Source organism: Pedobacter sp. GQ55, from assembly GCF_059758925.1.
The window spans coordinates 1-57,671 of sequence record NZ_JCAXEI010000008.1; the positions used below are offsets into that span (position 1 = coordinate 1).

Here is a 57,671-nt window from a genome sequence, read left to right on the forward strand (position 1 = left end):
GTGTGATAGATGCGGATTTTAATGCCGCTCAAAACATTGCTTTGCTTGGGGCTGCTGTAAATCTGCCCGAAAGATGCAATAGGTATAGTTGTACTGTACATTATTGATGTCTAAACCCAATCCATCACAAAGTGTGGTTGGGTAGTTTACTATCATTATTTTAATTCTCCTGAACATTTCTTTGTTTTAAATTTTACCTAAGTTTGAGTTTATATGGAAACAATACAGGTAAACACAAGTCAGCATGTAGCTATTGATTATCCGGTTGCTGGATTGGGAGAACGGGTGGCTGCAAGATTAATTGATCTGGGAGCTTTTATAGTAGTGGGAATTCTGCTTATGGTATTAACTGCACTCACGGGAACCACACAATCAAGCATCCTTATCATTTCCATATGGTCAATTTATGGTGCTTGTTTTGTTTTTTATGACCTCATTTCTGAGGTTTTTATGAACGGACAGAGTATAGGAAAAAAGTTACTAAAGATAAAAGTTATTAGCCTAAACGGCGGCCAGGCAAGTTTAGGCCAGTATTTTATTCGCTGGTTGTTTAGACTGGTAGATTTTGGTTTAACCGCTCAGGTTGGTGGATTAATCTGTGTGGCTGTAACAGAAAATAAACAAAGAATTGGTGACATTGTTGCCGGCACTACCCTTATAAAAACAGTTGCACGTACGGGCTTTGATCACATTGCTTTTCATCCGGTAGAAGAAGAATACACCCCCGTTTTTGCCTATGCTGATCAACTTACAGATAGAGATGCAGAGCTAATCCACGAAGTTATAAGTACTTTTTACAGAACAAATAATGCCGATTTAATTTACACAATGTCAGAAAGAATCTCAACACATCTTTCCATTAAAGTACCAGAGGGAATGAACGAATTAGAATTCTTAAAAACGGTAATTAAAGATTATAGATATATTACTTCGAGAGCTGAATAGATGCTTTTTACCCATCCGGCATACATCTTACCAGAAGGATGGAGACCATCCTTAGCAACCAGCGCTTTGTCTGATAGCGCTAATCGGGAGGCCGGCGTAATGTCCGTATAGTTAAACCCTGCAGCTAGTGTTTCTTCTTTGTTTATAGCATTAAAGGCATCTATCTCCTTAGCGATGATTTGCGGGTCTCGTCCACTTTGCAAGCCAAATGGAGTAACTCCCCAATCGGGAATGGACACCACAAAAACATGCGATCTTTTGTCCTTTGTGAAATTTACAGCGGTGTGCAGGAGCTCTTTAAACTCCTTCCGGTAAACATCTTTTGATTCACCTCGGTATTGATTATTTACGCCTATTAGCAAGGTAACAATATCAAATTTATGCTCTGGTATGCCTGAATCTTTGATTCCTGATTGTAATTCGCTGGTTGTCCAACCTGTTCTGGCAACTATGATCGGTGGGTTTATAATAAGGCCTTTTTTCGTGAGCTCTTTTGCCAGTTGATTTGGAAAATTCTCATAGCGTTCTAGCGATTCTCCTATGGTATAGGAATCGCCAAGAGCAAGATAATTTAACTGTTTGCCCATATGTGGATTTGTTGGCTTAATACTATCCATAGTGCGGATGAGGTATCCACATTTTATAAACGTAATTGATTAACACAATTGATCCTGTAATTAGATATAGTGTCTTAATTAACTTATCACTTCTTTTACCAAACCAGTAATTGGCCGACAATCCCACAATAAAAGTAATAAGAAGAGGAACTGTTGGTGGATACATATCAAAACTCTTATCCCAATCCCCTTTTAGGAGAAATATTAATGAGCGCTGAAAGCCACATCCCGGGCAGTCTATTTTGAAGATATACTTGAACGGACAGGGTAGCAAAAAAATATCCACCTTGTCTAAAAAAGAAGACCAGGCGGATAAGATATATGTTATAAATACTAACAATTAAATTCCAGGAGTTGTAGGAGGTTTGTTAAATGGATCATTGAATGGGTTATTGCCAAAAGGATTGTTAGGATTATTAAAGCCATTTTGCGCTTCCGCAGCAGATGGACCTAAATATTTAGCGTCACCAAAGCCTAATATTGGATAGAAGACAATTGGCAAAATAAATAGTCCTACTGTAAAGCCTTCTGTTTTTCCGAAGCTTTTACTTAACAGGTTCACTAGCCAAATAATAAATACAAAATTTACACACGGTATTAATAGCCAAAGTATCCATATCGTCGGTTTACCAACAATCTCAATAAGGACAATTAAATTGTAGATTGGTATTATACATGCCCATCCCGGTTTTCCGGCTTTAACGAATGTTTTCCATAATCCGGCATAGACAATAACTGACAGGATTAAACAGAAGAAAAATGTTCCGGCGCCTATTCCGGCGGCGGCGGCTGAAGAGTACTCTGAATTGTAGTCCATAGGTTTTTGAGTTTTAATTTATTATAAAGATAATCTTTAAGTCAAAAAATCAAAATCTCAAGCCCTTTTTTCAAACAGGAATCAGATTAGCCTCATATCAAACAGACTGGCAATATGATTTTTCAGCTTACCTTTAACCTCTTCCATATCTACGGGGTAGCCCAACTCACGTTGTATCGACGTTACATCCTTGTCGTCTATACCACAAGGAACAATATTTTTAAAGTAATCAAGATCGGTATTTACATTAAACGCAAAGCCATGCATGGTTACCCACCTGCTGCACCTTACACCTAAAGCACATATTTTACGTGCTTTCTCATTATCAGCATCCAACCATACACCTGTATAACCTGGATACCGGCCCGATATAATTCCATAATCATTCAAGGTTAAAATAACCGCTTCTTCAAGCATTCTTAAATAAAGATGGATATCGGTAAAAAAATTATCCAGATCAAGAATTGGATAACCCACTATTTGCCCGGGTCCATGATATGTTATATCACCACCACGATTAATTTTATAATATGTAGCCCCTTTTTCTGTTAAACCTTGTTCATTAAGCAATAAGTTTTCCGGGTGGCCGCTTTTCCCTAAAGTATATACATGAGGGTGCTCACAAAACACCAGAAAATTAGGGGTTTCCAAATTGGTATTATTTGTTCGGTTTTGTGTTTTCAAAGTGACGCTTTGATTGAACAAAACTTCCTGTTTATCCCAGGCATCCTGATAATCAACAAGACCCCAGTCTATAAATTCAACTCTCTTATTCATTTTATGAAAAGTTAAGCTACCACGTAACCTAACATATAGCCATCGTTAGTTTTAAAGTAGTGTACAGTAAGCTCCAGAGTTCCTTCAGGAAGATCAACAAGAGCTTTAAGACTTCCTTCATCTTTAAGCTTAAAGGGTTTAATATGAATGTCGCGTTTAAACTCCAGCCCCTTCCTCCCATTCCATTTATAAATGGCTTCTTTTGCACACCAGCACACATATAATCCATTAGTATTATCACCAATTTGTTTTTGGGCAAGTTCCGAGTCAGACAGAAACTTATTTCTTATGCTCTTTATTTTGTGTTTAATAAGCTCAATATCAACCCCGACCTTATTTGTCTTACCAACAATTACCGACGCGTAATCGTAAGAATGACTTAAAGAAATATGGTATCCAAGGTTAGGAAGATATGGCTTGCCGTGCTCATCCATGCGACAGTCGATATACTCAGAAGTATTAAGCATTGTTCTTAACAGCACTCTTGTGCTTAACCAGTGAAGCAACCGCTTTCCATTATTTAACGATGAAATCACATCAAGCTCATGCTGCTTCAGTTGTAAACCCGAAAGCAGCTGCTCTTCAGTTTCTTCGATTTTCCATACAGCAAGTATGGTGTCCTTGTCAATATTTTTATTAAAAACTACAGGCATCTCTATTTTAGAAAAACTATGCAAAAGTATCTTAAATTAATCATAATTTCGTCCAAATACTAGATAAAATGATACTGTCCGACAAACGAATACTGGAAGAAATAGATAAAGGAACCATTATAATAGAGCCTTTTAACCCCGAATGCCTTGGCACAAACTCATACGATGTTCATTTGGGCAAGTATCTGGCTACTTATAAAGACAGGGTTCTTGATGCAAAAGCACACAATAAAATAGATCATTTCGAAATTCCAAAAGAAGGATATGTGCTACATCCAGGCACACTGTATCTAGGTGTTACTTTAGAATACACAGAGACCCATGCTCATATTCCTTTTCTTGAAGGAAAATCAAGTACTGGTAGATTAGGAATAGACATCCACGCAACCGCTGGCAAAGGTGATGTTGGTTTTTGCAATACATGGACATTAGAAATTTCATGTGCACAACCTGTCAGAATATATGCCGGAATGCCAATTGGTCAATTAATTTACTTTATGGTTCAAGGTGATATACAAACTATGTATAACACTAAAACCAATGCTAAATACAACAACAAAACCACAAAACCTGTCGAAAGCATGATGTGGAAGAATAAGTTCTAAAGTTAATATTTCGTATATTGAGGCTTTATTTGTTAAGGTTCTTATTTATGAAACGTAAGCTAATTCTGCCTTTGTTACTATGCTTTGGGATACTCATAACTTTTGCTTACAAAGCAGATGACGATCCCTTTAGTGCATTGATAAAGAAACTTGAAACGTATATTGAAAAATATCCTCAGGAAAAAGTGCACCTGCATCTTGACAAACCTTATTATGCTATTGGCGATGATATTTGGTTTAAAGCTTACGTTGTAAATGCTCAAACAGGGAAACCGTCAACAATTAGCAATGCATTATATGTTGAATTGATCAGCGAAAAAGATTCAGTTAAAAAGCAGATTAAGCTACCCGTAGTTTCGGGATTTACCTGGGGCGATTTTAAACTTCCTGATTCCTTTACTGAGGGTAACTATCGCATAAGGGCGTATACCCAATGGATGAAAAATGCGGGAACAGAATTCTTTTTCGATAAAACCATAAAAATTGGCAATTCATGGGCTAATAATGTTTTTACAAATACCAGCTACGCTTTTAGCAAGCAAAATGCTGCGGAAAAAGTAGATGCCGGCATTAAGTTCATAGATAAAAAAGGTGTTCCATATGCGCAAAGTGATGTTTCCTACGAAGTCCAGTTAAACTTCAGAACCTTGGCAAAAGGAAAAGCAGTAACCAATGACCAGGGAGAGGTAAGCATCAGTTTCTTAAATACTCAACCCTCTTTATACAAATCCGGAAAAATTATAGCTACGTTAACGCTTCCGGATAAGAAAAAGATAATCAAAGAAATTCCGGTTAAGGCAACATCAAATGCAATAGATGTTCAGTTCTTCCCCGAAAGCGGAAACTTAGTAGAAAGTCTCCCTAATAAAATTGGAATCAAAGCTGTGAATGCTTCTGGATTGGGCGAAGATGTAACAGGATCAATAATAGATAACGATGGTCAGGAAGTTACTCAATTTAGCACACAACACTTAGGAATAGGCAGTTTTATACTCAATCCACAGCATGGAAAAACTTATGCTGCTAAAGTAAAATATAAAGACGGGTCTGAAAGCACTATAAATCTACCCAGAGTATTACCAAGTGGTTATATCATTACGGTAAACAGCAATACGGAAAATGTTGTTGCTAAAGTTTTATTGAGTCCCGATCTAATAGGAAATGGTCAGCTAAAACTGGTTGCACAAAACAATGGAAATGTTTATTTCATATCCAAAGCCGCTTCTCAAAAACAAATTATAACCACCTCAATTCCTAAAAAAGATTTGCCATCAGGCATAATTCAACTCACCTTGTTCTCTGCTCAGAACACTCCTGTTGCAGAGCGCCTTGTTTTTGTAAATAATGTTAAGGACAAGATAACAACAAAGGTTTCCACCGCTAAAGAGAGCTATGCAAGAAAGGAAAAGGTTAACGTAAACCTTCAGGCCGACTTTGCAGAAAAGCCTGCACAGGCAAGTTTTTCTATAGCCGTTACCAATATCACATCGGTAAAGCCTGACGAAGAAAACGAAAGCAATATTTTTACGACCCTGCTACTTACTTCAGATCTTATTGGTTACATAGAAAAACCTAACTACTACTTTTTACACGATGATCAAAAAACACAGCAGGATTTAGATAACCTAATGATAACCCAGGGATGGAGAAGAATATTATGGAAAAATATAATTAATAATGCAGGCCCTAATATCCGTTATGAACCAGAAAAGTCATTAAAAATTAGTGGGGTAATTACAAGTTATGGTGGCAAACCTTTACCAAACTCCAAGGTATCACTTTTCTCTTCCTCGGGAGGATTGTTCGCTATTGATACATTATCTGATGCGCAAGGCCGTTTCAATTTCGACAACCTGATTTTTAATGACAGTACTAAATTCATTGTGCAAGCCAGAACCTCAAAAAACAAAAAGAGTGTAGATATAGTTCTTGATGTTGTATCAGGGCAGGTGGTTACTAAAAACAAAAATACAGGCGACATAGAGGTGAATGTTAATGAGGCCTTATCAGGATATCTGAAACAAAGTGAAAACTATTTTGACGATTTAACTAGACGCGGAATACTGGAACGTACAATTTTGTTAAAAGAGGTCAATATTGTAGAGAAAAAGAATCCGGCTAAGAATTCCTCAAATCTAAATGGTGCCGGTAACGCCGATGCTATTATAACTACAGACCAGCTTCAGTACTGTACCACATTATCACAATGTTTACAGGGCCGTGTTGCTGGCTTGATTATTAGAAACGGAACTCCATATTTAATGAGAAACAATGGCACGCCAATGTCAATAGTTTTAGATGGTATGCAAATGGAAGGCGATTTTCTGGATAATATTAATCCAATGGATATTGAGACGATCGAAGTATTAAAATCAGCGGGTAATACTGCAATTTATGGCAGCCGTGGAGGTGGTGGTGTATTAGTTATTACCACCAAACGTGGGGGTGGCTATTCCAGTGCATCTACATTTACACCAGGGATCATTCCTTTCTCTCCCAAAGGATATTATACACCAAGAGAATTCTATTCTCCAAAATATGATGCTCCTGATAACAGACCCGATTACAGGACCACCATTTACTGGAATCCTAATATTGTAACAAATGAAAGTGGAAAAGCAGCGTTCAACTATTTCAATTCAGATGAACCCGGAACCTACAGAATCGTTATAGAGGGCATGGATATGTTTGGGAACTTAGCGCGTACAGTTTACACCTATGAAGTAAAATAAATATAAATGAATACAATTAGAGTCACCATAAAAGATCACTTAAGCATTATTACTCTTGATAGAGGTAAATCTAACGCACTTAACCGCGAAATGATTACGGAGTTAAATGATATACTTATAAACATAGCGGCTGATCCCAATATCGCAGGAGTAATTATTACCGGTAAGGAGCATTTTTTCTCTGCCGGTTTGGACCTTATAGAATTATACAACTATTCAGAACAAGAAGCCGAGTCATTCTGGCACCTGTTTTTGAATTTTACTGCGACAATAACTTCATTTAAAAAACCATTAATTGCTGCCATAAATGGACATAGCCCTGCTGGGGGATGCGTTATAGCCCTGGCTTGCGATTATAGAATAATGGCCGAAGGCAAGTACATTATTGGACTAAATGAAGTTCCCGTTGGCATAATTGTACCTAACAGCATCTTTAAGCTGTACTCATTCTGGATTGGACAGGCTAATGCTACCAGAAGTCTTTTAGAAGGGAAACTATTTACCCCGGAAGAGGCGCTGCAGGTTGGCCTGGTCGACGAGATTGTAAATCCAGCCAGTATCCTCACAGCTGCTGAGAGAAAGATCAGAAAATACATGGCTATGGAACGTAATACCTGGGAACAGAGTAAGCTCAACATTAGAAAAGATTTAATCACAGCAACCAGTGCCGATCAAAGTGAAGCATTGCAAGTAATGCTAAAACAATGGTGGGCCCCTGCAACCCGTAGCATTTTAAAAACAATTATTGATAACCTGCAAAAGAAATAAGCCATGTTCAACCAGCCAATGTTAAGAGACGATGCCTTAAAAGGAAAAACAATTGTAGTTACAGGTGGTGGTACCGGCTTAGGAAAAGCCATGGGTACCTATTTTCTGAAATTAGGTGCAAACCTGGTTATCACAAGCCGTAAGCTTGAGGTGCTCCGGCAAACAGCTTTAGAGATGGAGAAAGAAACTGGTGGAAAAGTACTTGCAGTAGCCTGCGATGTTAGGGAATATGAACAAGTAGAGCATGTATTGGCAGAGACTTTAAAAGCCTTTGGAAAAGTTGATGCCCTGCTTAACAATGCCGCTGGAAATTTCATTTCCCCAACGGAACGCTTGTCAGCGAATGCCTTTTCGTCGGTAATAGACATTGTTTTGAAGGGCTCAGTAAATTGCACCCTTGCTTTTGGCAAACATTGGATAAAAGAAAAACAAAGCGCAAGTGTTTTAAACATTGTTACCACCTATGCTTTTACAGGCTCCGCATACGTCGTGCCTTCTGCATGCGCTAAAGGCGGTGTGTTGGCCATGACACGCTCTTTAGCTGTTGAATGGGGCAAGTATGGTATCCGAACAAATGCTATTGCTCCTGGCCCCTTTCCTACTAAGGGTGCATGGGAACGGTTATTGCCTGGCGATCTGGCAGAGAAGTTCGATTTCAAGAACAGGGTCCCTTTGAAACGCGTAGGTGAGCACCAAGAGCTCGCTAATTTAGCGGCATTTCTAATCAGTGACTTTGCAGGCTATATTAACGGAGAAGTAATTACTATTGATGGCGGTGAGTGGTTACAGGGGGCTGGTCAGTTTAATGGTCTTGAAGCCATTCCGAATGAGATGTGGGATGCCTTTGAGCAAATGACAAGATCAGCAAAGGGAAGTTAGCGTTTATTAAGCTTACCACCTGATTAAAGCACTTGCCCAGGTAAAGCCAGAACCAAAAGCTGCAAGGCAAACAAGATCGCCATCTTTAATCTTACCCTCCTCCCATGCCTCACAGAGTGCAATGGGAACTGAGGCTGCTGTAGTATTTCCGTATTTCTGAATATTATTAAACACCTTGTCGTCACTTAAACCCAGTAACTGCTGTACATATTGGCTTATTCTTAGGTTGGCCTGATGAGGAATCAGCATATCGATATCTTTCTCTGTAAGATTATTGGCAATTAACGCTTCTTTTATTACTTCCGGGAATTTTACGACTGCTTTTTTAAATACAGCAGGCCCATCCATATAAGGCAATGCGGCACCGCTTTCCAACTGTTCTGCGGTCATGAATAACCCCCCAAGCTCCTGGTCAGGATATCCGGGCTTATCCTTAAGCCATTTATTTGCCGAAGCACCGGGATAATACATTGCCAAAATCTCTGCATCAGCACCATCGCTATGTAAATGTGTACTTAATATACCCTGGTTCTCTTTCTGAGTAGGTTGTAAAACAACTGCCCCTGCCCCGTCGCCAAATATAACAGAAACATTTCTGCTCCTTGTTTCAAAATCCATCGCAAATGAATGTTTCTCGCTGCCCACAACGAGTATGTTCTTATACATGCCTGTTTTTATAAACTGATCTGCTACAGATAGTGCATAAACAAATCCTGAGCACTGATTTCGGATATCAAGGGCACCTATTTCTTTCATTTTCATTTCACGCTGCAACAGAACCCCGCAACCCGGAAAATAATAATCAGGACTAAGTGTGGCAAAAATGATGAAGTCAACATCCTGTGCGGTAATGCCGGCACGCTCGATAGCAATTTTGGCGGCTTCAACGCCCATCGTGGTAGTTGTTTCTTCAAGCCTATCCGCAAAACGACGTTCTTTTATTCCGGTACGCTCCTGTATCCATTCATCGTTCGTATCCATAAAACGAGATAAATCGTCATTAGAATAAACATTTTTGGGCACATAGTAGCCAATACCGGCAATCTTTGAACGCTGCATTATATTTGAGTTTAGTACAAATTTTAAGCAAAAATAACTTTAACTGCAACATTATTTTGAAATAAGCTTATTTTTGTAATATGTCAACAGAAACCAAAGAGGAAACATTTACATTAGAAGAGATCCTTACCTCATTAAAAACAGTTCACCGCTTAATATTATGGAACGATGATGTAAATACTTTTGATCATGTAATTCATTGCATGATGAAATACCTGGACTATTCTGAAACCCAGGCAGAAAAAATTGCATGGGAAGTCCATAACAAAGGTAAATGTGCTGTTTTGGAAGGTTCTTTTACTGAAATGGAAGTTTACCGTAAAATCCTTCAGCAGGAAGGGCTAACAGTATCTGTAGATTAAGTTAAATCCTTAAATATTTCCGTTAATTCTTGTTGTGTAGTTTGGGTTTTATCCTTTGCATACCAGCCATGAAGTTTTTCGGCGATTTCCATCATATCACTGCTATCTCTTTTCCAACCGGCCAATAACTCCTGCAAAACATCAGGTCTTGGGCCCCATTTCTTAACAGCATCTCCTTTTTCATCTAGAATTAATAATACTGGAATGGCCCTGCCGCCTTTGGTTAGATGCGCATCAATCAATGGCAAATTTTTATCCCTCAAAACAAACCTGAGTTCAAATTTATCAGTAAAGCCGGTTGCTATTTTATCAAAAACGGGTACAATCTGGGCCGCATCTCCACACCATCCTTCAGAAATTACCAGAAACCGATATTTATTTGTTACGGTGTTAAGCACATTCAGGAAATCCTCGTTTAATTTCACTGTCTTATCAACCCTGTTCATTCTTTGCACATTCATTTTAGTGTAATGCAACATTGCATCAGAATCATCAGGCCCTGTGGTTTTACGTTGTAGTAAAAGCTCATCGATCAGGCTTCTATACTGCTGATAGGTCATCCCGTCGTTAGAAAAAACATTTGTGTAGTTGATCATATTTGCTGTAATAAAATAGTTACTCCCGTATTATTAAACTTTCCCTCCGTTTCTTTGTCCCTCCTTAAAGAAACCTAATAAAAAAGAAAGATCCGAATGAAGAATTCTACGTGCAAAGTACTGTTTTTAGCTATTTCCTTTTGTATTACAACTGTAAAACTTAATGCCCAAACCAATGGAGAGGGCCAAATTACGGCCAAAGTTGTAGATGCTCAAAGTAATGAAACGGTACCGTTTGCCACAGCCACTATCCTTAACAGAAAAACAAAAGCAATTATTAAAGGCGCACAAACTGATGTAAATGGTAATTTACTTATCAATGGTCTACCAAAAGGAGTATTTACCTTCAAAATAAGTTATGTTGGTTACCAAACAATGGTTAGAGATTCCATTTCTATTTCCGATGCTCAGAAAATAATTAACCTCGGCACAATCAAAATGAAGCCAGCCAAAGGAACGGTGTTAAACGAGGTGGCTATCACTGCTCAAAAAAGTGCCATTCAACTTGGAATAGATAAAAAAGTTTTCGCTGTTGATCAAAGTTTAGTTAGCGAGGGCGGATCTGCTTCCGATTTACTTCAAAACGTACCCTCTGTTCAATCTGATATCGATGGTAATGTAAGTCTTAGAGGTTCCACCGGAGTAAAGGTTCTGATAGATGGTAAACCATCACTAATAGCCGGCGGAAACGTTGCTCAAATACTGCAATCTATACCTGCCAGCTCCATTGAAAGCGTTGAGCTGATTACCAATCCATCTGCAAAATATGATGCAGAGGGACAATCAGGAATTATCAATATCGTATTAAAAAAGAATAAGAAATTAGGTTTCAATGGCTCCGCAGCATTCAGTGCAGGTAACCGAGACAATTATAATGCAAGCACAAACCTGAGTTTTCAAAACAAAAAAATAAACCTTTACGGAAATTACGGCTATCGTTATGGTAATCGCATGGGTGGTGGATATAGCAACATCACCTATCTGGACAGTCCCTTCCCTACAATTTTCGCCAATCAAAACACCGATTCAAAATCACAGGATAAAGGCCATAACATAAAAGCAGGTATCGACTATAGTATTACAGACAAAAGTGTAATCAGTTTTTCGGGCGGGTTCAATTCAAGAGATAACGATAGAAACGAATTCCTGAATATCGATAAACTTGATGGTGGTAAAAACCCTCTGGAATTAAGCAATAGAAACAATACAAACAAAGGCTTCGGGAGTAGTTATGATCTTAATTTGGACTTTAGCCAGAAATTTAAGAAACCAAGAGAAGAACTAACCTTTAATCTAAGTTTCTCTGAAGGCACAAACGACAACGATCAGATCTACAGCACAAACATCTATAATATTGATGGGGATGCAGCCAGCTCCTTGCCTGACATTCAGCGAAATGATGGAACCGGCTTTAACAGAAGCTACAATGTTCAAACTGATTATACCTTACCAATTGGTAAAGCCGGGAAAATTGAAGCCGGTTACAGAAGTCAAATTCGTTTGGCAGAAAATACAGCATTCTCTGATCAGTTAAACAACCTAACCGGAGAATACGAAGTAAACTTTGCCCTAACCAATGAGTTTAACAGCAAGGATCAGGTTCACGCCCTTTACTTTAATTACCAAAATCAGGTTAAGAATTTTGGTTATCAGGTAGGTGTAAGAGCAGAAGATGCAACGTTAGATACTCGTTTAGGGATGTATAAATTGAATCAGTTAGAATATATTCCTGGAAAAGTAGCCTATACAAGATTATATCCGAGTGTATACTTAACCCAAAAATTTAAAGGTGAACAACAAGTACAGCTTAGCTATAGCAGAAGGGTTAACAGGCCAAGAGGATGGGACACCAACCCATTTCTAGATGTATCCGATCCGCTTAACTACCGTCAGGGTAATCCCAATCTGAAACCAGAGGATGTACATGCTTTTGAGCTAAGCTATAGTAAGTTCTGGCCAAAAGTAACATTTACTTCCAGCGCATATATACGTCAAACCAATGATGTGATACAAAGAGTAAGAACAGAACCCGACGAAAACGGAATCACAATTGTAACCCCGCAAAACTTAACAAAACAACTATCAAGCGGACTTGAATTAATCGGACGGGTTGATGTGGCTAAAGCCTGGAACTTTACAACTAACATAAACTTGTATCAAAGCAAAATTAATGGAGTACCTGCTTTCGGAATTGTAGAAAACTCTGGTTTCAGCTGGAACGCCAATCTAACCAATAATTTCATTTTACCTTACAATGTATCTCTTCAGATTAGGGGAGATTACCGCGCACCTGAAGTAATGGCTCAAGGTAAAAGAAATGCAATGTACGGTGTAGATGCAGGTGCTAAATATGATTTCAAAGACAAAAAATCATCACTCAGCTTAAATATAAGGGACGTGTTTAGTACACGGAGATGGAGTATGACCACCAATGGAGTCACCTCAACAATCGATTTTAGAAGATTTATGCAAGGAACCATGGCCAATTTAACTTACTCTTATCGCTTCGGCAACAATGATTTTAAATTCAAAAAAACTAGAAAACAAGATCAGCAGGATTCCAGACCTGATGAAGAATCATTTTAGTTAATTTGTATATTGCGCGCATGGAAAATACAAACCCATGGAAGACCATCGAAAGCAATAAAATATATGAGAACAGCTGGATCGGTTTAACGGAGCATCAGGTTATCAATCCATCAGGTGGCAAAGGCATCTATGGCGAAGTACATTTCAAAAATATCGCTATAGGAATTTTGCCGCTTGATGAAGATTTAAACACATGGCTTGTTGGACAATACAGATACCCTATAAAGGCCTACAGCTGGGAGATCCCTGAAGGTGGTGGAGCTCTTTTGGCAAATCCGCTGGATGGCGCCAAACGTGAACTTATTGAAGAGACGGGTCTGATGGCTACAGAATGGATCGAAATTCAACGAATGCACTTGTCTAACTCGGTAAGCGATGAACTCGCAATTATTTATGTTGCTAAAGGCCTAACTCCTGGAGTTTCCTCACCTGAGGAGACAGAGCAGCTTGTAGTTAAAAAGCTACCTTTTAATGACGTCTACCAAATGGTTATTAATGGAGAAATTACCGATAGCATGAGTGTGGCTGCTATCTTGAAAACTAAAATTCTATTACAGGAAGGTCATTTATAACCAAAATACAGTAATTTTGTTCAGCTTTACCGTATAAACTATGAATAAGTTTTTTGGCTATATTTTTAGCCCCATCTTTTACCTGTTTTTCTTTTTAACGCTGGTTGTATTCCAACCCATTCAATGGGTTTCTTATCGTTTGTTTGGATATAAAGCCCATAAAACTTCGGTAGATGCACTTAATTTCTTTCTCACCTACTGCGACATTTTCTTAGGCGCTTCGATAACATTTAAAAATGACCAGGATCTGCCACTCAACAGGCCTATCATCTTTATTGCCAACCATCAAAGTATGTATGATATTCCAGGTTTAATATGGTTCCTCAGAAAGTACCATGTTAAATTCATTTCTAAAATTGAATTAACAAAGGGCATCCCCTCTATTTCATTTAATCTGAAATATGGAGGCGGCGCAAACATAGATCGCAAAGACAGTAAGCAAGCTATTTCTGAAATTATAAAACTGGGCAGAAGGATGAAGGAAAACACATGGTCTACTATGATCTTTCCTGAAGGTACACGCGCAAAGGATGGGAAGGTAAAAACCTTTCAGGTAGGTGGTATTGCAACCCTGTTAAAAGCTGTACCAAATGCATTGATAATTCCTGTGGCAATAGAAAATTCATGGAAGCTGGTTCAGTATGGCAGCTTCCCTTTAAGCTTCGGAGAACGTTTACGGTGGACAGTTTTAAACCCGATAGAGCCTGAAGGAAGAAACCCTGAAGTAGTTACTCTTGAAGCTGAGCATGCAATAAGAACCAAACTAAACCAGGTTGCGGCCTTGTAAGTACTATCGTGATCCCGGTGGAAGCGAAGCCCGAATAACTTTTTATCAAATATTCTTGTTATCTATGTGTTTAAAAAACTCATCACGATAGGTATCTCCAATTGGAATAATCTTCCCGAAAATAGAAATGCGACTTCTTTCTATACTCTCTATTTTATCAAGCGAAATGATATAAGATTTATGAACCCTTACGAACTGGCCCTTTGGTAAGGTCTCATCCATCTTTTTCATATTCTGCAGGGTAATAATACGCTCTGCCTTTGTATAAATAGATATGTAATCCTTTAAACCTTCTATATAAAGAATATCGTCAAGTTGGATCTTCTGGATTTTATGCTCTGTTTTAACAAAAATAAAGTCCTGTATTGGATTCAACGCCACCGGTGAAGGAGCAGCCGCAACAAAGGGTTGAGGTACAGGAGCCGGCTCTGCAATCTTCATTTGATTATGCACCTTTTCCACAGCTTTATAAAAACGATCAAATGCAATCGGTTTCAACAAATAGTCTGACACATTAAGATCATAACTTTCAAGCGCATACTGAGAGTAGGCCGTTGTTAAAATGTAATTAGCCTTTCCATTCGCTATTTTAAGGAATTGTATACCCGTAAGCTCTGGCATCTGGATATCTAGAAACACCAAATCAATGCCTCCAGCTTGAACAAGCTGTAAAGCCTCTATAGCATTTTCAGTCCGCTTAACTAATTCAAGAAACGGAACTTTAGAAACATAGTCCTCAATAATATCAAGTGCTAACGGCTCATCATCAACCGCAATACATTTTAACTTTATCATATATCAAGCATTAACTCACTAGTGTAATGGGTAGCCGAATTTACAATATTTAATTTATACCTATCCGGATAAAGTAATTGCAACCTCCGTTCAACATTGTTTAGGCCTACGCCCCCCATTTCATCTTTATTATATTTATTCTTTTTATTGGTTATACTAAAATGCAATATCTTTTGATTGGCAATGATGTTGATCTTAATCGGATTTTTAGGATCATTAGCTACCCCATGCTTAAAAGCATTCTCAACAAATGATATTAATATTAAAGGCACGATCTGTTGATTATCAATTTCTCCATTCATTGTAAATTCAACAGCTGCACCATCTTTAAATCTCAATTTTTGCAATTCTATAAAGCTTTGCACATATTCAATTTCCTTACTTAAAGAAACCCAACTGTCATTACTTTCATAGATCATATAGCGCATAATTTCTGATAGCTTTAATATTGCATCAGCAGTTTTATCAGATTTCTGATAAGCCAGAGAATAAATGTTATTCAAAGAATTAAACAGAAAGTGCGGGTTCAATTGCGATTTTAAAAATTGCAACTCCATTTCCTTCTTTTCACTTTCCAAATTACGCTGAGTATGTTCATTCCCAAACCAGTCTATCGCTAGTTTAAGCAGCGAACTAACAGCTATAAAAAAGCCCGAAATAAACAATGCACTAATTGCGTAGGTAGAAATAGGTGTATACTCGGCAACTCCATTACTGTTAAGATGCTGCAAAATAGTCTCGGCATGCAAAGTAGCTATAACCGTTTTGATGAAACTCATCATCACCATTAGTAAAATGATGGATATGATGTAAAGGCCATATCTCTTGTTCTCTTTTACCAATAAAGGAATTAACAGCGTATAGTTAATATAAAAGATAGAAATATTGATCAATCCGGAAAAGCCAAAGTTTATGGCAAGCTTATATAAAGACACTGGTTCTTTACTGTAAATAACCAATACAGTCACAAACAGAACAATAAAGAGCCAAAAGAGAAGGTGTATAATAATGGAGTTTCTACTTTTCATTATACGATGACTAAACAAAATTTCATAGGTCCAAAATAAATTAATCTGCTTGTTTAAGCAGTTCGCTTTCGACGAACTGGCATTTTTTTTCTACCAACTCGCAAAATAATACAACTAATCACAAAACTATTCAATTTAACCGTTTATCTAGGATAATATGTCCTTCGTCTAAAAGATTTTAGCAGCATTTTTTTATTTATTCTATTTGTTTCATCAAAACAAAACGATTATGAAAAAGTTAGCAAACGTATCGCCATTTTTACTTTTACTGGTTCCTGTTTTCATCATGATGATTTTAACATTTGCCACAAGTATATCAAATAGCCATAATGAAGACGTTGCTTTGAAATCTTCATCAGCCAACAAAACTGAAATGGTAAAAGTAAGCAACCCTTTCTCTAAATAAGAGATTGGTACTATATATAGGTGTATTAAACCTTGTTTAGTACACCACAAAAAATAAGTTTAGTTTTAGTTAATAGTAAGAGATGGCGGTTTAGGTCCGCCATTTTCTTTATCTGCCTGGTCTGGGCGTAATAATCAGACTTTCATGTCCATCTGCATCTGTAGATTGTACCCCAAAAAAATAGTTATCCTTAGAGTAAGCAATCGTTGCAGAGGTATCATTTACAAAAATCTTCTTTTCCCAAACTGGTGACGTAGTTTCCCGTACTAACACATAATAGCCTGAAGGAAGTTTTCCCTTCGGGGCATTCCATTTGAGCGTTGTTTTATTAGTAAGCGTTGAAGTTAACATAACTACCTCTTCAGGCGCTCCGGCCGATGAGGCTAGATTTGAAAGCACGGCCAAATTCATTCGGGCTATTTTCTGCAAATAGCCATAGTCAACATATTCAGGCAAATCGCCATATTTAAATCCATCTTCCGTTCTAATATCCTGATGCTGTCTGTTAAAATCTTCGTTCATTTCTGTTATTCTTACAGCGGTAAATCCTTGCAAAGAAAAAGGTGTGTGATCTCCCCCTCTTAAAAATCTATCTCTTCTATAAACCAATTTCACATTCAGATTGTCTACATAGCGTTCTCCAACCTCTTTAATATATCTTGAGGCCTGTCTGGCCATACCATCATTTTCTGCACCGATGGATTGGCGCATAGTTGCCTCTTCTTTGGTTTCTGCAGCAGGAACACCTTCACTAAACACCCGCACCATCGTGTTATTTTTAAGATCAGTTTCCATTCCATAAGAATTGCCAATCATATCATTATTCATTACCAGATGAACATTCCATCCTTCGTCTTTTGCTCGTTTCGCAAGGTTTGCAGCACCGTAAAGTCCCTGTTCCTCGCCAACCATCGCCACAAACATTATAGTGCTGCGAAACTGACCTTTACTCATTATCCTTGCCATCTCCAATACACCTGCCACACCTGAAGCATCATCATTAGCACCCGGAGCAAAACCTTTAATATTCATTACATCAGTAATTCTTGAATCATAATGGCCACAAACTAATAAAATCCTCTTGTCACTCGGATCTGTTCCAGGCAACACTGCTACCACGTTTTTGAGAACGGAAGGGGTAATTATTCTCTTCCCATCTGCTTTCTGAGTAAATGCATCATAAGAAACCTGTAACCGGCCTCCTCCGGATTTGCCATATTTTTCAAACTCTGATTTTATCCATGTTCTTGCCGCTCCTATCCCTGTTTTTTTACTCGAAGTATCGCTCAGCGTATGTCTGGTATTAAAGGAGACTAGCTTTCTTACCAGATTTTCCAAATTAGTTGCAGATACATCATCAACCATTTTACTGATTGCTGTGTCTTTCCTAATGATCTGTTGGGCCTTTACAACAACCGAATTAAGAAAAAGGAGAAACGTGAAACAGAGTAATCTATTCATTATCATAACAAAGGGTGTAAATATCCTGAGGAAGATACGATTCAAAAATAAATCTTCAATAAATATTTTGAAAACTAAATAATTAGTTTTAAGTTTATACTAAGTTTTTAGTTATACCAAATATTGCGCAGTATAAGTACAACTAAAATCACACTAAATACTAAAACTAATATTTCATGGAAATTAAAGATTTAACAAAAGCAGAAGAACAGATTATGCAGATTTTATGGCAGATAGAGAAAGGATTCGTTAAAGACGTAATGGATTTCCTGCCAGAGCCTAAACCGGCTTACAATACTGTTTCTACAATCATCCGCATTCTTGAGGTAAAAGGATTCATTGATCACGAAGCCTTTGGTAAAGCCCATAAGTATTTCCCTTTAATTAGTAAGGAAGAATACAAACGACATGCTACGGAAAAACTACTGGGCAACTATTTTGAAAATTCAGTGGAAAGCATGTTCTCTTTCTTTGTTAAAGAAGAGAAACTTGATTTGAGTGATGTTGATGAAATTCTTAAAATGATTAACAAAATTAAAAACAGACCAAGATGACCTGGGCACATTATATCCTTCAAGTCAATATTTACCTAGTTGTATTTTATGGCTTTTATAAGTTATTGTTAGACAAGGAAACTTATTTTTTATGGAATAGAATTTACCTGGTTGCTGCCGGTATATTATCTCTTGCAATACCATTTTTAAGATTTGAATGGTTTACAACACAGCCTGCCGTTCAACCGGTATATACTGGGGTTGTTCAAATCAATGATTTTATCACTCAAATGACAGTCGTAAAAGACGATGCCAACAGCTTTAATCTAGGCAATACGCTGGTGTTTATTTACCTTACCGGCATTTTATTCTTTGTTGGTAGATTTATCTTTCAGCTTATTTCTGTGCAGATCCTACTAAAAAGAAAAAAAAGCGGATCGGCATTTTCCTTTTTTAAGAAAAAAATTATTGACCAAAACCTACCTCAAGTTCAAACCATTCAAAAACACGAAGAAATTCACATCCGACAATGGCATACGCTTGATGTACTCTTTTTTGAAGTAGTGGGAATAATCACCTGGTTTAATCCTGTAATCTATTTTTATAAGACAACGGTCAAACACATCCATGAATATCTGGCCGACGAAGAAGCTGCCACCTACCAGGGAGATAAAGAACAATATGCATTATTGCTATTGAGTAGTGCATTTGGAATTCCTGCAAATACACTAACAAATAGTTTTTTTAATAAATCATTAATTAAAAAAAGAATTTACATGCTACATAAACAAAGATCCAGAAAAACCGCAATGTTAAAATACGGGATGTTTGTTCCTCTATTTGCAGTTACGCTGATTATGTCTTCGGCAACAATCAGAAACAATGAGAAAATAAAAAAGATGGCTGAAGAAATTCCTTTGGAGGAACCTTTAAACATAGTTAAAGAAGCCATAACAGATGTGATAAAAGATCCGGTTAAAGCACGTTCAAATAAAAGTACAGATGAAGTTCTCCAAAAAGCTGTTACAACAAACAAAACTTCAAACACAAAGGCTGATACTGACTGGACAGATTTTTACAACCATCTCAAAAGAACCATCAGATATCCTGCAGCTGCATACGAATCAAATCTACAGGGCAATAGTCAGGTTAAATTTACTGTTAAAGATGGTGAGGTTGATGAACTTGGCACAGTTACGGCATTAGGCTCTGGTTGTGAACAGGAAATAAAAAGGGTCATTCTCTCTTATCCGAAATTTAAAGGCATTCCAGATGGCAAGTATTACCTTATTGCTAAATTTACATTGCATACTGACATTAACACCACACCATCATCTCCTACTCTACTTAAAAATCAGGATCTTCCTACTTTAAAGGATTACATTGCGTTGCCATCTGAGATAGTAATCATGGGCTACTCAAAGAAATCATCATCATCATCAAACAATGACGACTCAAAAGTATACGATTTTGTATCATTAGAAAGCCAACCATCATTTCCTGGAGGAATGGGACTATTTTATGAGTACCTAAAGAAAAGTGTTAAATATCCAAAAGAAGCTTTTGAAAATAAGATAGAAGGTAAAGTATTTCTCAGTTTTATTGTTGAAAGGGACGGAGAACTTACAGACATCAAAGTAGATAGAAAACTTGGTAGCGGCACAGATGAGGAAGCAGTGAGAGTTCTAAAGGAAAGTCCAAAATGGATTCCAGGAGTTCAGGATGGTCAAAAAGTAAGGGTAAAATATAACATTCCTATAAGCTTCTCACTTGGGCCAAAACAAGCCACTTCTGGAAATACGCAAACAACCCCTCAAAATAATGAGAAAGTTTTTGACTTTGTATCATTAGAAACGCAACCTTCATTTCCAGGCGGTATGGAGAAGTTTTATGATTTCTTAAAGAAAACTGTAAAATATCCCAAAGAAGCACAGGATAAAAACATTCAGGGAAAGGTATTCTTGTCTATGACCGTTGAAAAAGATGGCTCATTAACCGATATTAAAGTAGATAGGAAACTTGGTGGAGGAACGGATGAGGAAGCTGTAAGAGTCTTAAAAGCAAGTCCTAAGTGGATCCCTGGAGTTCAGAATGGCCAAAAAGTTAGAGTAAAATACAACATACCGATTTCGTTTACGCTCACTAAATAAAGTACCAATAACACAAAACCCCAGCTAAAATAGCCGGGGTTTTGAGTGTAATACCCTTGTCTCGTTAGATAAATCTATTAAATAGATTCCTCAGATACAAATTTTGCAGAATAAAAATCTCTATTCATGCGTGCGATATTCTCTAATGATATTCCTTTAGGGCACTCTGCTTCGCATGCACCGGTATTGGTACAGTTACCAAAACCCTCGGCATCCATCTGAGCAACCATACTTTGAACCCTGCGATAACGTTCTGGCTGTCCCTGAGGCAATTGCGCCAACTGAGATATTTTTGCAGATACAAATAACATTGCAGAAGCATTTTTACAAGTCGCAACACAAGCACCACAACCTATGCAAGCAGCGGCTTCAAAAGCTGAATCTGCCTGAACTTTAGGAATAGGAAGATTGTTCGCATCCTGTGCATTACCCGTGTTTACGGAGATAAAGCCTCCAGAAGCAATGATTCTATCGAATGCAGTACGATCTACCATCAAATCTTTTATTACCGGAAAAGCCTTTGCACGCCATGGCTCAACAACAATGGTATCTCCATCTTTAAACGAACGCATGTGCAACTGACAGGTAGTGATACCTTCTTTTGGTCCGTGTGGTCTTCCGTTGATGAACATAGAACATGCGCCACAAATTCCTTCTCTGCAGTCATGATCAAAAACAACCGGCTCCTCACCTTTACCAACCAGGTCTTCGTTCAGTACGTCGAACATTTCTAAGAAAGACATATCAGGAGATACATCTGATATTTTGTAATCTACCAAACTGCCTTTGGCTTTGTTATTTTTTTGACGCCAGATTTTAAGCGTTAAATTCATATTTCCTGTACTCATAATATTGAGATTTTAGTACTTAGCTATTTATAACTTCTTTGTGCAACTTTGATATTTTCAAACTTCAATTCTTCTTTATGAAGTTCAAAAGTTACATCACCTTTATATTCCCATGCAGCAACGTAAGCATAGTTTTCATCATCACGTAATGCCTCTCCCTCTTCAGTCTGATACTCTTCTCTGAAGTGACCACCGCATGATTCGTTTCTGTTCAATGCATCCATACACATCAATTCACCTAGCTCAATAAAGTCGGCCACGCGACCAGCTTTTTCAAGCTCAGGGTTCATTTCTTCTGCGCTACCCGGTACACGTAAATCACTCCAAAACTCTTTACGAAGCTGCTGAATTTCAGCGATACCTTCTTTCAGACCTTTTTCATTACGCGCCATACCACATTTCTCCCACATGATCTTTCCTAATTTTTTATGGAAATGATCTACAGATTTGGTTCCTTTAATAGACAAGAACTTATCAAGGATCCCTTTGGCACTTGCCTCAGCCTCTACAAACGCAGGGTGATCTTGCGGAATTGGTTTAGTAGCCAATTCTTTTGAAAGATAAGCACCAATAGTATATGGGATAACGAAATATCCATCGGCCAAACCCTGCATTAATGCCGAAGCACCTAAACGGTTCGCCCCGTGATCTGAGAAGTTAGCCTCACCTAAAGCATATAGGCCCGGTACAGTGGTCATTAAGTTATAATCTACCCATAAGCCACCCATGGTATAGTGAACGGCAGGATAAATACGCATCGGCAATTCATAAGGATCTTCTCCGGTAATTTGCGCGTACATATCAAACAGGTTACCATATTTTTCTTTGATGACCTCACGACCTAATTTCATACAGGTTTCTTTATCCGGATTGTGGATATTATGCTTACTAGCCTCAATTCGGCCATAACGCTCTGTATTTGCTTTAAAGTCAAGGTAAACAGCAAGCTTAGAATTACCCACTCCGTAACCGGCATCGCAACGCTCTTTAGCTGCACGAGATGCAACATCACGAGGAACAAGGTTACCGAAAGCAGGATATCTGCGCTCTAAATAATAATCTCTTTCATCTTCAGGAATTTCTGAAGCTTTACGTGTATCATCCTTTTTCTTAGGAACCCAGATACGTCCATCGTTACGTAACGATTCAGACATCAGGGTCAGTTTAGACTGATGATCCCCTGAAACCGGGATACAAGTAGGGTGAATTTGAGTATAGCATGGGTTACCAAAGAAAGCTCCTTTTTTGTGGGCTTTCCAGGCTGCAGTTACGTTACTACCCATTGCATTTGTAGACAAGTAGAATACGTTTCCGTAACCCCCACTGCACAATAATACAGCATGGCCTGAATGACGCTCAAGCTCACCGGTAAGTAAGTTACGAGCAATAATTCCTCTTGCTTTACCTTCTACTACAACCACTTCAAGCATTTCATGGCGGGTAAACATTTCAACTTTACCCATACCTACCTGACGCTCTAAAGCACTATATGCTCCTAAAAGCAATTGCTGACCGGTTTGTCCGGCAGCATAAAATGTTCTTTGAACTTGTGTACCACCAAAAGAACGGTTGTCTAACAAACCACCATATTCTCTTGCCAACGGCACACCTTGTGCCACACATTGATCTATAATATTAGCGCTTACCTCAGCCAAACGGTGTACGTTAGCCTCTCTAGCACGGTAATCACCACCTTTTATCGTATCATAAAATAAGCGATAAGTACTATCACCATCATTCTGATAATTTTTCGCTGCATTGATACCACCCTGAGCTGCAATAGAGTGCGCTCGTCTTGGCGAATCCTGAAAACAAAAACACTTAACCTTATAACCCATTTCTGCAAGGGTTGCTGCCGCAGAGGCCCCCGCAAGTCCGGAACCTACTACAATTATTTCGATGCTTCTTTTATTGGCCGGATTAACCAATGGCATAGAAGAACGTAGTTTAGTCCATTTATCGGTTAATTCTCCTTCGGGTATATGAGCATTTAATTCTGCCATGTTATTTAAACTTAAGATCAAAAATTAATTAATATAGCCCAGATACATCACAATGGGCATCAATGCAAAAAGCAAAGGAATAATGATTGAAAACCAAAAACCAAATCCTTTGATAAGCGGAGTATATTTCTTGTGGTTCCAGCCTAATGTCTGAAATGCAGAAGAAAAACCATGCAATAAGTGATAAGCCAATGAAACCATTGCCAGTACATAAAGCAACACCAACCATGGATTTTTAAACGTTTCTACCATTACAGCAAATAGGTCGTGGTTTCCGTTTGCATCTACCGTAGGAATTCCCGTAAAACGAGACATTACCCAGAATTTAGAAATGTGAACGATCAGGAATATCAACAATAATGTTCCCAATAAACCCATAGAGCGAGAGTACCATTTACTATTAGCAGCACCGTTGTTCACTGCATACCTTTCAGGTCTTGCAGCACGGTTTTGAAAAACAAGCCTAAATCCTTGAACAATGTGAGCAAGCAAGCCTGCAAACAACACAACTTCCATTGCGCGGATTATCCAGTTGGTGCCCATAAAATGTGCGCCCATGTTAAAGGTTAAGCCACCGTCATTAACAATAATCAGTGAATTGATGAAACAATGCACGACAAGGAATGAGATAAGAAACAGGCCGGTGATACCCATTATTAATTTTTTTCCTATAGATGAGGAAAAAGCGTTTCCGAAACTAGCCATTAGAATTATATTTTAGTTCTGTTGTGCAAAAGTATTTAATAAAAGAATTAATATGTTAATTTCAGATACAAATCGACTATTTAGAAACATTCTAATATTACAATATTATGATAAATAAAAAACGGGGAACAACTTTCGCCATCCCCCGTTCCAATTATAGAAAAATGAGTTTAAAAACTGAATGTATAATTCCCATTTGGCCCAACACCTGAAATGGTAGTCATTCCATTTTTTGAGGATGGCAACGCGTCTTCTACATCTTTAATACTGTTTACAGGTTTACCGTTCACTGTTGTAATCAACATGCCTTTAGGAATATCAATAGAATCAAACACCTTACCTTCTTGTATGTCAGTAACCACAACTCCGCTTTTAACACCATACTTAGCTTTTAACGCAGCCGGGGCCGGGGAAAAGGAAGCTCCAAGCTTACCAACGGTAGCTCCTGTAGCTTTTCCTGTCGAAGCGGTCTTAGTTGAAACCCCACCTGTATTCTCTCCTTTCAAAGTAATGGTAGCATTTTTCTCTGAACCATCTCTTAAATAAGTAAGCTGAACCTTATCACCGGGACTCAAACGTCCAATTTTCTCCTGCAAGTCAGGTGAATCATAAATTACAGCACCTTCAACCTTTTTAATGATGTCTCCTTTTTGCAAACCTGCAGCTGCAGCTCCACTACTAGGTACTACATCAGTAACATAAAGTCCGGTATTTTCTTTAATCTGGAATTTCTCAGCCTGATCTGCATCTAGTGGTGCAAACATTACACCTATATAGCCACGTTTAACTGTACCAAATTTTCTGAAATCATCAAGAATCTTTTTAGCAAGATTGATTGGGATTGCAAAGCCGTAACCAACGTTTGTACCAGTTTGGGAGGCTATAGCTGCATTGATACCAATTAACTCGCCATTTGCATTTACCAGTGCGCCTCCACTGTTTCCAGGGTTAATAGCTGCATCTGTCTGAATAAAAGATTCAATACTGCTGTTTGTACGTGTAGGCAACTTACCTGTTCTTTGGTATTCATCATACTCTTGTTGAGTTGGCTGATCCTGATTTCTGGCTAAAATACCTATACTACGTGCTTTTGCACTCACAATACCGGCGGTAACCGTTGTTTGTAAATCAAGCGGGAACCCAACAGCCAATACCCATTCCCCAATCTGAACGTTGTCAGAATTCCCCATTTTCACAACCGGCAAGTCAGTAGCATCTACTTTTATAAGCGCCAAATCTGTATTTGGATCTTTGCCAATCACTTTAGCACTCACCTTGCGTCTGTCAGACAAAACCACCTCAATTTTATCAGCATTTTCTACCACGTGATTATTGGTAACGATATAACCGTCTGGAGTCAATATCACCCCAGAACCTGAAGCTGCCCTTGGTGCGCGTTGCATTCTTCTGCCCCCGCCACCAAAAAACTCATCAAACATATCCATTGGAGATGACTCGCCGCCACCGCCTGAATATGAAGTTCTGATATGTACTACCGCAGGCGAAACTGCAGCCGCCGCTTCAACAAAATCAACCGCTCCAGCCGAAGACACCTTCGAGTTACTAGCAAAAAGTACTTTTTGCTGATCCTGAAACGATAATTGAGCAGTTTTTGGTTCTAATAATTTGTAGCCACCAATTGCAGCCGCACCACCTATAAATGCAGCCAACACTATTAATCCTATTCTTTTCATTTATATATTATTTATTTTATTTCCTTTTGTAAACTCATACAAGTCTCATATTTGCTTACAATTGCTTTTCTTTTCATTGATTTAGTCAAATTTAATACCATATCAACGATATTTGCATCTGAAATAAGTCACGAATACTGTTAAAAAATGTTAAATGAACACCATACACTAAAGATGAACATTCACTTCTTCAAATACCAGGGCGCAGGTAACGATTTTATTCTGATTGATAATCGCGATCTTTCCTTTAAAGATACGGATAACAATGCGGTTTTACAACTATGTAACAGGCGTTTTGGAATTGGAGCAGACGGTTTAATGCTTTTACAAAACCATGCAGATTACGATTTTGAAATGCTTTATTTCAATTCAGATGGCAACCTGGGCAGTATGTGTGGTAACGGAGGAAGATGCATCGTGGCGTTTGCCAAACACCTGGGTGTAATTGATCAAGAGACTGATTTTTTGGCAGTTGACGGACCGCATTATGCCAAGATTTCAGAAGAAGGCAATTGGGTAGACCTACAAATGATTGACATTGATACCATTAACAAAGATGGTGACGCCTATGTTCTAAATACAGGATCTCCTCATTATGTAGCAGAAATGCAAAACTTAAAGGATTACGATGTTTATCAAAACGGCAAAGCCATAAGAAACAACCAGACCTATAAAAAAGAAGGGATCAATGTAAACTTCGTAGAAGATAAAGGCGATCATCTCTTTGTTCGTACTTTTGAAAGAGGGGTAGAAGATGAAACCTATGCCTGTGGAACCGGCGTAACTGCTGTTGCGCTATCAATGGCTCAGCACAATCATCAAGTTGGACATATAGAAACTCCCATTAAAGTCCTTGGCGGAGATCTTAAAATCCAATTTGATTACGATGGAAAACAGTTTACCAATGTATTCTTGTGTGGTCCGGCCGAACAAGTTTTTGAAGGAGAGATTAGTATTTAACAATACTATCTCTCTGCAAGATGAGCTGCTACACCTATCTTAATTTCTCCGAAAGAATAATCCCGTCCCAGGTAGTCTCTAATAGGATTCATCTGCAGGGTTTTTAACTCTGTTATTGCATCCAGTATTTTATCCAGTTTTTTCGATCCAATAATATCTTTAGCCGAGACCTCTTGTCTGGCAACATAATGTGCAAGGTGCCCTTCAATAGTACCTATTACCATTTTGCGTTCGGCTGCAATTTCAGCTATGGTTTTTCCCTCTTTTAATAATACAAGCGACAGCTCTTTAGTATCAACTTTAGGTGCCTTTTCTATCTTGGCTTTACCAGCACCTGATTTCGGTTTAGAGGTCTTAGATTTCTTTTCTGTAAAATCAAGCTTACCTGGCATAGCAAATACTTTTTCCATCTGAGACGCTCTCTTTGCCTGATCAATTAGCTCGTTCACATCCTTCTTGGTAAACTCTACACCATTTATGGTTGCCTTTAATAATGCCGTTGCTTTACTGATTTTCTTTACCTGCTCATAAAACAGACCTTCCATCTCTAATAGCTCTGTTAAAAAAGCCACCACCTGTTTATCTTGTTTTACCAGTTCCATCCTTTCAAAGATCCTCTTTGAAAATGCGGACAGTAAAGGATTAAAATAATTTTCGGCGGCGGCGGTCCTGTCAAGTAATGCAGACAACCCTTCTTCTGTTTTAACTTGCGACAATCGTTGTATTTGTCCCAGAAATTTATTCGCATGTGCCTTCAACTCGCTTAGATCCTTTAACAGCTGTGCAGCCCATTTATGGTGTTTTTGTTTTGCAGATTTATTGATATCCTTGGTATAAGAATGCACGTGGTCGTAAACGTAATTATCAAGCGGATTCAAATCAAAACACTGCAATAAATATGAACGCAAAAACGCATCGCTTTCTTCTTTAATCTGAGCTTCCAATCGGGCTGGCTCCTGCTTGTTTCTTGAAAAGAAAGATACATTTTGATCCTGTCGGATGCCCGATCCAGAAATCAGCGAAGTGAGAATCAAACCGTTTAATGAGCGAAGGCGAGAAAGCGCCACATAAATTTGTCCCGGTGCAAATGCATTCCCAATATCTATAATAGCCTTTTCAAAAGTTAGACCCTGGCTTTTGTGTACTGTAATTGCCCAGGCCAACTTAAGAGGGTACTGCGTAAAAGTGCCTGCCAAATCCTCATGAATTTCGCCTGTAACCTTATCAGTGGTATACTTTATATTCTTCCAGGTATATTTTTCCAGAATGATCTTCTCGTTACTGCCTTCTGCCTGCACTTCAATCAGGTCAGTTTTTAACGCAGTAACAACAGCGATCTTCCCATTAAAGAAACGTTGCTCACCAGTTGGGTCATTTTTAATAAACATTACTTGCGCACCAACCTTTAACTCTAAAATATGTTCTGCAGGATAAGAATACTCACTAAAGTCATCTTCAACTTTCGCCACATATAAATACGAAGCTGCCTTTAGCTCTTCAAGGCTTTGCTTATTCAGCGTATCGGCCTTATTATTATGTGTGGTCAACGTGATATACTTCTCGTTTATCGAAGGTTTAAAATCAGCCCTATAGTACTTTTCAAGCAACGCTACATCTTGCGCAGTTACGGTATTATTGCGTAAATTATTAAGCAGGTTTATAAAAACTTCATCGGCCTGCCTGTAGATTTTTTCAAGCTCAATATATATCGGCGGATTGTTCTGAAGAGCAAGTGCATCAAAGAAATAGGCGCTTTTATAAAATTGCCCAAGCAAATTCCATTCGTTTGACTTTACAACCGGAGGTAATTGATGCAAATCGCCGATAAACAGCACCTGAACCCCACCAAAACTTGCCGTGTTGTTTCTTCTGATATAACGTAAAATCATGTCTATCGCATCCAGCAAATCAGCACGCAACATACTCACCTCATCAATAATCAGCAACTCCATATCAATAATAACCTTACGTTTCGCTGCGGTCATATTTAAATGCCTTACAATAGATTTCGGTGTATTATATTGCTGATTATAGTGATCTCCATCCGCATCTGGCTGTTTTGGCAAATAAGTTCCAAAAGGCAACTGAAACAGGGAATGTATGGTAACACCCGCTGCATTTATAGCAGCTATACCTGTAGGGGCAGCAATAACAGCTTTCTTGTGCGTAAGCTCAATTAACCTTCTTAGAAATGTTGTTTTACCCGTTCCTGCTTTTCCCGTAAGGAATATATGCTTAGAAGTATAATTCACAAACCTTGCGGCAAGTTCCGCGGGATTAGTGCTTTCAGAATTCGACATGCTACAAAGTTAATAAGAACTTACTACTTAAACCTAATCGGTAAAAAATGCGTTACAATCTCTATTTTAACACTCTTTAACAAACTTTAACAATTCCTTAATTTTATTACTAAACTTTTAGTTATATCTTGTACCCAACAAAACCGCTAATATGAAATTAACCTCTCTAACACTCCTGCTGGTGTTCAGTTCGATGTTATTGTTTGCTCAGAACCAATATTCAATCAAGGGCGCTGTAGTAGATACCGCTGCCACTTACAAGATGGTAAACACAACGATAACAGTATTAAACCAAAAAGATTCCACACTTGTAAAGTATACCCGAGCTAGTCCTGAGGGCATGTTTGCTTTAAACAACCTAAAACCAGGAAAATTTATCCTAATGGTAACCTACCCTGGTTATGCCGACTATATTGAAAATTTTGCTTTAGACTCTACCAAATCAACCAAAGACTTTGGCAACATAAGCGTAATTCTTAAAGCTACCTTACTTGAAGGGGTAATTATACAAGGAAAAGCCGCAGCAATTAAAATTAAGGGGGACACAACGGAGTTTAATGCCGCCAGCTTCACCATACAACCCAACGATAAAGTCGAGGATCTGCTTAAACAACTTCCCGGCATACAGGTCGATAAGGATGGAAAAATTACTGCGCAAGGTCAAACCGTACCAAAGGTATTGGTAGATGGTGAGGAGTTTTTTGGTGATGACCCAACTCTGGTAACCAAAAACCTCCGTGCCGACATGGTTGATAAAGTACAGCTCTATGACAAGAAAAGTGACCAGGCTACATTTACAGGAATTGACGATGGTGAAAAAACGAAAACCATTAACATCAAATTAAAAGAGGATAAGAAAAACGGTTACTTCGGAAAAGTTGAAGGTGGCTTAGGCACAGATAAATTCTATAAAAGCCAGGCCATGTTTAACGCCTTTAAGGGTAAACAAAAGTTCTCCGCATATGGCATCTCAGGAAATACTGGCCAAACCGGATTAGGTTGGGGAGATCGAGACAAATACGGAGGCTCATCCAACAATATGGAGTTTAGCGATGATGGCGGAATATATTTCTATGGGAGCAACGACGATTTTGACTCTTTCGATGGACAATACAATGGCCAGGGTATTCCATCAGCACATAGCGGGGGATTGCATTATGAAAATAAATGGGATAGTGATAAACATGCCATCAATTCAAACTACAAAATAGGCTCAATTGGTGTTGAGGGGACAAGAGATAACTTGACTCAAAACAACCTGTCTACCGGCGTTACAAACAGCAGTTCGCATCAAAAGTTTGACAACCTAATGTTCAGGCAAAAAGCAGACTTAACGTATACCATAAAGCTAGATACAACCTCAACATTAAAAATAATGGTTGATGGAACATTAAAAAACAGTAAAACAAGAGATAACTTCATCTCATCAACCTTAAGAGGAGACAATTCATTACAAAACTCGACCAACAGAGAGCTAAGTAATGATGGCGATCAGAAATTATTCAACGCAAGTGCCTTATGGACTAAAAAGTTGAAAAAGAAAGGAAGAACCCTCTCAGTAAATGTTAAACAAGCAGTAAATGAAAACCAAACTGAAGGCTATCTTAATTCGACAAGTGAATTCTTTAATGAACTTGGCGACCAAACCCAAACAGAATCGGTAAATCAATTCAAAACCAACAATACACACAATCAAACATTTAACTCCAACATTACTTACACCGAGCCATTATCTAAAACATTAACACTTGCATTAAGCTATGGCCTGGGTATTAACAACAGCAATTCTGATCGTAAATCATTTAACCAAACCGCATCAGGAGCGTATGATGAGTTGGATAGAGAGTTCAGTAATAACTTTGATCTCGATCAGCTTTCAAACCAGGGAGGAATAACATTCAATTACAAGAAGAATAAGTCGACAGTAAATATTGGCACCAAGGTAAGTGATGTAAAGTTTCAACAATTCGATGCATATACCGATAAAACCTTTAAAAGAAACTTTACCAACTGGAACCCTCAATTTACTTATCAATACAGGTTCTCTCAACAAAAATCTCTGTATTTCGGGTACTATGGTAATACCAATCAGCCCAGCATTGATCAGATCCAACCAATTAGGGTAAATACAGATCCATTAAATGAAACCGTTGGTAACCCTAATTTGAAACCGTCTTTCAGAAGCGGCCTTAACTTGTATTACAACTCTTACAAAATACTGAGCGACCAGTATGTTTACTTTAGCAGCAGCTACTCTTTTACTACTAACCCAATAGTAAACCACACTACAACTGATCGTCTTGGAAAAAACTTTTATCAGTCTATTAATTTAACTGACAAAAGTCCTTACAACTATTACTTCAATTTCGGAACAAGCAGAAAGATTAAACCTATAGATATGAGTGTAGGCTTAAACCTTAGCTCAAACGGAAATGTAAATTATACAAGAGTAACAGACACGGTAAGAACAGAGCTAAACACGACCAAATCGTATGGTTATTCAGGAAGCCTGAACATATCCAAATACAAAGAGAAAAAGTATGATTTCAGGATTTCGGGAGGACCAAGCTATAACATCATTAGCTCTTCTTCAAGAAACAGCACCAACAACAAAGGCTGGGGATTTCAGGGCAATGCGAACTTTAACATATACTTGCCTGGCAAAATACAAATTGGCTCTGATGGTAATTACCAATTCACTGGAAAAACCCAAACCTTTAATGAAGATCTGGAGCGCTTTATATGGAATGCAAGCATCACCAAAAAGTTCTTTAAACAAGACAACCTACGGATTTCACTATCCGGAAACGATTTACTTAACCAAAACGTGGGCTTCAGCAGATATGCCAGCGGTAACATGGTTAATCAAAACAGTTATACAACTATTCAAAGATATTTTATGTGCACAATTAGCTGGGATTTCAGCAAAATGGGCGGATCAGCTCCTACTAAAAAATAAGAATATGAAACACAAACTAATTATACTCAGCTTCTGCTTCTTGTTGTTAAATGTAAGCAGCCTGTTTGCACAAAATGTAAGGTTTGCTACAGATGGCGTAATAGAATTCGAAAAGAGCTCTAATATGTTCGCTATAATGAAAAGGCAAATGGAAAAAAGTTCCAGTGGCTTTATGCAACAAGCGTACGAAGCTTACAAAAGAAACCAGCCACAATTCAAGATATTAAAAAGCACTTTGGCTTTTTCTAAAGATAAAACCCTTTACACACCCATAGCGGATGAAAGTAATTCAAGAAATTATTTCTTTAGTGATCCATCAACCGGACAAAGTAATACCATATATACCGATCTTGCCTCAGGGTTATTTACCACGCAGAAAGTAGTATACGAAGAAACCTTTTTAGTGAAAGATACCACCAGAAAAATAAACTGGAAAATCACCAGCGAACTAAGAACGATAGCAGGCTACGAATGCCGCAGAGCAAATGCTGTTATTTTAGATTCTATTTATGTAGTAGCCTTTTATACCGATAAGATCCCGGTATCCGGAGGACCAGAATCATTTACCGGCCTGCCGGGAATGATCCTTGGTGTTGCGCTTCCTCATGAAAATATAACATGGTTTGCAAAAACAGTAACAGACAAGCCTGTTGCCCCAAATGAACTAAAGGTACCCACTAAGGGCAAGCCAGTAAACAATAAAACCTTAAGAGAAACTATAAATTCGGCTTTAAAGGATTGGGGAGATTATGCCCAATCGGCCTTAAAGGCTTTCCTGCTTTAATTTACAAGCAGTTTATACCCCTTACCATGAACATTAAGAATTTCTACCTTAGGGTCTTCCCTAAGGTATTTTCTTAGTTTACTTAAAAACACATCCATACTACGGCCATTAAAGTAATTGTCGTCATGCCAGATACTCAGCAGCGCTTCCTCTCTGGTAAGAACAGCATTCTTCTTTAAGCACAACAGCTGAAGCAATTCAGCCTCTTTTGTCGACAACTTTTGCTGTTGTCCTTTATAGTCTATAAGTTGTGTTGTGTAATCAAAGCTATAGTCTCCGATTTGAAATAGCGTTTGAGCTGTACCCGACTCTGGAGTTTCTTTTACTGCTACCCGTTTTAACAACGCATTTATTCTTAAAAGCAACTCTTCAATTCTAAATGGTTTTGTGATGTAATCATCTCCACCCAGATCATATGCAGATGCTTTATCCTCCATCATGGCCTTAGCAGTGGCAAAAATAATAGGTACATCCTGATTGATCTTTCTAATCTCTTTACCTAACGTAAATCCATCCTTTTTAGGCATCATCACATCAAGTATACAAAGATCAAAATCCTGCTTTGTAAAAGCCCTTAAACCTTCATCGCCATCAACACACAGTATAACATCAAATTTGCCCTTAAGCTGTAGATAATCTTGTAAGAGAAGCCCTAAATTCGGATCATCTTCTACCAATAAAATTCTTTTCATGTGTGTGTGTCGTTAATTATGATTTAATGGTAAGCTTATTTCAAATACAGTTCCTTTATCCTTTTCACTATGCACCTTTATTGTTCCACCCATCTGATTAATAATGTCCTGCACATAGTTCAGTCCTAAACCAAAGCCTTTCACATCATGTAGGTTACCTGTTGGCACCCTATAAAACTGATCAAAAATACGCTTGGTCTGATCTTTAGTCATCCCTATTCCTTCGTCAGAAACTTCAATAATCAGGTGTTTACCTGTATTTCTTGTACTTATATTTATTTTAGGGATCTCTCCACTATATTTATTTGCATTATCTACCAGATTGTAAATTACATTAGAGAGATGTAGTTCATCACCATAAATAAGAGATTTTTCGGCATTCAGCTTCAAGTTAATTACAGCATTTCTTTTTTGCAACTGAAGCTCCATACTATCTACAACTGCAGCAACTACATCATTAACATCAACTTCACTCTGCTCCAGTTTAAGCTCCTTTTTCTCTAATCGTGCAATGCTTAAAACCCGTTCTATGTGATTCCCGAGACGAACATTTTCGTCATAGATAATACCTGCTAATCTACTAATGCGGTTTTTATCTTCCACGATCTCCGGATCCCTGAGTGCCTCGCTGGCAATCATAATTGTGGCCACCGGAGTCTTAAATTCGTGAGTCATGTTATTAATGAAATCCGTTTTCATTTCCGAGATCTTCTTTTGTTTCATTATTGCATAAATGGTATAGGCAAAAATAAAGATCAGCACAAATAGCAAGGCCGCAGAAGAGGCCATAGTAGCCCACATGTTGCTAAGAATTAAAGAGTTTTTATCGGGAAAGCTGATATAAAGCATTCCCGGATCTCTAATGATATAACTATAAAGAGTGGCCTTGAATGTGTTTTTAGGCAACACATTATCAATATTGGTCGAAGCTTTTACATATACCAGTGAGTCCTTTTCTGCAAGACTGACCCAGAAATCATAGTTCAGTGTTATATTTCTATTTAGAAGTTCTTTTTGGATTAAGGTATCCAGGCTTTCCTTCGATATCATCTTGCTGAGCGGCACATTCGCTTCTCTCATCTCCTGTGCTACGTCTGTAACCTGACTTAGGATATCAGAATCGCTTTTTAAAGGAATAGTATCAGACATCAACCTGCTCAGTCCATCATCATACCTTCTTTTGGCAAGGTTATTTTCAAATTGAAATTTGCGTGCCAGCTCATTACTTATCGTCGGCACACTAATGAGCACACTTTTTTCTGTTACAGGGTTAACAGCATGGTATCTGATTGTATCTGGCAACTGATTAGACGCAATGATGAATGATTTTGTTTCTAACGGGACAAATGTTGATTTGTATCGCTCTCCGACAAAGTTTCCGTATGCATCCAGCCCAACATTCACATCTACGTGTATCGGTGACTGTAAAGGATTATTTAAATCAGATGCCGCAAGGTATTCAGCTTCGGTAATCAGAATCGGATTAGCGTAAGACTTTTTAATCTCTAAATCATTCTGATTTAAGTCGGCAACAATTAATTTCCGCTGCTCAAGCAACCGCTTTTGCTCCTGATCTTTAAAACGTTCCTTGTATTCTACCAACTGTTGTGCCTGATTACGAACTTCTGCTTCGCGATCACGTTCCAGCTGTTGGTCTCTTTTAGTAATGTAAAGTGCGGCATTACGTTTCTGCACCTTATTAACCACACTATTAAGTGCCTGATTTACATCCTGTTCAAAAAGCTGTGATTTAAGATTATAAGCCTCCCTTATATAATACAATTGCATTACAAACACCCCAAGCAAAGCTATGGTCATAAGGCCGGTGATTAACCAAAGGCTTCTTTTTTTCATATCGGATATTCAAAATTAACGAAGCATTAACACAAAAGCTTTAATTTAACAAATTTTAACAAAGGTTTAGTCATGATGATTTGCTTTATAACATGTTCTACCCAAGGCTTTTTGTTGTGCAGGACAAGGACAGAATGGGGTTTACTACGTAGTTCGTTGGGCAAAAGGTCCTTTTACCCGAAGCAGCCCCAACCTGATACGAAGCACATACGAATGTGTGCAAAAAAAAGTGCCGCCCTGAATCAGGACGGCACGGTGGTCAATTTGTTTATTTAAAAAAGATCTTTTAAAAAGGAAGATCATCTTCCTCACCCGGTGCGCTGTTTAAATCAGCTGGCGGAGCATATTCTGGAGTAGATGCCGCAGCACTGTTTGTTAATGCATTAATACGCCATACTACTAAACTGTTAAAATAAGATGTTTTTCCGGCTTTATCAGTCCACGGACGACCACGTAAATTAAATGCTACTTCTACATCATCGCCTGGTTTTAAGCTATCAAACAAAGCTGTTTTATCTTGTAAAGCCTCAAACCTGATGTATTCAGGATAAGTAGGGTTTTCTGCATATTCTATGATAAGGTCGCGTTTCTTAAAAGTCTCACTCACCTGCTGTAATGCACCAATTTCATGCACTTTTCCTTTTAATTCCATAACAAATACTATTTTATTCTACTACGAAGTTCAAATCTCTATATTTTTATTGATAACTTCGTACAATTAATTATGCAAGTTTTCCACACAAAAAGTAAGGTTATCATAACCTGCAACAAGCGTCTATCGCCGTATTTACTAGAAGAAGTTAGAGCCCTTGGCTATGACATAGTAAGGGATTTCCCTACAGGCTTAGAATTAGACATCACTTTATCTGAATGTATTCGATTAAATTTGAATTTAAGGTGCGCCAGCCAGATTTTATACTGCTTAAAGAGTTTTAAAGCAGGGAATCCGGAAGAGCTTTACCGCGAAATGGTAGATATGCCATGGGAAGAGTTAATTGATTTTTCAGGTTACTTTTCCGTTACCTCAAATGTGGATAACCCAACTATTACCACTCCGCTTTTTGCCAACTTGAAGGTAAAAGATGCAATAGTCGACCGCATTAAAGACAAAAAAGGTATCCGTCCTAACTCAGGTTCTGATGCCAATAAAGCTGTAGTCCATTTATACTGGAAAAATAATGATGCCGACGTATTTATCGATACTTCTGGCGAAACACTTGCTAAACACGGATATCGTAAAATCCCGGGAAAAGCTCCAATGTTAGAGGCTCTTGCCGCAGCAACGGTATTAAGCACTAAATGGGATCAAAAGTCTCCTTTTGTAAACCCAATGTGTGGTTCCGGAACGCTGGCCATTGAAGCCGCTCTTATTGCAACCAATCGCAGACCAGGTTTATTTAGAATGAATTATGGCTTTATGCACATTATTGGCTACGATGAACAAGTATTTTTTGCTGAAAGAAGGATCCTAAAAGATCAGGTTGTAAAAAATGTTGATCTGCAGATCATCGCTACTGATATTTCAGAAGATGCTGTAGATGTAAGTAGGAGAAATGCTAAAACAGCAGGTGTGGATACACTGATCACTTTCGAGGTATGCGATTTTGCTGAAACGCAAGTTCCCGAAGGAGGCAAAGGCGTAGTAGTTTTTAATCCGGAATATGGTGAGCGCTTAGGTGTACACTCTAAACTGGAATTTACCTACAAGCGTATGGGTGATTTTATGAAACAGGAATGCAAAGGATATTTTGGATACATATTTACAGGAAACCCTGATCTGGCCAAAAAGATCGGATTAAAAGCCACCCGTAAAATTGAGTTCTATAATGGAAAACTAGACTGTCGCATGCTCGAGTATGAATTGTACGATGGCACAAGGAGACCTGAGGGCGAAAGGCTCATTAAGGAATAAGCCAATGAACCCGATAATCGAAAAAACTATTCAATTTGTTAAGGAAACACTTGCAGATGCAGAAGCAGGGCACGATTGGTTTCATATAGAACGCGTTTACAAAACAGCTTTAACAATTAATGCGCAAGAAAAAGGTGATGAATTAATTGTTGCCCTTGCAGCCCTGCTGCACGATATTGCAGATCCTAAATTTAATGATGGTGATGAGGAAATCGGTCCGCGAATAGCTGGTGACTTCCTTGAAAGTATTAAAGTCGATTCATCAGTCATTGAACATGTAAAACAGATCATCATCAACCTAAGCTACAAAGCTAGCTTAGGCACTGTTACCTTTCATTCAAAAGAACTTGACATTGTTCAGGATGCCGACAGGCTGGATGCTATTGGCGCCATCGGAATTGCCCGTGCATTCACTTATGGAGGTTATAAAAACCGAGTGCTTTACGATCCGGAGATTAAGCCTAACCTGAATATGAGTAAAGAAGAATACAAAAATAGTACGGGCCCTACCATTAACCATTTCTACGAAAAACTCTTTTTACTTAAGGATTTAATGAAAACTCCGGCAGGAAAAAACATAGCTCAAAAACGTCATAATTTTATGCAAGAATATCTTGATCAGTTTTATGATGAGTGGGCCGGAATGAAATAAAATAATTGTAAATTGCCTGCACCCTGTAAGCGCTCTATCTTACAGTTAATTTGAGTAAAAGAATGAAATTAAGTGTATTAGTTTTAATTGCAGCATTAGCAGTTGGTATTTCGATAGGTCTTGTAAATTTCTACTTTCAGCATAGCTGGTATTTTATGCTGATGTCATTTGGCGTATCATTTTTAACATGTTTTATTGTTTTCTACTACCTGCTCGAAAAATACATTTACTCTAAAATAGTTTTGATTTATAAGCTTATTCACAATTTAAAATTGGGCAAGGACCTTAAAGATGCTCTTGGAGAATATGTGAGCTCAGATCCAATTAATGATGTTGAACAAGAAGTTAAAGAATGGGCGGGGGCAAAAAAGCGTGAGATTGACGTTTTAAAGAAACAGGAACAATTCAGAAGAGAATTCCTGTCTAACGTTTCACATGAGTTTAAAACGCCTCTTTTTGCCATACAAGGCTACATAGATACTTTGCAGGATTGCCTTGTGGATGATCCGGAAATGGCCGCTAAATTTTTAACAAAAGCAGGTAAGAATGTTGAAAGGTTAAGCTATTTAATTAACGATCTTGACTCTATCTCTAAATTAGAAACAGGCGAGATTCCAATTAACTATGAGAAATTTGACTTCGTGCTGCTCGCTAAAGAGGTAATGGAAGGTCTAGAAGACAAGGCAAAACTCAGAGAGATTACACTGTCATTTAAGGAAAAATATACACACGCTGCATTTGTTAATGCAGATAGAGAAAAAATCAGACAGGTAATGATTAACCTGATTCAGAATTCACTAAAATACGGCAGAGAACATGGTGGTTCAACCGCTATAAAGATCTTTGAACTTCATGACCAGTATTTGATCGAGGTAACTGATGACGGAATAGGCATCGACGAAAAACACCTGCCTCGCCTATTTGAACGCTTTTATAGAATTGATTCGCACAGATCAAGAGAAGAAGGTGGTACCGGACTTGGATTGGCTATTGTAAAACACATACTTGAGGCCCATCAGCAAATCATATCTGTAAGAAGTACTTTACAGATCGGAACAACATTTGCCTTTACACTTGAAAAGGTTGGCTAATCATAATTCGCTTAGTTAAAAAAACTTAACACTTAACATTAACTTAACATTGTACTCATACTTTTGTATCATATTTTATAAAAGATGAATAGTATTTTTAAGTTCTTCACCCCTAAAGACAAAAAGTTCCAACCGCTATTTGAACAGGCTGGAAGTAACGTATTGAAAATTTCTGAAGCGCTATTGCTTGCATTAAGTGCAACCGATACAGAAAAAAGAAAAGAATACATTAAGGAAGTTGAACGTTTAGAGCACGTAGGTGACGACATTACCCATTCGATTTTCCTTGAACTTAGCAAGAACTTCATCACTCCTTTCGACAGGGAAGATATCCACGCGCTAGCCAGTGCAGTTGATGATATTGCAGATTACATTCATGCTTCGGCTAGTAACATTGAATTATACAATGTAAAAAATGTTGGTGATGCAATGATCAAACTTGCTGAGCTATTGGTAGAGATGTGTACCGATTTGGATAAAGCAATTAAAGAATTAAGAAGTTTTAAAAATATTCGTGTTATTGCTGATGCCTGTGTAAGGATTAACAGCGGCGAAAATCAGGCGGACTATGTTTGTAATTTAGCAATTGCCCGTTTGTTTGAATTTGAAACCAACGCAATTGAATTGATCAAACAAAAAGAGGTTCTTCAAACTCTTGAAATGGCTACTGATAAATGTGAAGATGCGGCTAATGTGCTGGAATCTATTTTGGTAAAGAACGCTTAAACCTTCAAAAAATGGTAACTACCTTATTGGTTGTTGTAATCATCCTCGCAATAGGATTCGATTATATAAATGGCTTTCACGATGCAGCAAATTCAATTGCTACCATCGTTTCTACAAAAGTACTTTCTCCTTTTCAGGCAGTGCTATGGGCAGCAGTATTTAATTTTGCCGCCTACTTTTACTTTACAGACCATAAAGTGGCTAATACAATAGCCAAAACTGTTGTCGAGAATTTTATAACGCTTGAAGTTATTCTGGCAGGCCTTATCGCTGCCATTACCTGGAATCTCTTTACCTGGTGGTTCGGTATTCCTTCAAGTTCTTCACATACCTTAATTGGTGGTTTTGCCGGAGCCGGTATGGCAAAAGCAGCTACAGTAGGCGCAAGTGTAATGTCGGCAATTAACCTTGCTCCAATTTTAAAAGTTGTTGCGTTTATAGTTCTGGCACCGGTTATTGGTATGGTGATATCAGTTATTATTTCCATTATCATTTTACATATATCCAAAAATGCCCGGCCTTCTGTAGCTGAGAAATGGTTTAAAAGATTACAACTGATCTCTTCTGCCGCATTAAGTTTTACACATGGTGGTAACGATGCCCAAAAAGTAATGGGTATCATTTATGTATCTATGGTTGCTGCGAATGTATTACACACCGGAGATGCAATGCCTGAATGGATTCCTATTTCATGTTATGCTGCAATTGCATTAGGTACCATGAGCGGCGGCTGGAAAATTGTAAAAACGATGGGTTCTAAAATTACCAAAGTAAATGCTTTTGAGGGTGTAGCTGCAGAATCTGCAGGTGCAGTAACCTTAGGTATTACGGAACACTTTGGTATCCCGGTTTCTACAACCCACACCATTACAGGTTCAATTGTAGGTGTTGGTTTATTAAAAAGAGTTTCGGCAGTACGCTGGGGAGTTACCGTTAGCTTACTTTGGGCATGGGTATTAACCATTCCGGTTTCTGCAACGCTAGCGGCAATTGTCTACGGAATTATACATTTGTTTTTTTAGAAATCGATTACAACTGATACTTTGGAACTGCCTGAGATAGGTTGATTCCATTTGGGGCCATCCTTTAATAAACGGATGGCTTCTTTATTGTACTTCTCTTCGATGCCCCTTATAATTTTAATATTCCTTGGCTTGTTACCTTTAATGTTAAACTCAAGTTCTACAGATTCACCTTTTTTTAACTCTAGATTGTAACGATTTTCCTTAATTAAATATTCTCTAAAAGCAATCCATCCGTCAACTGGTGATGCCGTCTCAATGTTAAGGCCAGCTACTTTTCCTTGCAGCAATTGTTTTGGATTCGACAGCGTATCCTTAATCTCTTGGCTTCTAACAGTTGTGACAGATCCTACCACAGATTGTTTTCTTTGAACCCCATAACCGACCACGACTACTTCATTCAATTTAACGCTTGAATCATTTGATACCCTTGCGGCTGAAGCCGGCGCTGCCGCTACAGTCGCATCAGCAACTGGCGTTGGTTCAGTACTATTTGTTATGGATTTTGATTTAGGCTTTGAATTAGCAGCATAACTGTTAGTTTTGGCCGCTTTTATTGCTTTGTCAATCTCAGTAGAAGCTTTATCTGTACTTTCGGTTTTAAGTGTTGCTACAGCATCTGCATTTTCGATCACACGATCACTGCTCGGTTTTGGGGCTATGTTTACATCAATCTTTTTAGGTCTTTTAGATGCCATCTCCTGATAATTCACCTGCTTCATCCAGAAAATAATTCCAACAGATATAAATATCACGGCAGCTGCAGCGGCAATACTTAGGCGTTGCCAGGTTATTACTGTTGCTTTTTTAGCAGAATGATGCTCAGCAACACGTTCATGTAATTGCTTTTGAAGCAAAGAAAGGGATTCAAGAGATCGCTTAGGCGACATGCTTAAGCCAGCCAATGCTTCTGCCACAAAAGGATCTTCGAGCGCTTCACGCTCAACCCTGTTCATAGTTTTGGCATCAAGCTTACCATCAAGATAATCTTCTAAAACTGCTATATCTAACCAATCATTATTCACCACTATTCTTTTCTATACAAATTTTTAAGTTCCTCTTGCCGTTTTGGATATAGCTCTTAACTTTTAGCATATCGTAGCCGGTAATATCTGCTACTTCTTTATAACATTTCTCTTGCAGATAGAACAAATCTACACTTACGCGTTGTTCTTCAGGAAGTGTTTCCATACACTTTTCCATAACGATAAGCTTAGTCTCTTTTGTATCATCAATATCAAGATGCACAAAATCTGTGTTTTCCACAAAAGTATCTTCTAATGAAACAATTGTATTTTTTGAATTCTTACGAAGGGCCATTAAACAATGGTTACGGGATAATACATGTAACCAACTTTTAAAGTTCTGTACTTCGTGAATTTTGAGCTTAACGACAAGTTCTTCGAAAATCTGCATTACTGCATCTTTACTTTGCTCCTCGTCTTTTAAATAGTTTAAACACACACCAAATACAAGGTGCATATACTTGTTATAAAGCACACCCAATGATTCCAGATCACCGCTTTGCCTATAGCGTGTAATTAAAGCAGCATCATCCTGCTCCTGGATTTTGGCGTTATTCTTTATAAACTTCAAAGGGCCTTTCGGGTATAATTTTCTCAAGTATAAAAATATTTTTCGACACTGGTGTGGAATTTCTGCAAAGCTTACATCATTTAGAAAAACAGACGATTATGAAAAAGCTATTGTTACCAATATTTATTGTTTTGCTGTTTACCGCATTCAAAGCCAATAAGGTTTCCCTTAGAATTATTACAGGAACTGTTACCGAAAAGGCAACAGGAGCCCCGTTAGTGGGGGTCTATGTGCAATCACTACCTGATGGTAAAAGAACGGTAACTGACAAAAAGGGAAAATATTCCATAGGCATTACAAAACAGACCAAAGAGCTTAGTTTTTCCTTTATTGGATTTGAGCAAAAGAAACAGAAAATTAATGGGCCGGTAATGAATGTGGTGTTAAATGAAGATAGAAAGACCTTGAAAGAACTAGTTGTGGTCGGTTATGGGACCCAAAGAAAACAAGCTCTTACAGGATCTGTGAATTCTTATGCTCCTTCCGTGTTACAAGGCAAAGTTGCCGGACTTCATATTGTTCAAGGGGACCAGGAACTAATTATTTCGGGTCCAATGCCTACTGAGGAAAGCTATGCATCAATAAAAGAAAATCAATTCAGAAATGCCATAAAAAACCCACTTTCGACATTCTCTATTGATGTAGATGCTGCATCCTATACTAATATACGCAGATTCATTAACAATGGGGGGCTACCTCCTGCTGATGCAGTAAGAATAGAAGAAATGGTCAATTATTTTGATTACGACTATCCGCAGCCAAAAGGTAAAGACCCAATTAACATTGTTACTGAAATAGCCGACGCTCCCTGGAATGCTAGCCATAAACTGGTAAAGATAGGCTTGCAGGGCCGTAAAATTTCTACTGAGAAATTACCTGCCTCAAATTTGGTATTCCTCATCGATGTGTCTGGATCAATGGCCCGGGCAAATAAACTTCCTTTACTCGTGTCTTCATTTAAATTATTAACTGATCAGCTCAGATCTTCAGATAAGGTTGCCATTGTAGTGTATGCAGGTAACGCGGGTTTGGTTTTGCCATCCACTCCGGGTAACCAGAAGATCAAAATCAAGGATGCATTGGATAAATTAAGTGCAGGGGGATCTACAGCAGGCGGGCAAGGTATTGAACTGGCTTACAAAGTGGCTTCAGAAAATTTCATAAAAGGCGGAAATAACAGGGTGATTTTAGCTACAGATGGCGATTTTAATGTAGGGGCATCGAGTGACGACGATATGGAAAAGCTAATTGAGAAAAAACGCAAAAATGGAATCTTTTTAACTACTCTTGGTTACGGAATGGGGAATTATAAGGATAGTAAAATGGAAATACTTGCAAACAAAGGAAATGGAAACTACGCTTATATAGACAATATCACCGAAGCAAGGAAAGTTTTAGTAAATGAATTTGGTGGAACCCTATTTACCATAGCGAAAGATGTAAAGCTGCAAATAGAATTTAATCCATCGAAAGTACAATCCTACAGATTAATTGGTTATGAAAACCGTATGCTGAAAGCTAAAGACTTTAATGATGATCAGAAGGACGCAGGCGAACTTGGTTCTGGCCATACAGTAACCGCATTGTATGAAGTTATACCTGTTGGTGTAAAGAGCATTTTTTCAGGCAGTATAGATGATTTGAAATACCAGAAAAACAATAAACCTGTCATTTCAGGAAATAATAAGGAATTGTTAACTGTTAAACTTCGTTATAAACAACCAGATGGGAATGTGAGCAAACTAATTGAGCAACCAGTACTTGACAATAGGGTTCCTTTTGACAAAACCACTGACAACTTTAGGTTTAGTGCAGCGGTTGCTGAATTTGGGATGCTGTTAAGACAATCTGATTTCCGTCAGAACTCAAACTTTGACCAGGTAATTCGTAATGCGCAAAAAGCAATGGGGGATGATAATGAAGGCTATCGGTCTGAATTCATCAAATTAGCTAAATCAGCAAAATTATTGGCTAAAGATTTGCTAAGTTTGGAGGATAAGACAGCATTGAATGAAAAAAAATAAAATTTATCTGCTCGCATTAGCGGCTATAACATTAAGCAGTTGTGATGTACAGAGCCAGGCTCAAATTGGAAAGATATTAAATCAGGTTCAAACAGGTGGCACCCCAACAACAAGTGAAATGGGCTTAGGAATTAAGCAGGCTTTGGAGTTGGGCACGTCGCATGGTGCAGATCTGCTTTCAGCAAAGGATGGATTTTTAGGCAATATGGCCGTTAAGATCCTTTTCCCCCCAGAAGCACAAAAAGTAGAGAAAACACTTCGCAGTGTTGGCTTAGGTTCTCTTGCAGATAATGTAATTACCAGTTTAAACCGTGCAGCAGAAGACGCAGCAAAAGAAGCTAAACCAATATTCATTTCAGCAATAAAACAAATGACTATTGCTGATGCTACTAACATCCTTTTTGGAAGCAAAGATGCTGCAACTAACTATTTTAAACGAGTAACTACAGCACAACTGATGGAAAAATTTAGGCCTGTTATTACAACAAGTTTGAATAAGGTTGGTGCTACAAAATATTGGGGCGATGCTGCCAATCAGTATAATAAAATTCCTTTGGTAAAGCCGGTATCTACAGACCTTTCAGACTATGTAGCACAGAAAGCCATAGACGGAATGTTTATACAGGTTGCCCAGGAAGAACTGAAGATTAGAGACAATATAGGAGCTAGGTCTACTCCTCTGTTACAGAAGGTATTCGGTTACGCCGAAAAGAAAAAGTAACATTAATATCTTTGCCAATTTATACGGATGCTTTTATATAAACCTGAAAATGATATATTTGCATCCGTACAAATTTTAAATTCTTAAATTATGGCAAGGAAGAAGGATAGAACAACCATCATCTTTGTAAATAACAATCAAAACTCCAACAAGCCAATACAGGTTCCAAGCAGTTATATTTTACATTGGAAAAAATATGTATTTGGGCTATTGGGTACTTTTGTTTTTTTACTGGGACTGATAATCTATCTGTCATACAATATGACATTAGTTGAATCATCAAAAGAACTCCTAAGCAAGCAATTGCAGGAGAATAAAAAAGAAGCTACAACTCTAGATACTTCTGCATTAAAAAAACACTACGAGTCGATCGACAAGAAGTTGCTTACTATAAATAAATTTCTAAAAGCAAGGGGTATAAAAACCATTGTTAAAAACGAAGGTGGCGAAGGGAATTCTGATATTCTTTCGGTTGAGGAGATAGGTAAGTTCTATGAAGGATACCTTAATAAGATGATTGACTATGTTGCTTTTACCCCAATGGGTTATCCTCATTTCGGCGCCATTACTTCTGGTTATGGCCATCGTGAAAACCCCTTTACCGGCGAAAATGTGGAGACACATAAAGGATTAGATTTTAGAGGGAAACGCGGCGAAATAGTTAAAAGTACTGCAAGCGGAAAGGTAACCTATGCCGGTAGAAGAGGTGGATATGGCAATTGTATTGTGATCAATCATGGCAATGGATTTGAAACCTATTATGGTCATTTGTCAAGGATATTGATTAGCGAAGGAGCACAGGTAAAAGCAGGCGATAACATAGGAAAAATTGGTTCTACAGGCAGATCTACAGGTCCGCATTTACATTACGAAATCCACAAGAACGGTAAAATAATCAATCCCAGATCTTTTTTAACACTAGAATAATGTTTAAGAAAACCAAACAGTCTCAGATACCAGATATCAATCAACAGGAAATTTCAACATTAATAGGCGACGGTTTTGTTGTTACAGGAGAGCTTACAGGAACATCGGTTATAAGAATTGACGGCAAAGTAACAGGAAATGTAAAGACTGGAAATGGCATTATTTTGGGCGAAAAGGGCATTATTGTGGGTGATATTGAAACTACCTCGGCAATTATTTACGGAACGGTTAACGGAAAAGTAAAGGTGAGCCAACTTGAAATTAAAAAAACAGGAAAAGTAAATGGTGACATTAAAACTGAAACCCTGGAGATAGAATTCGGTGCACAATACAATGGAAATCTGGAGATGAAAAAGCTAATTCAGGTTGAAGAGAAAAGCGTTTGATGTGTGACAGAAAAAGGTTACTTTTATACGGATAATGCAAACAACATAAAGTATATTGGATTTTAAAGATTTTAATTTTAACCCTGATTTATTTGAAGGGTTATCGGCAATGGGTTTTCGTGATGCCACACCTATTCAGCAACAGGCAATTCCTTTAATTTTAAGCAAAAAAGATTTAATTGCCTGTGCGCAAACAGGAACTGGAAAAACCGGAGCCTACCTTTTGCCAATCATGAATATGATTGCGGGAACAGAAGAACGTCACAACAATACTTTGATCCTTGCTCCTACACGTGAGCTTGCTCAACAAATAGATTTACAGGTTGAAGCGCTTTCTTACTTCACAAACATCAGCTCTTTAACTGTATATGGTGGGGGTGATGGGATTGCCTATGAACAACAAAAGAGATCGATGCGCGAAGGAGTGGATATTATTATTGCAACTCCTGGCCGTCTGATTTCTCATCTTTCATCTGGTGTTTTAAAGCTGGATCAACTGCAGCATTTGGTATTGGACGAAGCAGATAGGATGCTTGACATGGGGTTTTATGATGACATCATGCGCATTGTGAGCTATCTTCCTGAAAGTAGACAAACTGTAATGTTTTCTGCAACTATGCCTCCAAAAATCAGGAAGCTGGCGGGAACGCTGCTAAAACACCCTGAACAAATTAACATCGCCTTATCTAAGCCAGCCGAAGGGATATCGCAACAGGTTTATCTGATACATGATGAACAAAAAGTGCCTTTGCTTTCCTCTATTCTAAAAACAGATGAGTATAAGAGCATTATTGTTTTTGCATCGACAAAAGAAAAGGTAAAAAACCTGGGTAAAGTTTTTAGAAATTTGGGGCTTAAAGCTGAAGCTTTTCATTCGGATCTTGGTCAAAAGGAAAGAGAAAGTATATTACTAAAATTCAAAAACAGACAATTGCCTATCATAATTGGTACAGATGTTCTAAGTCGTGGTATTGATGTAGAAGGAATTGATCTGGTAATTAATTTTGATGTGCCTCATGATGCGGAGGACTATGTACACCGTATTGGCAGAACTGCCAGGGCGGCAACTAAAGGCACTGCAATTACATTGGTTAATAACAGAGACAAACGTAAATTGGCAAGCATTGAAAAACTGATTGAAAAACAAATCGAAAGAATGGCTTTACCAGAACATCTTGGTGAAGCGCCTCTGGAAAGCGCTACTGAATCTTCAGAAAGACCTTTGCGTCACGATAAACCAAAACGTAAATTCTGGAAGAAAAAGCCTGCTAAAAACGCAGGATCGTAGTATAAAAACTATGATATTTTAAACTGGGGTTTTGTATCTTTACTTTTATGCAAAACCTCCCTCCTTTAGCTGAACGCATGCGTCCGCAAAATCTGGACGAATATGTCGGCCAGAAACATTTAGTAGGGCCTGATGCGGTACTAAGAAAGGCCATACAAAGTGGACAGCTACCTTCAATGATTTTTTGGGGCCCTCCCGGTGTTGGCAAAACTACCCTCGCGTATATCATTTCTCAAACACTTGATCGTCCATTCTTTAATCTGAGTGCTATAAATTCAGGTGTAAAAGATATAAGAGATGTTATAGACAGAGCCGCTCAACTTAAAAACAGTTTAATGGGCTTACCCATTTTGTTTATTGATGAGATTCATCGCTTTAGTAAATCACAACAAGACAGTTTACTGGGAGCAGTTGAACGGGGCCTGGTAACGCTAATAGGAGCCACAACAGAAAACCCTTCTTTTGAGGTAATCTCAGCTTTGCTTTCCAGATGCCAGGTTTATATTTTAAAAGCATTGGATGAAGACGAACTTTCTGGATTATTACAGACAGCAATTAAAAAGGATATTGTTTTAAAAGAAAAGAAGATCATCATTAAAGAGCATGAAGCATTGATCAGGTTATCTGGTGGAGATGCAAGAAAGTTGTTAAATGTTTTAGAGATTGCTGTGAATGGAATTGGCGGCAATAAATTAACGCTGAATAATGAAAACGTTCTGGCTCATGCACAACAGAATCTTGCCTTGTATGATAAGGCTGGTGAACAACATTACGACATTATATCGGCTTTTATTAAATCTATAAGAGGTAGTGATCCAAATGCGGCTGTTTACTGGCTGGCCAGAATGATAGAAGGTGGCGAAGATCCTTTGTTTATTGCCAGAAGGCTACTGATCCTTTCATCAGAAGATATAGGCAATGCCAATCCAAACGCATTGCTACTTGCAAACAATTGCTTTCAGGCAGTAAATGTAATAGGATATCCTGAGGCCAGGATTATCCTCTCTCAAGCGGTTACCTACCTGGCATCTTCGGTAAAAAGCAATGCTTCTTACGATGCAATAAATAAAGCTCAGGCTTTGGTGAAACAAACAGGTAACTTACCAGTCCCATTACATATCAGGAATGCACCAACTAAGCTGATGAAGAACATTGGCTACGGTAAAGATTACCAATATTCACACGCTTATGAGGGAAATTTCTCTGCTCAGGAATACCTTCCGGAAGAAATAAGCGGAACCAAATTATATGACCCCGGTAAAAATCCGGCAGAGGAAAAATTAAGAGAAAAACTAAAACAGAACTGGAAAAACAAATACAATTATTAATATGCTCATCACTTTTCTAAATCATCAATGGAAAGCCTTTTGGCGCTCTAAGAATAAAGGGGGATCTATTGCTGCACAAATTTTTATTGGCTTTATCCTTCTGTATTTGCTTGCAGTTGCAGTTATTGTTGGACTTAGCCTCGAGATTCTGATTGAAAAATCTTTCCCTGGAAAAGATATTTCCGTTGTCTTTAATGGCTTTATTTTATACTATTTTGCTGTTGAAATGATGATGAGACTTCAGTTACAGGATTTACCCACATTGAGTATCATACCTTACCTACACCTTAAAATCTCAAAACAAACCATAGTTAACTTCTTAAATGCAAGGGCACTATTTTCTGCGTTTAATATCCTGCCGTTATTCTTATTCGTTCCCTTTTGTGTAACCGCAATAGCCGATGTGCATGGTTCATTTGTAGCAATAATGTATATAGTTTCTATTATTTCCCTTACACTTTTTAATAATTACGCGGCGCTTTACATAAAGAGAATGAGCATATCCAATTTAAAGGTTATACCTATAATGCTTGCTTCGATTTTCATACTGGGACTATTAGAGTATTTTAAGGTATTTTCTATTTCAGCAATATCAAATCTCATATTTAATGTGATTTCTTCACATCCTTTAGTGGCGCTAGGGTTTAGTGGGATTGCTCTGGTAATATTTCTTGTTAACTCCAGATATCTTCGTAATAACTTATATACAGAGGAGTTAAGTAGAAATGAGGAGAAAAAAACGAGCACGGATTACCCTATTCTCGGTCGTTTTGGAGAAATAGGCACTTTAGTTGCCCTAGAGCTAAAATTAATTCTTAGGCATAAAAGGACACGATCTAGCCTCATTATGTGTGTGATCTTTGTTTTTTATGGCTTCCTTTTTTATAAGAAAGATTTTTTAAAGAATGATAATTTTGCTGCCATGCTATTTGCTGCTGTTTTTATGACTGGCAGTGTAATTAGTATTTACGGTCAGTTTATGTTTGGCTGGCAGGCCGCTCATTTTGATGGGCTGTTGGTTAACAAAATTGACTTTAGGAAATTCATTAAAGCTAAGTTTTTACTATTCACTGTAATGTCTACTTTTACAACCCTGATTATAAGTCTTTATGGTTTTATCAGCTGGAAGATTTTGGCAGTTCAGTTTGCTGCCTATCTATATAATATTGGCATAGGAACGATAATAGTGCTTTATTTTGCAACCCGAAACTATAGGGCAATAGACCTAACCAAAGCTGCAACATTTAATTTCCAGGGAGTAGGTGCAAGCCAGTGGGTTTTAGGATTACCTTATTTCCTGTTACCCTATGTAATATTTTTACCTTTCTTCTTTGTAGATCGTCCTTATTGGGGCCTTGCTGCGTTGGGAGCATTGGGGGCTGCTGCACTGCTAACCCGCGAATTTTGGGTGACCTTTTTAGTGAATCAATTTAATAAGAGAAAATATAACATTGCCGAAGGCTTTAGAGAATAACCATGATGCTAGAAATTTCAAATCTAAAAAAGATATACGGGAATAAAACCGTCGTAAATATTGAGGAATTACAGATCAATGCCGGAGAAACTATCGGCCTGGTAGGAAATAACGGAGCAGGAAAAACAACGCTATTCAGAATGCTGCTTGATCTGATTCGCCCAAATGCAGGTCAAATCCTGTCTAAGGGAGAGAATGTTGCAAAGCAGGATAAATGGAAAGACTACACCGCGTCTTATCTTGATGAGGGTTTTCTGATAGATTATTTAACTGCAGAAGAGTATTTTACTTTTATTGGAGGCCTCCATAACTTTAGTCCGGCCCATGTAATGGATTATCTAAATCAATATATTGAGTTCTTTAATGATGAAATCCTTAATAAAGGCAAATACATTCGCGATTTTTCAAAAGGCAACCAAAATAAGATTGGTATTGCCGCAGCACTTATGCAGAGCCCTGAATTGTTAATATTGGATGAGCCTTTTGCCAATCTTGACCCTACTACTCAAATTCGGCTAAAATCATTAATTAAGAATTTGAAGCGGGAGCACAAAATGACAACGTTAATATCCAGTCACGACTTAAACCATGTTACAGACGTCTGCGACAGGATTATTCTTTTAGAAAAAGGCTTGGTGATTAAAGATTTTCTTACAGATGAGAACACCTTGAAAGAATTAGAAGAATATTTTTCAGAATAATAGGTAGTTGTACTGAATTTTGGTCGCTTTAATACAAATTAAAATACGCAGTTGTCCTTTTGTAACATTTATGTTTACAAAAATTGGCGGTGCAGGACAATAAAAATAAGAAACAATAAAACTGGCATTAGGTTTGAGTTAGGCTCAAAGTAAAACAAACAATTATATTATGATTACTTCAAAATTTAAAATAGCAACATTTAGTATCGCTCTTTCTCTTGGTGCAATGGCATTTCAAGGTTGCGATAGTTTAACAAAAACACAAAAAGGAGCAGGTATTGGTGCTGCAGCGGGTGGTGTAATTGGTGCTATTATCGGTAAAAAAGCGGGTAATACAGCAGTAGGCGCTATTATTGGTGCTGCAGTTGGTGGTACTGCCGGTGGATTTATTGGTAAAAGGATGGATAAACAAGCTGCTGAAATACAGAATGCTATCCCAAATGCTGAAGTTATCCGTGAGGGTGAAGGTATTATCGTTAAGTTTGACAGTGGTATTCTGTTTGGTTTTGACAAGTCAGATTTAACTGCTCAGGCTAAAACAAATATTAAATCATTAGCTGGATCAATAAATCAATATCCTGGAACTGACATTAAAGTTATTGGGCATACTGATAACAAAGGTGCTGAAACCTACAACATGGCATTATCTGAAAGAAGAGCAGCTGCAGTTAAGGCGTATGCAGTTTCTCAAGGTGTTCCTTCATCACGCTTGATCACTTTAGGTAAAGGTTTTTCTGAGCCAATTGCTGACAATGCAACTGAAGAGGGAAGGGCTGCTAACCGTAGAGTTGAAGTTGTTATCGTTGCTAACGATCAATTGAAAAAAGAAGCTCAACAACAAGGCAAATAAGAACATTTACATCTACCTATAAAATAAAAACCCGTCGTACGATGTACTTCGGGTTTTTTACTTTTTATGATATTCTTCCTATTGGTAGATATCTTCAAAATAATGTATAGCAAGGGATTTAAGAAGTAACTCCTGCTCCATCATTGCAAACGAAGGAACCGGCTTTACAAGTTTCCAATGAGGCCATCCATCCTGGTCCAATCCTTCTAACTCGTAGAATCCCATTTCACTTAATAAACGACAGGTTGCAATATGCATGAGCTCCTCTTTTTGACGTTTACTATATTTCCCCGGACCTTTACCTAACTCCTGAACGCCAATCAAAAACAGTATAACTTTTAGATCAGGTACATCAGAATCAAATTCCTGTGCTATCTTTTGTTGCAAAATTTTCCATTTCGCATGTATTTCTGCAGGTTTCATATTACAAAGATACAATTAGACATGAAGCTTTATTACAATAATATTAAGCGTTTAGTAAAGTGATTTCTTATTTTTAGCACAATGTTACGGAGGTTATAATAGCTTCGAAGAATTAAAAGGAAATTTATATTAAAATGGAAAAAAAAATTATAACAGGCTTAATGGCCTACGGAATGTCTGGAAAGGTATTTCATGCCCCTTTTGTTGATGCACACCCAGGTTTTAAATTACATGCTGTAACTGAACGCAACCAAAAACAAGCCGCTGATGATTATCCGGGTGTAATTAGTTATAATACAATAGACGATTTAATAGCTGATGAAGCTATTGAACTTATCATTATAAACACGCCGAACTATACTCATTTTGATTATGCAACCAAATCGCTAAGTGCTGGAAAGCATATCTTAGTCGAGAAACCATTCACTGCCACATCAGCAGAAGCAAAAGAACTTTTTGAATTGGCTGATCGTATGGGTAAAAAAATATTTTTCTACCAAAATAGAAGATGGGATAGTGATTATACAGCTGTACGTGAAATAATAGAAAGTGGAAAACTTGGAAAACTGAACGAAGTTCACTTCCGTTATGACAGATACAGATTAGCTATAGGGCCTAAAACCTTTAAAGAGGAACCTATAGCGGCAAGTGGATTGATGTATGATCTGGGACCTCATTTATTAGATCAGGCGATTAGTATATTCGGGAAACCGGAGACATTCCATAAAATTCTAGGTAAAAACCGGAAGGATACTAAAGTTGATGATTACTTTTCTATCCATTTAGGCTATCCTAATAGTGTTAATGTTTTTGTTCATTCTAATTTATTATTAGTTGATGCATTGCCTGCTTTCGTTTTACATGGAGAAAAAGGTTCTTTACATAAAGAAAGAACTGATATACAAGAAGAGCAACTGTTAAAAAGAATGAAACTTTCTGACAGTGCCTATGGAATTGAACCTGAAGGAAAAGAAGGCAAATTGACATTAATTGATGAACAAGGAAATAAAACGGTTCACGCAGTACCTTCTTTAAGAGGAAGCTACCTACCATTATTCGAGGCAATCTATCAGAGTGTGGTTAATGATGTTCCCTATCCGGTTACTCAAGATCAGGTGATTACTCAATTAGAAATTCTGGAAGCTTAATAAATGGAAGGTTTATTTATTCTTATCCCAATATTACTTCTGGTAGTTTATTTTATACTTAGAAAAGATAACCGCCATAATTATGTAAGCTTAAGCGAAGGGGATAAACAGTTGCTATTTAAAAACGTAAGCTATTATCAGCAACTGGAAGTGGATGATAAACCGAGATTTGAACAGAAACTTTCCGAGTTTTTAAGCTATATCCGAATTGAAGGTGTTGGAACTGAGATTACTGTTCTAGATAAAATTTTAATTGCTTCGAGTGCCATTATTCCAGTCTTTGGTTTTGACAACTGGAAGTATAATAATTTAAGCAGTGTAGTTTTATATCCAGACACCTTTAATACGGAATTTCAATACGAAGGTGGGGAAAGAAGGGTTATGGGTATGGTAGGAAATGGATTTATGAATGGGCAGATGATCTTATCGAGGTCTGCCCTTCTGCAAGGTTTTTCAAATAGCGCAGATAAAGAGAACACTGCAATTCATGAGTTTGTTCATTTGCTGGACAAGTCTGACGGAGCAACCGATGGAGTACCTGAGAACTTATTGAAACACGAGTATACCATTCCATGGGTTAAAATGATCCATGAGGAGATACAGCGCATTGAAAATGGCAATTCAGATATTAATCCTTATGCCATAACCAATGAAGCCGAATTTTTTGCCGTAGTTTCAGAATATTTCTTTGAAAAACCGGAACAGTTTAATGCAAAACATCCTGAACTATACGACATCTTATCCAAAATATTTTTACAGGATCCGGCAAAGAAAACATTATAGACTACCTAATAGCGCTACATTAAATTCAGTAGATATTTCTATATGCGGGATATGCCCACAAGCTTCGAATTCAATAATCTTCGCACCTGGTATTTTGGCAGCAGTCTGTTTACCCAAAAGTTTATACTGTCCGTATAAAGCTTGCTGATCAGGACTAAGCAGCCCCTTTCCAACTATAGTCTTATCTTCCTTACCAATAAACAGTACTGTTGGCACCTTAATGTTATAGAATTCATAAACCACCGGCTGTTCATAAATCATAGTATACGTCATGGCTGCAACTTTTGCCCAACGTGGAAAATCACCACTATAGGTTACTCCTCCGGCAATCCGGACTAGTTCCTCATACTCGGCTTTCCAAACAGTAAAGTAAGAGCCCTGATAGTATTTCCTAATGCTTTCAGCGGTTGCCGTTAATTCCCTTTTATATTGCTCTTCGGTACTCGAATAAGGTATAAAACGACGATAATCTTCTAATCCAATAGGATTTTCAAGCAATAATTTCTCGGTTTTTTCAGGATACATTAGTGCAAATCGGGTAGCCAGCATGCCTCCCATAGAATGACCCAGGACACTAACTTTTGTAATACCTAAACCGTCTAACAACTCTTTATTCCATTTGGCCATTTGGTGAAAGCTATAATGGATAAAGGCTTTTGACGACTTGCCAAACCCAATCTGATCAGGCACAATAACCCTAAATCCCCTGCTTGTTAGTGCTTTTATAACATTTGTCCAGTAATATCCTCCAAAGTTTTTACCATGAAACAACACCACCGTTCTTCCGTTTGTAAGTTGGGTTGGAGGAATATCCATGTAAGCCATGCGAAGGTCTTGCCCCTCTGTATTAACGGCAAAATATTTTACGGGATAAGCATATTTAACATTTTCTAAGTTGATAGAAATCGTATCAGTTTTTTGAGCGAATACCGAGGTAGCTACACAGAATAAAAGAAAAAAGGATAAGGATATTGTTTTTAACATAGGTTAGTTTTAAAATGAAACAATAATAAGGTAGTGAAAGTTCTAAACTTAAGCATTATTTATAATTTTGCTAAAATATAAACAAAGAATGAGCATTCATTATTTAGGTCAGGAAAGGTTATGCCTTGCCCAGATCACAAAAATCATCGCCAAAAAGCAAACCATCGAACTATCTGGCAGTGCTATTGAAAGAATTGAAAAGTGCAGAAAGTATTTGGACGATAAACTAAATCATAATGACGCTCCGATATATGGAATAAATACGGGTTTTGGATACTTACAAAATGTAAAGATCGAGGCCGAAATGCTATCTCAATTACAGCATAACCTACTTCTGTCTCATGCTTGCGGTACGGGAGAAGAAGTTCCTGCAGAAATTGTAAGACTAATGCTTTTACTGAAAATACAATCGCTCAGTTATGGACATTCTGCAATAGCGTTAACTACGGTTCAAAGGCTTATAGCCTTTTACAACAGCGACATTCTACCTGTAATCTATACCCAGGGATCTTTAGGTGCATCCGGGGATTTAGCTCCTCTGGCACATCTTGCTTTGCCACTAATAGGTGAAGGCAGTGTAATTTACAAAGGAGAAAAGATTGCTACTGCTGATCTGTACCTTACATTGGGCTGGCAGCCACTTGTTCTACAATCGAAAGAAGGACTAGCGCTAATAAATGGCACTCAATTTATGAGTGCCTATGGCATTTACTGCATTTCTAAAGCCCAGCATCTTGCAAAGTGGGCAGATGCCATAGCTGCCACTTCAATTGACAGCTTTGATTGCAGGATAGATCCATTTGATGACCTTAGTCATCTCATAAGACCTCATGTAGGCCAGCTTCAAACTGCTGCTAATATTAGCAAATGGCTAGAAGGAAGTGAATTGATTAAGCAAAAAGGCAAACAAACACAAGATCCTTATTCGTTTAGGTGTGTACCCCAGGTCCACGGAGCAAGTAAAGACAGCATCAATTATATACAATCTGTTTTTGAAACAGAAATTAACTCTGTAACAGACAATCCGAATGTTTTTCCGGATGAGGATAGGATCATTTCTGCAGGTAATTTCCATGGCCAGCCATTGGCCTTAACGTTGGATTTTATGTGTCTTGCTTTAGCAGAGTTTGGATCAATCTCCGAAAGAAGAACTTTTCAACTGATCTCCGGACAAAGAGGCTTACCTCCTTTTCTGGTTAAAAATGCAGGGTTAAATTCAGGGCTGATGATAACACAATACACTGCGGCATCCATTGCCAGCGAGAACAAGCAACTATGCACACCAGCATCCGTAGATAGCATCGTATCTAGCAACGGGCAGGAGGATCATGTGAGCATGGGTGCAAATGCAGCCACTAAATGCTTGAGGGTTGTAAATAATTTAGAAAGAATTCTTGCAATTGAGCTCTTAACCGCAGCGCAGGCTTTAGAGTTTAGAAGACCTCTTAGAACTTCTCCTGAACTGGAGAAGTTGATTTTTGCTTTCAGACAAGAAATTCCGGCTCACGAGAACGACAGGCTGCTTTCCATAGAAATACAAAAATCCGTGCAGTTTTTAAATGTATATAAGGGGGTATGATAACTTAAAAATAAGAGAGGGGCATTGCCCTCTCTTATTTTGTTCATCAGTGGCTTACTTTTTTAAGGTAAACGGGATGTTCACTCCAAATGTGACATTTCGTCCCTGATTATAGATACCAAGAGTTGGGTCTTCATCACTTAATCTTCCAGGCTTAAATCGACT

55 protein-coding genes (1 of these 55 running past the window's edge) are annotated in these 57,671 nt (G+C 38.0%); 32 read left to right on the forward strand and 23 right to left on the reverse strand.

Going from position 1 to position 57,671, the window contains the following annotated elements; all coding sequences use genetic code 11:
* Nucleotides 1–213: 213 nt before the first annotated feature.
* Entirely contained in the window at nucleotides 214–945 is a 732-nt protein-coding gene (locus AC6CH7_RS19105) for an RDD family protein (RefSeq protein ID WP_498264252.1), read from the forward strand.
* Here AC6CH7_RS19105 and AC6CH7_RS19110 read toward each other — a convergent pair.
* The 5 genes from AC6CH7_RS19110 to AC6CH7_RS19130 all read right to left on the reverse strand — a co-directional run bounded on the left by AC6CH7_RS19110 (nucleotide 915) and on the right by AC6CH7_RS19130 (nucleotide 3,809).
* Nucleotides 915–1,532 (reverse strand): SGNH/GDSL hydrolase family protein, encoded by a 618-nt coding sequence (locus tag AC6CH7_RS19110; RefSeq protein ID WP_498264253.1) that lies wholly within the window; start codon nucleotides 1,530–1,532, stop codon nucleotides 915–917. The two genes, AC6CH7_RS19105 and AC6CH7_RS19110, sit on opposite strands and share 31 nt — an antisense overlap.
* A 22-nt stretch (nucleotides 1,533–1,554) precedes the next feature.
* Nucleotides 1,555–1,848 carry a DUF2752 domain-containing protein gene (locus tag AC6CH7_RS19115; protein WP_498264454.1) on the reverse strand — a complete coding sequence of 98 codons (294 nt, stop codon included), beginning with the start codon at nucleotides 1,846–1,848 and terminating at the stop codon, nucleotides 1,555–1,557.
* 54 nt (nucleotides 1,849–1,902) lie between these two features.
* On the reverse strand, nucleotides 1,903–2,379 hold the full coding sequence (locus tag AC6CH7_RS19120) for a DUF5684 domain-containing protein (RefSeq protein WP_498264254.1): 477 nt from the start codon (nucleotides 2,377–2,379) through the stop codon (nucleotides 1,903–1,905).
* A gap of 81 nt (nucleotides 2,380–2,460) precedes the next feature.
* Complete coding sequence (gene lipB / locus AC6CH7_RS19125; RefSeq protein WP_498264255.1) at nucleotides 2,461–3,156, reverse strand: lipoyl(octanoyl) transferase LipB; 696 nt, start codon at nucleotides 3,154–3,156, stop codon at nucleotides 2,461–2,463.
* 11 nt (nucleotides 3,157–3,167) lie between these two features.
* Nucleotides 3,168–3,809, reverse strand: a complete 642-nt coding sequence (locus AC6CH7_RS19130; protein WP_498264455.1) for a 4'-phosphopantetheinyl transferase family protein — start codon at nucleotides 3,807–3,809, stop codon at nucleotides 3,168–3,170.
* A 68-nt stretch (nucleotides 3,810–3,877) separates the two neighbouring features.
* Here AC6CH7_RS19130 and dcd point away from each other — a divergent pair, with 68 nt between their 5' ends.
* Genes dcd through AC6CH7_RS19150 form a run of 4 tightly spaced genes read left to right on the forward strand, consistent with a single transcriptional unit; the run spans nucleotide 3,878 to nucleotide 8,793 of the window.
* On the forward strand, nucleotides 3,878–4,414 hold the full coding sequence (dcd, locus tag AC6CH7_RS19135) for a dCTP deaminase (protein WP_048907807.1): 537 nt from the start codon (nucleotides 3,878–3,880) through the stop codon (nucleotides 4,412–4,414).
* 47 nt (nucleotides 4,415–4,461) lie between these two features.
* On the forward strand, nucleotides 4,462–7,146 hold the full coding sequence (locus AC6CH7_RS19140) for a carboxypeptidase-like regulatory domain-containing protein (protein WP_498264256.1): 2,685 nt from the start codon (nucleotides 4,462–4,464) through the stop codon (nucleotides 7,144–7,146).
* 6 nt (nucleotides 7,147–7,152) lie between these two features.
* Entirely contained in the window at nucleotides 7,153–7,914 is a 762-nt protein-coding gene (locus AC6CH7_RS19145; RefSeq protein WP_498264257.1) for an enoyl-CoA hydratase/isomerase family protein, read from the forward strand.
* A gap of 3 nt (nucleotides 7,915–7,917) precedes the next feature.
* On the forward strand, nucleotides 7,918–8,793 hold the full coding sequence (locus tag AC6CH7_RS19150) for an SDR family oxidoreductase (protein ID WP_498264258.1): 876 nt from the start codon (nucleotides 7,918–7,920) through the stop codon (nucleotides 8,791–8,793).
* Between the two features lie 12 nt (nucleotides 8,794–8,805).
* Here the strand turns inward: AC6CH7_RS19150 and AC6CH7_RS19155 are convergent, their stop codons facing one another.
* Entirely contained in the window at nucleotides 8,806–9,852 is a 1,047-nt protein-coding gene (locus AC6CH7_RS19155; RefSeq protein WP_498264259.1) for a 3-oxoacyl-ACP synthase III family protein, read from the reverse strand.
* Nucleotides 9,853–9,932: 80 nt separating this feature from the next.
* Between AC6CH7_RS19155 and AC6CH7_RS19160 the strand changes: the two genes are divergently transcribed.
* Nucleotides 9,933–10,214, forward strand: a complete 282-nt coding sequence (locus AC6CH7_RS19160) for an ATP-dependent Clp protease adaptor ClpS (RefSeq protein WP_048907811.1) — start codon at nucleotides 9,933–9,935, stop codon at nucleotides 10,212–10,214.
* On the opposite strand, the gene AC6CH7_RS19165 is transcribed toward AC6CH7_RS19160, so the two are convergent.
* Nucleotides 10,211–10,810 (reverse strand): thioredoxin family protein, encoded by a 600-nt coding sequence (locus AC6CH7_RS19165; protein WP_498264260.1) that lies wholly within the window; start codon nucleotides 10,808–10,810, stop codon nucleotides 10,211–10,213. The genes AC6CH7_RS19160 and AC6CH7_RS19165 overlap by 4 nt on opposite strands.
* 96 nt (nucleotides 10,811–10,906) lie before the next feature.
* On the opposite strand from AC6CH7_RS19165, the gene AC6CH7_RS19170 reads away from it, so the two are divergent.
* Genes AC6CH7_RS19170 through AC6CH7_RS19180 form a run of 3 tightly spaced genes read left to right on the forward strand, consistent with a single transcriptional unit; the run spans nucleotide 10,907 to nucleotide 14,758 of the window.
* A complete protein-coding gene (locus AC6CH7_RS19170) occupies nucleotides 10,907–13,396 on the forward strand; it encodes a TonB-dependent receptor (RefSeq protein ID WP_498264261.1) in 2,490 nt (829 codons plus the stop codon).
* 20 nt (nucleotides 13,397–13,416) lie between these two features.
* Nucleotides 13,417–13,971, forward strand: a complete 555-nt coding sequence (locus AC6CH7_RS19175; RefSeq protein ID WP_498264262.1) for an NUDIX domain-containing protein — start codon at nucleotides 13,417–13,419, stop codon at nucleotides 13,969–13,971.
* A gap of 40 nt (nucleotides 13,972–14,011) precedes the next feature.
* Nucleotides 14,012–14,758: a lysophospholipid acyltransferase family protein gene (locus AC6CH7_RS19180; protein ID WP_498264263.1), complete on the forward strand. Its 747-nt coding sequence runs from the start codon at nucleotides 14,012–14,014 to the stop codon at nucleotides 14,756–14,758.
* A 45-nt stretch (nucleotides 14,759–14,803) separates the two neighbouring features.
* On the opposite strand, the gene AC6CH7_RS19185 is transcribed toward AC6CH7_RS19180, so the two are convergent.
* Nucleotides 14,804–15,553, reverse strand: a complete 750-nt coding sequence (locus AC6CH7_RS19185) for a LytR/AlgR family response regulator transcription factor (protein ID WP_498264264.1) — start codon at nucleotides 15,551–15,553, stop codon at nucleotides 14,804–14,806.
* Nucleotides 15,550–16,581, reverse strand: a complete 1,032-nt coding sequence (locus AC6CH7_RS19190; protein WP_498264265.1) for a sensor histidine kinase — start codon at nucleotides 16,579–16,581, stop codon at nucleotides 15,550–15,552. Before AC6CH7_RS19190 ends, AC6CH7_RS19185 begins: the two co-directional genes overlap by 4 nt.
* A gap of 229 nt (nucleotides 16,582–16,810) precedes the next feature.
* On the opposite strand from AC6CH7_RS19190, the gene AC6CH7_RS19195 reads away from it, so the two are divergent.
* Nucleotides 16,811–16,987 (forward strand): hypothetical protein, encoded by a 177-nt coding sequence (locus AC6CH7_RS19195; RefSeq protein WP_161662359.1) that lies wholly within the window; start codon nucleotides 16,811–16,813, stop codon nucleotides 16,985–16,987.
* A 108-nt stretch (nucleotides 16,988–17,095) separates the two neighbouring features.
* On the opposite strand, the gene AC6CH7_RS19200 is transcribed toward AC6CH7_RS19195, so the two are convergent.
* The gene (locus tag AC6CH7_RS19200; RefSeq protein WP_498264266.1) at nucleotides 17,096–18,448 is read right to left on the reverse strand and encodes a M20/M25/M40 family metallo-hydrolase; all 1,353 of its coding nucleotides are present in this window, start codon (nucleotides 18,446–18,448) and stop codon (nucleotides 17,096–17,098) included.
* 176 nt (nucleotides 18,449–18,624) lie between these two features.
* Here AC6CH7_RS19200 and AC6CH7_RS19205 point away from each other — a divergent pair, with 176 nt between their 5' ends.
* Entirely contained in the window at nucleotides 18,625–19,002 is a 378-nt protein-coding gene (locus AC6CH7_RS19205; protein WP_048907820.1) for a BlaI/MecI/CopY family transcriptional regulator, read from the forward strand.
* Complete coding sequence (locus AC6CH7_RS19210; protein ID WP_498264267.1) at nucleotides 18,999–21,092, forward strand: TonB family protein; 2,094 nt, start codon at nucleotides 18,999–19,001, stop codon at nucleotides 21,090–21,092. Before AC6CH7_RS19205 ends, AC6CH7_RS19210 begins: the two co-directional genes overlap by 4 nt.
* A gap of 77 nt (nucleotides 21,093–21,169) precedes the next feature.
* Here AC6CH7_RS19210 and AC6CH7_RS19215 read toward each other — a convergent pair whose 3' ends face one another.
* The 4 genes from AC6CH7_RS19215 to AC6CH7_RS19230 form a co-directional block, all read right to left on the reverse strand.
* Complete coding sequence (locus AC6CH7_RS19215) at nucleotides 21,170–21,940, reverse strand: succinate dehydrogenase/fumarate reductase iron-sulfur subunit (RefSeq protein WP_498264268.1); 771 nt, start codon at nucleotides 21,938–21,940, stop codon at nucleotides 21,170–21,172.
* 23 nt (nucleotides 21,941–21,963) lie between these two features.
* Nucleotides 21,964–23,943: a fumarate reductase/succinate dehydrogenase flavoprotein subunit gene (locus tag AC6CH7_RS19220; RefSeq protein ID WP_498264269.1), complete on the reverse strand. Its 1,980-nt coding sequence runs from the start codon at nucleotides 23,941–23,943 to the stop codon at nucleotides 21,964–21,966.
* Nucleotides 23,944–23,967: 24 nt separating this feature from the next.
* Nucleotides 23,968–24,648 (reverse strand): succinate dehydrogenase cytochrome b subunit, encoded by a 681-nt coding sequence (locus AC6CH7_RS19225; RefSeq protein WP_498264270.1) that lies wholly within the window; start codon nucleotides 24,646–24,648, stop codon nucleotides 23,968–23,970.
* Between the two features lie 170 nt (nucleotides 24,649–24,818).
* Nucleotides 24,819–26,342 (reverse strand): Do family serine endopeptidase, encoded by a 1,524-nt coding sequence (locus tag AC6CH7_RS19230; protein WP_498264271.1) that lies wholly within the window; start codon nucleotides 26,340–26,342, stop codon nucleotides 24,819–24,821.
* A 174-nt stretch (nucleotides 26,343–26,516) separates the two neighbouring features.
* On the opposite strand from AC6CH7_RS19230, the gene dapF reads away from it, so the two are divergent.
* Nucleotides 26,517–27,302, forward strand: a complete 786-nt coding sequence (gene dapF, locus AC6CH7_RS19235; RefSeq protein ID WP_498264456.1) for a diaminopimelate epimerase — start codon at nucleotides 26,517–26,519, stop codon at nucleotides 27,300–27,302.
* 5 nt (nucleotides 27,303–27,307) lie between these two features.
* On the opposite strand, the gene AC6CH7_RS19240 is transcribed toward dapF, so the two are convergent.
* Nucleotides 27,308–29,602 carry a helix-turn-helix domain-containing protein gene (locus tag AC6CH7_RS19240; RefSeq protein WP_498264272.1) on the reverse strand — a complete coding sequence of 765 codons (2,295 nt, stop codon included), beginning with the start codon at nucleotides 29,600–29,602 and terminating at the stop codon, nucleotides 27,308–27,310.
* 151 nt (nucleotides 29,603–29,753) lie between these two features.
* Here AC6CH7_RS19240 and AC6CH7_RS19245 point away from each other — a divergent pair, with 151 nt between their 5' ends.
* Nucleotides 29,754–32,561 (forward strand): outer membrane beta-barrel family protein, encoded by a 2,808-nt coding sequence (locus AC6CH7_RS19245; RefSeq protein ID WP_498264273.1) that lies wholly within the window; start codon nucleotides 29,754–29,756, stop codon nucleotides 32,559–32,561.
* Nucleotides 32,562–32,565: 4 nt separating this feature from the next.
* Complete coding sequence (locus AC6CH7_RS19250) at nucleotides 32,566–33,345, forward strand: GLPGLI family protein (protein WP_498264274.1); 780 nt, start codon at nucleotides 32,566–32,568, stop codon at nucleotides 33,343–33,345.
* On the opposite strand, the gene AC6CH7_RS19255 is transcribed toward AC6CH7_RS19250, so the two are convergent.
* The 3 genes from AC6CH7_RS19255 to AC6CH7_RS19265 form a co-directional block, all read right to left on the reverse strand.
* Nucleotides 33,342–34,037, reverse strand: a complete 696-nt coding sequence (locus AC6CH7_RS19255; RefSeq protein WP_048907827.1) for a response regulator transcription factor — start codon at nucleotides 34,035–34,037, stop codon at nucleotides 33,342–33,344. The two genes, AC6CH7_RS19250 and AC6CH7_RS19255, sit on opposite strands and share 4 nt — an antisense overlap.
* 12 nt (nucleotides 34,038–34,049) lie before the next feature.
* Nucleotides 34,050–35,891 (reverse strand): sensor histidine kinase, encoded by a 1,842-nt coding sequence (locus tag AC6CH7_RS19260; protein ID WP_498264275.1) that lies wholly within the window; start codon nucleotides 35,889–35,891, stop codon nucleotides 34,050–34,052.
* 286 nt (nucleotides 35,892–36,177) lie between these two features.
* The gene (locus AC6CH7_RS19265; RefSeq protein ID WP_048907829.1) at nucleotides 36,178–36,543 is read right to left on the reverse strand and encodes a DUF3127 domain-containing protein; all 366 of its coding nucleotides are present in this window, start codon (nucleotides 36,541–36,543) and stop codon (nucleotides 36,178–36,180) included.
* 72 nt (nucleotides 36,544–36,615) lie between these two features.
* Between AC6CH7_RS19265 and AC6CH7_RS19270 the strand changes: the two genes are divergently transcribed.
* The 5 genes from AC6CH7_RS19270 to AC6CH7_RS19290 all read left to right on the forward strand — a co-directional run bounded on the left by AC6CH7_RS19270 (nucleotide 36,616) and on the right by AC6CH7_RS19290 (nucleotide 41,294).
* Entirely contained in the window at nucleotides 36,616–37,803 is a 1,188-nt protein-coding gene (locus tag AC6CH7_RS19270) for a THUMP domain-containing class I SAM-dependent RNA methyltransferase (RefSeq protein ID WP_498264276.1), read from the forward strand.
* Nucleotides 37,804–37,807: 4 nt separating this feature from the next.
* The gene (locus AC6CH7_RS19275) at nucleotides 37,808–38,455 is read left to right on the forward strand and encodes an HD domain-containing protein (RefSeq protein ID WP_498264277.1); all 648 of its coding nucleotides are present in this window, start codon (nucleotides 37,808–37,810) and stop codon (nucleotides 38,453–38,455) included.
* A gap of 62 nt (nucleotides 38,456–38,517) precedes the next feature.
* A complete protein-coding gene (locus tag AC6CH7_RS19280; RefSeq protein ID WP_048907831.1) occupies nucleotides 38,518–39,546 on the forward strand; it encodes a sensor histidine kinase in 1,029 nt (342 codons plus the stop codon).
* Between the two features lie 84 nt (nucleotides 39,547–39,630).
* A complete protein-coding gene (locus tag AC6CH7_RS19285; RefSeq protein WP_048907832.1) occupies nucleotides 39,631–40,272 on the forward strand; it encodes a DUF47 domain-containing protein in 642 nt (213 codons plus the stop codon).
* Between the two features lie 11 nt (nucleotides 40,273–40,283).
* Entirely contained in the window at nucleotides 40,284–41,294 is a 1,011-nt protein-coding gene (locus AC6CH7_RS19290; RefSeq protein ID WP_048907833.1) for an inorganic phosphate transporter, read from the forward strand.
* Here AC6CH7_RS19290 and AC6CH7_RS19295 read toward each other — a convergent pair.
* Both AC6CH7_RS19295 and AC6CH7_RS19300 read right to left on the reverse strand, forming a co-directional pair.
* A complete protein-coding gene (locus tag AC6CH7_RS19295) occupies nucleotides 41,291–42,319 on the reverse strand; it encodes a hypothetical protein (protein ID WP_498264278.1) in 1,029 nt (342 codons plus the stop codon). The genes AC6CH7_RS19290 and AC6CH7_RS19295 overlap by 4 nt on opposite strands.
* Nucleotides 42,312–42,890: an RNA polymerase sigma factor gene (locus tag AC6CH7_RS19300; RefSeq protein WP_498264457.1), complete on the reverse strand. Its 579-nt coding sequence runs from the start codon at nucleotides 42,888–42,890 to the stop codon at nucleotides 42,312–42,314. Before AC6CH7_RS19300 ends, AC6CH7_RS19295 begins: the two co-directional genes overlap by 8 nt.
* Nucleotides 42,891–42,988: 98 nt before the next feature.
* Here AC6CH7_RS19300 and AC6CH7_RS19305 point away from each other — a divergent pair, with 98 nt between their 5' ends.
* The 9 genes from AC6CH7_RS19305 to AC6CH7_RS19345 all read left to right on the forward strand — a co-directional run bounded on the left by AC6CH7_RS19305 (nucleotide 42,989) and on the right by AC6CH7_RS19345 (nucleotide 52,589).
* Nucleotides 42,989–44,914 carry a vWA domain-containing protein gene (locus tag AC6CH7_RS19305; RefSeq protein WP_498264279.1) on the forward strand — a complete coding sequence of 642 codons (1,926 nt, stop codon included), beginning with the start codon at nucleotides 42,989–42,991 and terminating at the stop codon, nucleotides 44,912–44,914.
* Nucleotides 44,901–45,635 carry a DUF4197 domain-containing protein gene (locus tag AC6CH7_RS19310; RefSeq protein ID WP_498264280.1) on the forward strand — a complete coding sequence of 245 codons (735 nt, stop codon included), beginning with the start codon at nucleotides 44,901–44,903 and terminating at the stop codon, nucleotides 45,633–45,635. Before AC6CH7_RS19305 ends, AC6CH7_RS19310 begins: the two co-directional genes overlap by 14 nt.
* Nucleotides 45,636–45,725: 90 nt before the next feature.
* Entirely contained in the window at nucleotides 45,726–46,562 is an 837-nt protein-coding gene (locus AC6CH7_RS19315) for a M23 family metallopeptidase (protein ID WP_498264281.1), read from the forward strand.
* Nucleotides 46,562–46,948: a bactofilin family protein gene (locus AC6CH7_RS19320; protein WP_498264282.1), complete on the forward strand. Its 387-nt coding sequence runs from the start codon at nucleotides 46,562–46,564 to the stop codon at nucleotides 46,946–46,948. Before AC6CH7_RS19315 ends, AC6CH7_RS19320 begins: the two co-directional genes overlap by 1 nt.
* A 55-nt stretch (nucleotides 46,949–47,003) precedes the next feature.
* Nucleotides 47,004–48,236, forward strand: a complete 1,233-nt coding sequence (locus AC6CH7_RS19325; protein WP_498264283.1) for a DEAD/DEAH box helicase — start codon at nucleotides 47,004–47,006, stop codon at nucleotides 48,234–48,236.
* A gap of 47 nt (nucleotides 48,237–48,283) precedes the next feature.
* On the forward strand, nucleotides 48,284–49,564 hold the full coding sequence (locus AC6CH7_RS19330) for a replication-associated recombination protein A (RefSeq protein ID WP_498264284.1): 1,281 nt from the start codon (nucleotides 48,284–48,286) through the stop codon (nucleotides 49,562–49,564).
* Between the two features lies 1 nt (nucleotide 49,565).
* Nucleotides 49,566–51,038 (forward strand): DUF5687 family protein, encoded by a 1,473-nt coding sequence (locus tag AC6CH7_RS19335; protein WP_498264285.1) that lies wholly within the window; start codon nucleotides 49,566–49,568, stop codon nucleotides 51,036–51,038.
* Between the two features lie 2 nt (nucleotides 51,039–51,040).
* On the forward strand, nucleotides 51,041–51,739 hold the full coding sequence (locus AC6CH7_RS19340) for an ABC transporter ATP-binding protein (RefSeq protein WP_498264286.1): 699 nt from the start codon (nucleotides 51,041–51,043) through the stop codon (nucleotides 51,737–51,739).
* Nucleotides 51,740–51,908: 169 nt separating this feature from the next.
* Nucleotides 51,909–52,589 carry a YiaD family glycine zipper/OmpA-like lipoprotein gene (locus AC6CH7_RS19345; protein WP_498264287.1) on the forward strand — a complete coding sequence of 227 codons (681 nt, stop codon included), beginning with the start codon at nucleotides 51,909–51,911 and terminating at the stop codon, nucleotides 52,587–52,589.
* A gap of 78 nt (nucleotides 52,590–52,667) precedes the next feature.
* Here AC6CH7_RS19345 and AC6CH7_RS19350 read toward each other — a convergent pair whose 3' ends face one another.
* A complete protein-coding gene (locus tag AC6CH7_RS19350) occupies nucleotides 52,668–53,012 on the reverse strand; it encodes a hypothetical protein (protein ID WP_048907844.1) in 345 nt (114 codons plus the stop codon).
* Between the two features lie 134 nt (nucleotides 53,013–53,146).
* Here AC6CH7_RS19350 and AC6CH7_RS19355 point away from each other — a divergent pair, with 134 nt between their 5' ends.
* Entirely contained in the window at nucleotides 53,147–54,160 is a 1,014-nt protein-coding gene (locus tag AC6CH7_RS19355) for a Gfo/Idh/MocA family oxidoreductase (protein WP_498264288.1), read from the forward strand.
* Between the two features lie 3 nt (nucleotides 54,161–54,163).
* A complete protein-coding gene (locus tag AC6CH7_RS19360) occupies nucleotides 54,164–54,943 on the forward strand; it encodes a M90 family metallopeptidase (RefSeq protein WP_498264289.1) in 780 nt (259 codons plus the stop codon).
* On the opposite strand, the gene AC6CH7_RS19365 is transcribed toward AC6CH7_RS19360, so the two are convergent.
* On the reverse strand, nucleotides 54,938–55,927 hold the full coding sequence (locus tag AC6CH7_RS19365; RefSeq protein WP_498264290.1) for an alpha/beta fold hydrolase: 990 nt from the start codon (nucleotides 55,925–55,927) through the stop codon (nucleotides 54,938–54,940). The genes AC6CH7_RS19360 and AC6CH7_RS19365 overlap by 6 nt on opposite strands.
* An 88-nt stretch (nucleotides 55,928–56,015) precedes the next feature.
* On the opposite strand from AC6CH7_RS19365, the gene hutH reads away from it, so the two are divergent.
* Nucleotides 56,016–57,506 (forward strand): histidine ammonia-lyase, encoded by a 1,491-nt coding sequence (gene hutH / locus AC6CH7_RS19370; protein ID WP_498264291.1) that lies wholly within the window; start codon nucleotides 56,016–56,018, stop codon nucleotides 57,504–57,506.
* A 54-nt stretch (nucleotides 57,507–57,560) separates the two neighbouring features.
* On the opposite strand, the gene AC6CH7_RS19375 is transcribed toward hutH, so the two are convergent.
* Nucleotides 57,561–57,671 carry the 3' portion of a TonB-dependent receptor gene (locus AC6CH7_RS19375; RefSeq protein ID WP_498264292.1) on the reverse strand. The gene runs 2,211 nt beyond the window's last position, so only the last 111 of its 2,322 coding nucleotides appear in the window; the start codon falls outside the window, past its right edge — the gene reads right to left on this strand; its stop codon occupies nucleotides 57,561–57,563.

Bases quoted from the DNA above. Each gene is read 5' to 3' on its own strand.
- AC6CH7_RS19305 (WP_498264279.1), top strand. From the start codon at position 42,989: ATGAAAAAGCTATTGTTACCAATATTTATTGTTTTGCTGTTTACCGCA.
- dapF (WP_498264456.1), top strand. From the start codon at position 26,517: ATGAACATTCACTTCTTCAAATACCAGGGCGCAGGTAACGATTTTATT.
- AC6CH7_RS19365 (WP_498264290.1), bottom strand. From the start codon at position 55,927: ATGTTAAAAACAATATCCTTATCCTTTTTTCTTTTATTCTGTGTAGCT.
- AC6CH7_RS19105 (WP_498264252.1), top strand. From the start codon at position 214: ATGGAAACAATACAGGTAAACACAAGTCAGCATGTAGCTATTGATTAT.
- AC6CH7_RS19230 (WP_498264271.1), bottom strand. From the start codon at position 26,342: ATGAAAAGAATAGGATTAATAGTGTTGGCTGCATTTATAGGTGGTGCG.
- AC6CH7_RS19120 (WP_498264254.1), bottom strand. From the start codon at position 2,379: ATGGACTACAATTCAGAGTACTCTTCAGCCGCCGCCGCCGGAATAGGC.
- lipB (WP_498264255.1), bottom strand. From the start codon at position 3,156: ATGAATAAGAGAGTTGAATTTATAGACTGGGGTCTTGTTGATTATCAG.
- AC6CH7_RS19185 (WP_498264264.1), bottom strand. From the start codon at position 15,553: ATGATAAAGTTAAAATGTATTGCGGTTGATGATGAGCCGTTAGCACTT.
- AC6CH7_RS19240 (WP_498264272.1), bottom strand. From the start codon at position 29,602: ATGTCGAATTCTGAAAGCACTAATCCCGCGGAACTTGCCGCAAGGTTT.
- AC6CH7_RS19265 (WP_048907829.1), bottom strand. From the start codon at position 36,543: ATGGAATTAAAAGGAAAAGTGCATGAAATTGGTGCATTACAGCAGGTG.
- AC6CH7_RS19315 (WP_498264281.1), top strand. From the start codon at position 45,726: ATGGCAAGGAAGAAGGATAGAACAACCATCATCTTTGTAAATAACAAT.
- AC6CH7_RS19340 (WP_498264286.1), top strand. From the start codon at position 51,041: ATGATGCTAGAAATTTCAAATCTAAAAAAGATATACGGGAATAAAACC.
- AC6CH7_RS19225 (WP_498264270.1), bottom strand. From the start codon at position 24,648: ATGGCTAGTTTCGGAAACGCTTTTTCCTCATCTATAGGAAAAAAATTA.
- AC6CH7_RS19195 (WP_161662359.1), top strand. From the start codon at position 16,811: ATGAAAAAGTTAGCAAACGTATCGCCATTTTTACTTTTACTGGTTCCT.
- AC6CH7_RS19145 (WP_498264257.1), top strand. From the start codon at position 7,153: ATGAATACAATTAGAGTCACCATAAAAGATCACTTAAGCATTATTACT.
- AC6CH7_RS19215 (WP_498264268.1), bottom strand. From the start codon at position 21,940: ATGAGTACAGGAAATATGAATTTAACGCTTAAAATCTGGCGTCAAAAA.
- AC6CH7_RS19210 (WP_498264267.1), top strand. From the start codon at position 18,999: ATGACCTGGGCACATTATATCCTTCAAGTCAATATTTACCTAGTTGTA.
- AC6CH7_RS19200 (WP_498264266.1), bottom strand. From the start codon at position 18,448: ATGAATAGATTACTCTGTTTCACGTTTCTCCTTTTTCTTAATTCGGTT.
- AC6CH7_RS19160 (WP_048907811.1), top strand. From the start codon at position 9,933: ATGTCAACAGAAACCAAAGAGGAAACATTTACATTAGAAGAGATCCTT.
- AC6CH7_RS19110 (WP_498264253.1), bottom strand. From the start codon at position 1,532: ATGGGCAAACAGTTAAATTATCTTGCTCTTGGCGATTCCTATACCATA.
- AC6CH7_RS19140 (WP_498264256.1), top strand. From the start codon at position 4,462: ATGAAACGTAAGCTAATTCTGCCTTTGTTACTATGCTTTGGGATACTC.
- AC6CH7_RS19345 (WP_498264287.1), top strand. From the start codon at position 51,909: ATGATTACTTCAAAATTTAAAATAGCAACATTTAGTATCGCTCTTTCT.
- AC6CH7_RS19275 (WP_498264277.1), top strand. From the start codon at position 37,808: ATGAACCCGATAATCGAAAAAACTATTCAATTTGTTAAGGAAACACTT.
- AC6CH7_RS19290 (WP_048907833.1), top strand. From the start codon at position 40,284: ATGGTAACTACCTTATTGGTTGTTGTAATCATCCTCGCAATAGGATTC.
- hutH (WP_498264291.1), top strand. From the start codon at position 56,016: ATGAGCATTCATTATTTAGGTCAGGAAAGGTTATGCCTTGCCCAGATC.
- AC6CH7_RS19255 (WP_048907827.1), bottom strand. From the start codon at position 34,037: ATGAAAAGAATTTTATTGGTAGAAGATGATCCGAATTTAGGGCTTCTC.
- AC6CH7_RS19190 (WP_498264265.1), bottom strand. From the start codon at position 16,581: ATGAAAAGTAGAAACTCCATTATTATACACCTTCTCTTTTGGCTCTTT.
- AC6CH7_RS19320 (WP_498264282.1), top strand. From the start codon at position 46,562: ATGTTTAAGAAAACCAAACAGTCTCAGATACCAGATATCAATCAACAG.
- AC6CH7_RS19310 (WP_498264280.1), top strand. From the start codon at position 44,901: ATGAAAAAAAATAAAATTTATCTGCTCGCATTAGCGGCTATAACATTA.
- AC6CH7_RS19220 (WP_498264269.1), bottom strand. From the start codon at position 23,943: ATGGCAGAATTAAATGCTCATATACCCGAAGGAGAATTAACCGATAAA.
- AC6CH7_RS19155 (WP_498264259.1), bottom strand. From the start codon at position 9,852: ATGCAGCGTTCAAAGATTGCCGGTATTGGCTACTATGTGCCCAAAAAT.
- AC6CH7_RS19250 (WP_498264274.1), top strand. From the start codon at position 32,566: ATGAAACACAAACTAATTATACTCAGCTTCTGCTTCTTGTTGTTAAAT.
- AC6CH7_RS19270 (WP_498264276.1), top strand. From the start codon at position 36,616: ATGCAAGTTTTCCACACAAAAAGTAAGGTTATCATAACCTGCAACAAG.
- AC6CH7_RS19180 (WP_498264263.1), top strand. From the start codon at position 14,012: ATGAATAAGTTTTTTGGCTATATTTTTAGCCCCATCTTTTACCTGTTT.
- AC6CH7_RS19175 (WP_498264262.1), top strand. From the start codon at position 13,417: ATGGAAAATACAAACCCATGGAAGACCATCGAAAGCAATAAAATATAT.
- AC6CH7_RS19205 (WP_048907820.1), top strand. From the start codon at position 18,625: ATGGAAATTAAAGATTTAACAAAAGCAGAAGAACAGATTATGCAGATT.
- AC6CH7_RS19355 (WP_498264288.1), top strand. From the start codon at position 53,147: ATGGAAAAAAAAATTATAACAGGCTTAATGGCCTACGGAATGTCTGGA.
- AC6CH7_RS19330 (WP_498264284.1), top strand. From the start codon at position 48,284: ATGCAAAACCTCCCTCCTTTAGCTGAACGCATGCGTCCGCAAAATCTG.
- AC6CH7_RS19165 (WP_498264260.1), bottom strand. From the start codon at position 10,810: ATGATCAACTACACAAATGTTTTTTCTAACGACGGGATGACCTATCAG.
- AC6CH7_RS19360 (WP_498264289.1), top strand. From the start codon at position 54,164: ATGGAAGGTTTATTTATTCTTATCCCAATATTACTTCTGGTAGTTTAT.
- AC6CH7_RS19130 (WP_498264455.1), bottom strand. From the start codon at position 3,809: ATGCCTGTAGTTTTTAATAAAAATATTGACAAGGACACCATACTTGCT.
- AC6CH7_RS19280 (WP_048907831.1), top strand. From the start codon at position 38,518: ATGAAATTAAGTGTATTAGTTTTAATTGCAGCATTAGCAGTTGGTATT.
- AC6CH7_RS19245 (WP_498264273.1), top strand. From the start codon at position 29,754: ATGAAATTAACCTCTCTAACACTCCTGCTGGTGTTCAGTTCGATGTTA.
- AC6CH7_RS19170 (WP_498264261.1), top strand. From the start codon at position 10,907: ATGAAGAATTCTACGTGCAAAGTACTGTTTTTAGCTATTTCCTTTTGT.
- AC6CH7_RS19335 (WP_498264285.1), top strand. From the start codon at position 49,566: ATGCTCATCACTTTTCTAAATCATCAATGGAAAGCCTTTTGGCGCTCT.
- dcd (WP_048907807.1), top strand. From the start codon at position 3,878: ATGATACTGTCCGACAAACGAATACTGGAAGAAATAGATAAAGGAACC.
- AC6CH7_RS19285 (WP_048907832.1), top strand. From the start codon at position 39,631: ATGAATAGTATTTTTAAGTTCTTCACCCCTAAAGACAAAAAGTTCCAA.
- AC6CH7_RS19260 (WP_498264275.1), bottom strand. From the start codon at position 35,891: ATGAAAAAAAGAAGCCTTTGGTTAATCACCGGCCTTATGACCATAGCT.
- AC6CH7_RS19150 (WP_498264258.1), top strand. From the start codon at position 7,918: ATGTTCAACCAGCCAATGTTAAGAGACGATGCCTTAAAAGGAAAAACA.
- AC6CH7_RS19350 (WP_048907844.1), bottom strand. From the start codon at position 53,012: ATGAAACCTGCAGAAATACATGCGAAATGGAAAATTTTGCAACAAAAG.